Source organism: Streptomyces sp. 1331.2, assembly GCF_900199205.1.
Lineage (GTDB): Bacteria > Actinomycetota > Actinomycetes > Streptomycetales > Streptomycetaceae > Kitasatospora.
The window spans coordinates 3,948,615-4,006,285 of sequence record NZ_OBMJ01000001.1 but is presented as its reverse complement, the minus strand read 5'-3'; the positions used below and the strand labels follow the sequence as shown (position 1 = coordinate 4,006,285).

General features: G+C 73.2%; 48 protein-coding genes, 1 tRNA gene and 1 pseudogene (2 of these 50 cut by a window edge). 17 read left to right on the top strand and 33 right to left on the bottom strand.

The features are described from left to right. On the top strand, positions 1–3,100 hold the 3' portion of the coding sequence (locus CRP52_RS17060) for a type I restriction endonuclease subunit R (protein ID WP_097237183.1). The gene continues 44 nt to the left of window position 1, outside the view; 3,100 of the gene's 3,144 nt are visible here — the last part of the coding sequence; its start codon lies off the left edge, out of view; the stop codon is at positions 3,098–3,100. A gap of 216 nt (positions 3,101–3,316) precedes the next feature. Here CRP52_RS17060 and CRP52_RS17055 read toward each other — a convergent pair whose 3' ends face one another. From CRP52_RS17055 to CRP52_RS17040, 4 genes are read right to left on the bottom strand one after another with little or no spacing between them, the layout of a single operon-like run. Continuing rightward, complete coding sequence (locus tag CRP52_RS17055; protein WP_097237182.1) at positions 3,317–4,453, bottom strand: hypothetical protein; 1,137 nt, start codon at positions 4,451–4,453, stop codon at positions 3,317–3,319. 9 nt (positions 4,454–4,462) lie between these two features. Beyond that, on the bottom strand, positions 4,463–5,137 hold the full coding sequence (locus CRP52_RS17050; protein WP_097237181.1) for a histidine phosphatase family protein: 675 nt from the start codon (positions 5,135–5,137) through the stop codon (positions 4,463–4,465). Positions 5,138–5,150: 13 nt separating this feature from the next. After that, positions 5,151–6,176 carry a hypothetical protein gene (locus CRP52_RS17045; protein ID WP_257032534.1) on the bottom strand — a complete coding sequence of 342 codons (1,026 nt, stop codon included), beginning with the start codon at positions 6,174–6,176 and terminating at the stop codon, positions 5,151–5,153. A gap of 4 nt (positions 6,177–6,180) precedes the next feature. Beyond that, the gene (locus CRP52_RS17040; RefSeq protein ID WP_097237180.1) at positions 6,181–7,797 is read right to left on the bottom strand and encodes an ATP-binding protein; all 1,617 of its coding nucleotides are present in this window, start codon (positions 7,795–7,797) and stop codon (positions 6,181–6,183) included. A 17-nt stretch (positions 7,798–7,814) separates the two neighbouring features. Between CRP52_RS17040 and CRP52_RS38315 the strand changes: the two genes are divergently transcribed. The 4 genes from CRP52_RS38315 (at position 7,815) to CRP52_RS17020 (ending at position 10,568) form a co-directional block, all read left to right on the top strand. Continuing rightward, entirely contained in the window at positions 7,815–7,961 is a 147-nt protein-coding gene (locus CRP52_RS38315; RefSeq protein WP_179852826.1) for a hypothetical protein, read from the top strand. A gap of 370 nt (positions 7,962–8,331) precedes the next feature. Next, the gene (locus CRP52_RS17030; protein ID WP_097237178.1) at positions 8,332–9,606 is read left to right on the top strand and encodes a helix-turn-helix domain-containing protein; all 1,275 of its coding nucleotides are present in this window, start codon (positions 8,332–8,334) and stop codon (positions 9,604–9,606) included. After that, positions 9,603–10,154 (top strand): flavoprotein, encoded by a 552-nt coding sequence (locus CRP52_RS17025; protein ID WP_097237177.1) that lies wholly within the window; start codon positions 9,603–9,605, stop codon positions 10,152–10,154. Before CRP52_RS17030 ends, CRP52_RS17025 begins: the two co-directional genes overlap by 4 nt. A 3-nt stretch (positions 10,155–10,157) precedes the next feature. Continuing rightward, entirely contained in the window at positions 10,158–10,568 is a 411-nt protein-coding gene (locus CRP52_RS17020) for an NUDIX hydrolase (RefSeq protein WP_097237176.1), read from the top strand. A gap of 165 nt (positions 10,569–10,733) precedes the next feature. Here CRP52_RS17020 and CRP52_RS17015 read toward each other — a convergent pair. The 14 genes and pseudogenes from CRP52_RS17015 to bldG all read right to left on the bottom strand — a co-directional run. Then, a pseudogene (locus CRP52_RS17015) lies at positions 10,734–10,959 on the bottom strand (mobilization protein); the annotation flags it as partial. Between the two features lie 49 nt (positions 10,960–11,008). Continuing rightward, positions 11,009–11,082: transfer RNA gene (locus tag CRP52_RS17010), tRNA-Thr, on the bottom strand. An 83-nt stretch (positions 11,083–11,165) separates the two neighbouring features. Next, positions 11,166–11,816: a leucine efflux protein LeuE gene (gene leuE, locus CRP52_RS17005; RefSeq protein WP_097237175.1), complete on the bottom strand. Its 651-nt coding sequence runs from the start codon at positions 11,814–11,816 to the stop codon at positions 11,166–11,168. Between the two features lie 106 nt (positions 11,817–11,922). Beyond that, entirely contained in the window at positions 11,923–13,548 is a 1,626-nt protein-coding gene (locus tag CRP52_RS17000) for an alpha/beta hydrolase (protein ID WP_097237174.1), read from the bottom strand. A gap of 116 nt (positions 13,549–13,664) precedes the next feature. Beyond that, positions 13,665–14,486: a hypothetical protein gene (locus CRP52_RS38310; RefSeq protein ID WP_097237173.1), complete on the bottom strand. Its 822-nt coding sequence runs from the start codon at positions 14,484–14,486 to the stop codon at positions 13,665–13,667. A gap of 687 nt (positions 14,487–15,173) precedes the next feature. Beyond that, positions 15,174–16,385: a DNA polymerase III subunit delta' gene (locus tag CRP52_RS16990; RefSeq protein WP_097237172.1), complete on the bottom strand. Its 1,212-nt coding sequence runs from the start codon at positions 16,383–16,385 to the stop codon at positions 15,174–15,176. A 227-nt stretch (positions 16,386–16,612) separates the two neighbouring features. After that, positions 16,613–20,161 carry a dTMP kinase gene (gene tmk / locus CRP52_RS16985; RefSeq protein ID WP_097237171.1) on the bottom strand — a complete coding sequence of 1,183 codons (3,549 nt, stop codon included), beginning with the start codon at positions 20,159–20,161 and terminating at the stop codon, positions 16,613–16,615. A 214-nt stretch (positions 20,162–20,375) separates the two neighbouring features. After that, positions 20,376–23,243, bottom strand: a complete 2,868-nt coding sequence (topA, locus tag CRP52_RS16980) for a type I DNA topoisomerase (RefSeq protein ID WP_097237170.1) — start codon at positions 23,241–23,243, stop codon at positions 20,376–20,378. A gap of 402 nt (positions 23,244–23,645) precedes the next feature. Next, complete coding sequence (locus CRP52_RS16975) at positions 23,646–24,122, bottom strand: DUF3592 domain-containing protein (RefSeq protein ID WP_097237169.1); 477 nt, start codon at positions 24,120–24,122, stop codon at positions 23,646–23,648. 131 nt (positions 24,123–24,253) lie between these two features. After that, on the bottom strand, positions 24,254–25,786 hold the full coding sequence (locus CRP52_RS16970; protein ID WP_097237168.1) for a DUF7059 domain-containing protein: 1,533 nt from the start codon (positions 25,784–25,786) through the stop codon (positions 24,254–24,256). After that, positions 25,776–26,762: a hypothetical protein gene (locus CRP52_RS16965; RefSeq protein WP_097237167.1), complete on the bottom strand. Its 987-nt coding sequence runs from the start codon at positions 26,760–26,762 to the stop codon at positions 25,776–25,778. The genes CRP52_RS16970 and CRP52_RS16965 overlap by 11 nt, the downstream gene beginning before the upstream one ends. Positions 26,763–26,946: 184 nt before the next feature. Further along, complete coding sequence (locus CRP52_RS16960; protein ID WP_097237166.1) at positions 26,947–27,315, bottom strand: cyclophilin-like fold protein; 369 nt, start codon at positions 27,313–27,315, stop codon at positions 26,947–26,949. A 175-nt stretch (positions 27,316–27,490) separates the two neighbouring features. Continuing rightward, on the bottom strand, positions 27,491–27,910 hold the full coding sequence (locus CRP52_RS16955; RefSeq protein ID WP_097237165.1) for an ATP-binding protein: 420 nt from the start codon (positions 27,908–27,910) through the stop codon (positions 27,491–27,493). A gap of 159 nt (positions 27,911–28,069) precedes the next feature. Next, positions 28,070–28,411 carry an anti-sigma factor antagonist BldG gene (gene bldG, locus CRP52_RS16950; RefSeq protein ID WP_049659132.1) on the bottom strand — a complete coding sequence of 114 codons (342 nt, stop codon included), beginning with the start codon at positions 28,409–28,411 and terminating at the stop codon, positions 28,070–28,072. A gap of 221 nt (positions 28,412–28,632) precedes the next feature. On the opposite strand from bldG, the gene CRP52_RS16945 reads away from it, so the two are divergent. Next, positions 28,633–31,026: a DEAD/DEAH box helicase gene (locus tag CRP52_RS16945; RefSeq protein WP_097237164.1), complete on the top strand. Its 2,394-nt coding sequence runs from the start codon at positions 28,633–28,635 to the stop codon at positions 31,024–31,026. Here the strand turns inward: CRP52_RS16945 and CRP52_RS16940 are convergent. From CRP52_RS16940 to ssd, 8 genes are all read right to left on the bottom strand, one after another. Beyond that, on the bottom strand, positions 31,021–31,536 hold the full coding sequence (locus tag CRP52_RS16940) for an Rv3654c family TadE-like protein (protein WP_097237163.1): 516 nt from the start codon (positions 31,534–31,536) through the stop codon (positions 31,021–31,023). The two genes, CRP52_RS16945 and CRP52_RS16940, sit on opposite strands and share 6 nt — an antisense overlap. After that, positions 31,524–31,964, bottom strand: a complete 441-nt coding sequence (locus CRP52_RS16935) for a TadE family type IV pilus minor pilin (protein WP_097237162.1) — start codon at positions 31,962–31,964, stop codon at positions 31,524–31,526. The genes CRP52_RS16940 and CRP52_RS16935 overlap by 13 nt, the downstream gene beginning before the upstream one ends. Continuing rightward, positions 31,954–32,226: a DUF4244 domain-containing protein gene (locus CRP52_RS16930; protein WP_097237161.1), complete on the bottom strand. Its 273-nt coding sequence runs from the start codon at positions 32,224–32,226 to the stop codon at positions 31,954–31,956. Before CRP52_RS16930 ends, CRP52_RS16935 begins: the two co-directional genes overlap by 11 nt. Positions 32,227–32,319: 93 nt before the next feature. After that, positions 32,320–33,072, bottom strand: a complete 753-nt coding sequence (locus tag CRP52_RS16925; RefSeq protein ID WP_179852825.1) for a type II secretion system F family protein — start codon at positions 33,070–33,072, stop codon at positions 32,320–32,322. Between the two features lie 26 nt (positions 33,073–33,098). After that, complete coding sequence (locus CRP52_RS16920) at positions 33,099–34,205, bottom strand: type II secretion system F family protein (protein ID WP_097240134.1); 1,107 nt, start codon at positions 34,203–34,205, stop codon at positions 33,099–33,101. 40 nt (positions 34,206–34,245) lie between these two features. Beyond that, complete coding sequence (locus tag CRP52_RS38305) at positions 34,246–34,416, bottom strand: hypothetical protein (protein WP_179852824.1); 171 nt, start codon at positions 34,414–34,416, stop codon at positions 34,246–34,248. Next, positions 34,413–35,750 carry a TadA family conjugal transfer-associated ATPase gene (locus CRP52_RS16915; protein WP_097237159.1) on the bottom strand — a complete coding sequence of 446 codons (1,338 nt, stop codon included), beginning with the start codon at positions 35,748–35,750 and terminating at the stop codon, positions 34,413–34,415. Before CRP52_RS16915 ends, CRP52_RS38305 begins: the two co-directional genes overlap by 4 nt. Continuing rightward, positions 35,750–36,874, bottom strand: coding sequence for a septum site-determining protein Ssd (ssd, locus tag CRP52_RS16910; RefSeq protein WP_097237158.1), 1,125 nt, complete (start codon positions 36,872–36,874; stop codon positions 35,750–35,752). Before ssd ends, CRP52_RS16915 begins: the two co-directional genes overlap by 1 nt. A gap of 836 nt (positions 36,875–37,710) precedes the next feature. Between ssd and CRP52_RS16905 the strand changes: the two genes are divergently transcribed. Continuing rightward, positions 37,711–38,508: an HAD family hydrolase gene (locus tag CRP52_RS16905; protein ID WP_097240133.1), complete on the top strand. Its 798-nt coding sequence runs from the start codon at positions 37,711–37,713 to the stop codon at positions 38,506–38,508. A 389-nt stretch (positions 38,509–38,897) separates the two neighbouring features. Here the strand turns inward: CRP52_RS16905 and CRP52_RS16900 are convergent, their stop codons facing one another. Then, positions 38,898–39,788, bottom strand: a complete 891-nt coding sequence (locus tag CRP52_RS16900) for an oxidoreductase (protein WP_097237157.1) — start codon at positions 39,786–39,788, stop codon at positions 38,898–38,900. A gap of 219 nt (positions 39,789–40,007) precedes the next feature. On the opposite strand from CRP52_RS16900, the gene CRP52_RS16895 reads away from it, so the two are divergent. From CRP52_RS16895 to CRP52_RS16865, 7 genes are all read left to right on the top strand, one after another. Then, positions 40,008–41,015, top strand: coding sequence for a nucleotide-binding protein (locus CRP52_RS16895; protein WP_097237156.1), 1,008 nt, complete (start codon positions 40,008–40,010; stop codon positions 41,013–41,015). Positions 41,016–41,445: 430 nt separating this feature from the next. Then, complete coding sequence (locus CRP52_RS16890) at positions 41,446–43,857, top strand: SulP family inorganic anion transporter (protein ID WP_097237155.1); 2,412 nt, start codon at positions 41,446–41,448, stop codon at positions 43,855–43,857. 241 nt (positions 43,858–44,098) lie between these two features. Beyond that, positions 44,099–46,054 (top strand): acetate--CoA ligase, encoded by a 1,956-nt coding sequence (gene acs, locus CRP52_RS16885; RefSeq protein ID WP_097237154.1) that lies wholly within the window; start codon positions 44,099–44,101, stop codon positions 46,052–46,054. Positions 46,055–46,434: 380 nt separating this feature from the next. Continuing rightward, positions 46,435–47,856 (top strand): Na+/H+ antiporter NhaA, encoded by a 1,422-nt coding sequence (gene nhaA / locus CRP52_RS16880; RefSeq protein ID WP_097237153.1) that lies wholly within the window; start codon positions 46,435–46,437, stop codon positions 47,854–47,856. Positions 47,857–48,157: 301 nt separating this feature from the next. Then, a complete protein-coding gene (locus tag CRP52_RS16875; RefSeq protein ID WP_097237152.1) occupies positions 48,158–48,634 on the top strand; it encodes a phage holin family protein in 477 nt (158 codons plus the stop codon). A 92-nt stretch (positions 48,635–48,726) separates the two neighbouring features. Further along, on the top strand, positions 48,727–49,752 hold the full coding sequence (locus tag CRP52_RS16870; RefSeq protein WP_097237151.1) for an alpha/beta fold hydrolase: 1,026 nt from the start codon (positions 48,727–48,729) through the stop codon (positions 49,750–49,752). 151 nt (positions 49,753–49,903) lie between these two features. Further along, a complete protein-coding gene (locus CRP52_RS16865) occupies positions 49,904–50,104 on the top strand; it encodes a hypothetical protein (protein WP_097237150.1) in 201 nt (66 codons plus the stop codon). A gap of 46 nt (positions 50,105–50,150) precedes the next feature. On the opposite strand, the gene CRP52_RS16860 is transcribed toward CRP52_RS16865, so the two are convergent. The 5 genes from CRP52_RS16860 to nth form a co-directional block, all read right to left on the bottom strand. Next, positions 50,151–50,849: a metal-dependent hydrolase gene (locus CRP52_RS16860; protein WP_179852823.1), complete on the bottom strand. Its 699-nt coding sequence runs from the start codon at positions 50,847–50,849 to the stop codon at positions 50,151–50,153. A 77-nt stretch (positions 50,850–50,926) separates the two neighbouring features. Then, positions 50,927–51,133, bottom strand: coding sequence for a hypothetical protein (locus CRP52_RS38300; RefSeq protein WP_179852822.1), 207 nt, complete (start codon positions 51,131–51,133; stop codon positions 50,927–50,929). Then, positions 51,121–52,305: a MarP family serine protease gene (locus tag CRP52_RS16850; RefSeq protein WP_097237149.1), complete on the bottom strand. Its 1,185-nt coding sequence runs from the start codon at positions 52,303–52,305 to the stop codon at positions 51,121–51,123. Before CRP52_RS16850 ends, CRP52_RS38300 begins: the two co-directional genes overlap by 13 nt. Positions 52,306–52,351: 46 nt before the next feature. Then, entirely contained in the window at positions 52,352–53,086 is a 735-nt protein-coding gene (locus CRP52_RS16845; protein WP_097237148.1) for an NUDIX hydrolase, read from the bottom strand. Next, a complete protein-coding gene (gene nth / locus CRP52_RS16840; RefSeq protein ID WP_373560560.1) occupies positions 53,083–53,982 on the bottom strand; it encodes an endonuclease III in 900 nt (299 codons plus the stop codon). The genes CRP52_RS16845 and nth overlap by 4 nt, the downstream gene beginning before the upstream one ends. Positions 53,983–54,228: 246 nt before the next feature. Here nth and CRP52_RS16835 point away from each other — a divergent pair, with 246 nt between their 5' ends. After that, on the top strand, positions 54,229–54,846 hold the full coding sequence (locus tag CRP52_RS16835; protein ID WP_097237146.1) for an RraA family protein: 618 nt from the start codon (positions 54,229–54,231) through the stop codon (positions 54,844–54,846). A gap of 78 nt (positions 54,847–54,924) precedes the next feature. Here CRP52_RS16835 and CRP52_RS16830 read toward each other — a convergent pair whose 3' ends face one another. Beyond that, on the bottom strand, positions 54,925–55,749 hold the full coding sequence (locus CRP52_RS16830; protein ID WP_097237145.1) for an isocitrate lyase/PEP mutase family protein: 825 nt from the start codon (positions 55,747–55,749) through the stop codon (positions 54,925–54,927). A gap of 112 nt (positions 55,750–55,861) precedes the next feature. On the opposite strand from CRP52_RS16830, the gene CRP52_RS16825 reads away from it, so the two are divergent. Both CRP52_RS16825 and CRP52_RS16820 read left to right on the top strand, forming a co-directional pair. Further along, positions 55,862–56,869 carry an ArsR/SmtB family transcription factor gene (locus CRP52_RS16825; RefSeq protein ID WP_097237144.1) on the top strand — a complete coding sequence of 336 codons (1,008 nt, stop codon included), beginning with the start codon at positions 55,862–55,864 and terminating at the stop codon, positions 56,867–56,869. A gap of 192 nt (positions 56,870–57,061) precedes the next feature. Beyond that, positions 57,062–57,671, top strand: partial view of a Crp/Fnr family transcriptional regulator gene (locus CRP52_RS16820; RefSeq protein ID WP_030060009.1) — the 5' portion only. The gene runs 65 nt beyond the window's last position; the window shows 610 of its 675 coding nt (coding positions 1–610); the start codon lies at positions 57,062–57,064; its stop codon lies off the right edge, out of view.

The window sequence follows — 57,671 nt, the reverse complement described above, 5'->3', positions numbered from 1 at the left end:
GTTCCTGCGGGACCATGGCTGGCTGTACTCGGAGAGCGACCGTGACGGCGGGGAGTACGATCGGGAACGAGCGCTGTTCCCTGCAGACCTGTTCGCGTGGCTGAAGGAGACCCAGAAGCCAGCGTACGAGAAGGCGTTAAAGGCCGCGGGCTCGCAGGCGAAGTTCCTCGACGTGCTGACCGCGGCGCTCGACCGCCCGCTGGAACATGGCGGTGGGACGCTGAACATCCTGCGTAACGGGGTGCAGTACATCGGCGGTGGTCGGTTGAAGATGGCGCAGTTCCGTCCCGAGACGTCGCTCAACGGGACCACAGCGGCACACTACGAGCAGATGCGGGTGCGGGTGGTGCGACAGGTGCACTTCTCGACCGCCGACCAGCGCAGTATCGATTTAGTGTTCTTCGTCAACGGGCTCCCGGTGGCCACGGTGGAGCTGAAGACCAGCTTCACCCAGTCGCTGGACGAGGCTGTGAACCAGTACAAGCACGATCGCCATCCGTTGACGAACGGGCGGCCGGAGCCACTGCTGTCGTTCGGGCACCGGGCGCTGGTGCACTTCGCGGTCTCGAACGACCTGGCAGCGATGACCACGAAGCTGGAGGGCGAGAAGACCCACTTCTTGCCGTTCAACATCGGCTTCGACAGCGGTTCCGGCAACCCACCCGGCGCGGACGGACGGTCGTCGACGGCGTACCTGTGGGAGCGGGTGTGGGAGAAACACGCCTGGTTGAACATCCTCGGGCGGCTGATGATCGTGCAGTCCAAGGACGAGTGGGACGTCACGACCGGCACGTCGGTGCGGCGTACGAACATGCTCTTCCCGCGGTTCCACCAGTGGGAGGCCGTCACGCGCATCGTCGAGGCGGTGAAGGAGGAGGGTGTCGGGCAGCGGTACCTGATCGAGCACTCGGCCGGGTCAGGGAAGACGAACACCATCGCGTGGACGGCCCACCGGCTGGCGCGGCTGCATGTCGATGATCGGAAGGTCTTCGACTCGGTCCTCGTGGTCGTGGACCGCACCGTACTCGACTCCCAGTTGCAGGATGCGATCCGGCAGATCGACGGCACTGGCAAGATCGTCGCCACTATCAGCCCCGAGGACGTCCGCAAGGCCGGCGCGAAGTCAAAGTCGGGCCTGCTGGCCCAGGCGCTGAAGAACGGTGAGCTGATCATCGTGGTGACGCTGCAGACATTCCCACACGCGTTGGACGAGATCCGCACTGACGCCGGCCTGAAGGGCAAGCGCTTCGCCGTCATCGCCGATGAGGCGCACTCCTCACAGTCGGGTCAGATCTCCGCAAAGCTGAAGCAGGTGCTGACCGCTGAGGAGGTCAAGGAGATCGAGGACGGCGGCGAGGTCGATGTGGAGTCGATCCTCGCGTCAGAGATGACGGAGCGGGCCGAGTCGGAGAACATCTCCTATTTCGCCTTCACCGCGACGCCGAAGAGCAAGACCCTCGAACTGTTCGGCCGCAAGGGTGCCGACGGGAAGCCGCGCGAGTTCCACTTGTACTCGATGAAGCAGGCGATCGAAGAGGGCTACATCCTCGACGTGCTCAAGGGCTATCAGCACTACGACATGGCGCTGAAAATCGCGGGCAAGGCCGGGAGCGGCGATGGGGACGAGGTCGAGGAGGCCGCCGCCCGTAAGGGCCTGATGCGGTGGGTGCAGCTCCACCCAACGAACATCAGCCAGAAGGTGCAGATCATCGTCGAGCACTTCCACACCAACGTCGCCTACCTCCTCGAAGGCAAGGCGAAGGCAATGGTAGTGACCGACTCGCGCAGGTCAGCGGTGAAGTACAAGCTGGCCATAGACGCCTACATCGCCAAGCGTCGCGCCGAGGACGCCTCGTACAACTACCGCACCCTGGTCGCCTTCTCCGGCGGGGTGACGATGACCGAGGACGAGACCTGGCACAACGACTGGGGCCCACAGCCATCGAAGGACGACGAGTTCACCGAAGCCAACATGAACCCCGGCGCCGGGGCTGACCTGGCGGCCGCGTTCAAGGGCGAGACGTACAAGATCATGCTGGTCGCCAACAAGTTCCAGACCGGCTTCGACCAGCCCCTGCTCTCGGCGATGTACGTCGACAAGAAGCTGCCAGGGATCACCGCGGTGCAAACACTCTCACGACTCAACCGCACCCACCGCACCGCAGGTGGCGAGCAGAAGCGCAAGACGTTCGTCATCGACTTCAAGAACAAGCCCGAGGACATCAAGACGGCCTTCGAGCCGTACTTCAAGAACGCCACCCTGGAGACCGAGACCGACCCGTACGTCGTCGTCCACCTTGCGAACAAGCTCGCCCAGGCCGGAATCTACGCCGAGGACGACGTCCGCAAGGTCGCCGAGCTGTGGGTGACCCGGAAGGGCAACAACGCGCTCTCGGCGGCGATCAGCCCGCCGCAGCACGACTTCCGGCGCCGCTACGCGAGGGCGATCGAGGAAGAGGACAAGGTCACGCTCAGTGCGCTCGACCTGTTCCGCAAGGATGTCTCCACCTACGTACGCCTCTATGACTTCATGTCCCAGTTCGTCGACTACGGCGACCCCTACATGGAGATGCTCTCGATCTTCCTGCGTCTCCTGGAGAAGGTCATCGCCGAGTCCGCCTGGGCCGCCGACGTCGACCTCTCCGACGTGGTGCTCGTTGGGGTCAAGCACAACAAGGCTATCCCGGTCGACATCTCGCTCGTGGGCGATGGGCAGCTGAAGGGCATCAGCGCTGCCGGCACGGGAACGAAGAAGGACCCGAAGTACGTCGCGCTCCAGGTCGTCATAGACAAGATGAACGACCTCTTCGGCGCCGAATCGTTCGCCGCGTTCCAGGTCAGAGAGTTCGTACAGGGGCTCGTCCAGCGGTTGCTCACCGACCCGAACCTGGTCAAGCAGACCAAGGTGAACTCCAAGAAGCAGTTCGTGGAGTCACAAGACTTCCGAGCAGCCGTCACGGAGGCAGTTGCAGACAATCAGGACGCCCACAACACGATGGCTGACTACTTCTTCACCGACGGGCCGGCCATCAACGCGATCATCGTCGCCCTCGCGGATGCCTTCTACGAAGCAGCGGTCGATCAGCAGGTGGATTCTTAGGCACGGCAGCACACATCGCGTGTCCCAGCAGACCACCCGCTGCAGAGGTGTGGCACGCAGGAGCAGAAGCAGGGCAGCGCCCTGGCCGGGGACAACGGGCAGGGCGCTGGCCGGGATGAGGATGTTCGCCCATGGCGGCGATCCCCTCCTGGTCGCGCGTCCAGGAGGGACACTCCCGACAGCATTAAAGCCGAGTGCAAGGGGCAAGCCGGCTTGTCAGGTCTCCACAGGGGCATCCAGCGCGGTCTCCCGGGCAGCCATCACGTTTGCCAGCGCCTGCTTGTTCGTGATCCATTCCGTGTCACCGGCGGAGACCGAGCGCTGAACGGCTTCGAAGGCGGCCTCATCGAGCGCAACAGGCTTGGCCAGGTTTGCCCGTATGAAGTGCTTGAAGAGCGCGGGCAACTGTTCCGGCCCGGTTACGGCCTTGGTCCTCAGGGAGAAAAGCGGCAGGAACCATGCTTCGAAGTCGTCCTTGATCTCCTGCGCGGCTCGGTATGTCTCGTGCAACGGCTGGAGGCTTGTCATGTGGTCATATGGGAGGTGGCCGTGCAGCGCGTACTGAAGCCGAGTGCCATCGTGTTGGCGGAAGTGCTGGCCGTGGGCGGCGATGTGGTTGGCCGCGTTCTCGGTGATGGTCATGACGGCCGTGGCCGCTTCATGCCGCCGGGCCGCGGCGAGGACCGTGGCGTGGATGCCGACCCGTGGGTCAAGGACGAGGCCGTTGAGGCCGAGGAGCGAGAGGTCAATGCCGTGGTCGCGGGTTCGAGAGAGGATCAGGCGCTCGGCGACGTTGGCAGCGGTGTGCAGGAGGTGCTTGGGCTGCTGGCGATGGCTGGCATGGATGTCCGAGCGGTCGAGGACGGGGCGGTCCTTCGCGAGTTCGGCGACAAGGTGGAGGCCCGTACGGTCTTCGGTGTCGGTGCTGCCACAGGCGTTGCAGGGGTGGCCGCCGGTGCCGATCATGTGAGCGCAGGCCCGGCAGGTGGGGACCGTCTCGCGGCTGATGGTGAGGGTGCCGGCACGGAGGTTGTTCTCGATCATCTCCAGCGCGAGGTTGGCGACCTCCGCGTCAGTGTCGGTCAGGATGCCGCCGACCGGGGACCGTCCGGACATGTACTTGGCCGCGATCAGGTCTGCCTCGAACCGCTGGCGGGGGATCATCGGGTCCTCGGCCTGGCGGTGGCGGAGGTCTCCGGCGAGGGTGACGGTGTTCCACAGGTGGGGTGCTGGCGGCAAGCCCAGGATGGCGTTGAGGGCGGCGGCGAGGCGGATGCCCACGGCCTTGCCGGGGCGGGTGTCGAAGGTGAAAGGGCCGTTCTGGACCGGCCCGTTGAGGAACAGGTGTCGCACGGGCTGCTCCTAGATCGACGGGGTAGTGGTTCCCGTCCGGGTGAACCGGCCGTCTCGCAGTTCGTAGTGGAGGATGGCGGCGTTGGGCAGCTTGCCCTTCCGCTCCTCGGCGAGGACCTCGGGCAAGGTGCAGGCTTCGAGCAGGGACCGAAGGGCCACCGCGGCGGTCTGGTGGGTGAAGGCGACAACGGTGCGCGATTCCTGGAGTTCGGCCTGGGCGAGGGCGGCGAACTCGGCGGCCCGGTTGAGCACGCCCTCGGCGAGCGACTCACCGCCGCCCGGCGCGGTCCAGATGTGCTTGCGCAGGCGGCGGTCCTCGGCGAGTGCGGGGTAGCTGTTGTAGAGCTCGCGCTTGGTCATGTAGGTGGCGTCGCCGTAGTGCTGCTCGTCCAGGAGCACGGTCTGCTGAGGCCACCCGTCAGGGAGGTCGGGCAGGGCAATCGCGGCAGTGTCGATCGCCCTGCGGTAGGTCGAGGTGTAAACGCACGGCTCCGGGCCGACGAGCTCCGGCAGGACGCCGGCCAGCCACTGGGCCTGCCGGAAGCCGCGAGGGGTCAGGCCGACGATGGTGCGGGAGATGGCGTGCGCGGCGTGTCCGCTGTAGGGGCGGGGGTCCTGGTAGAAACCGTTGTACTTGTCGGCGTTCTCGACGGACTCTGCGTGCCGGATGACGAGCAGGGTCATGGTGCGGCGGCTCCTATCCGGCGAGGTTGGCGACGTAGGAACCGCTGACGGTCCAGGGGGTGAGTTCGATGCCGAAGCCGCTGTGTTCGCCGTCCTGGGTGTGGACGAGCTTGCCGGACAGGTGCACGGTGTCGCCGGACCTGAAGGCGCCGGTGTAGGCGCCGAGGTACGAGCGCATGTGGGTGATCCGGCGGGCGAAAGAGTCGGCCTCGTCGATGGTCGAGCTGAGGATGGTCTTGACCTTGATCCCGTAGACCGCCGGGGTGGTGAGGCCCTCGGCGTGGTCGGTGATCTTGGCGAGGAGCGAGATCTCGCCGATCTCCTTGGAGGAGATCCGAGCGAAGGTCTTGTCGCGGTCGGAGCGGATGGGTTCGCAGTTGATGTGCGCGCCGGCGTTGGTGGTGAGCCCTTGGAGCTTGCGGCGTTCCTGCTTGATGAGGGCGTCGAAGGAGCTGCCCTCCATGTACTTGGCCCGGCGGATGTACAGCCGGGTGAGGTCGTCTCCGTCGTACGGCCGGATCAGGTCGGTCTGCTGGAACAGCTCCTGCGCGGCCTGGTAGCCCTCTGGTCCGTAGCAGACGAGGTCGACGTCTGAGCGCTCGTTGAAGCAGCCGACGAGGAAGGAGCCGGTGACGCCGATCAGGCCCTGGGCGTCGTTCGCGGTGATCCACTCGGTGATCGCCAGGAGGTCCTTGCCTGCCGGGTTGTCGGCGACCGCGCCGGGGTCCTCGTGGATGGCGGCGAGGGCCTGGCGGCAGGAGTAGTGGACGGCCACGTCCTCGCGCGGGATGCCGGTGATGACGCAGCCGAGGGTGTCGGAGTAGACGTAGCACTCCGGCCTGCCGGCGAGGATGCCGAAGGACTTCGACACGACGCTGTTCTGCCGGTAGGTCCGGTCGAAGAGCCGACGATCGCCCTTCTCGTCGGGGTGGTACTTGACGTAGCCGAGGTAGTGGCTGCCGGGGTGGCTGTCGCCGATGACCTTGAAGACGACTCCGTGGTGGTCCATCAGGTAGTCGCGGTCGCGAACGGTGGGCACCGGCCTACCGGTGTTCAGCGGTGAACCGTCCCAGAGTGGGGAAGGTGTCGGTGTCGATCGTGTTGGACGACTCATACTGATCAAGTCCCATCGTGAAGAGGGTGCGGCGGTACTGCCACTTGATGTGCTTGTCGTGCCGCGTGAGGTCGGTGGGCCGCATGAGGGCGAGGAAGAAGAAGCACTTGACGAGCAGGAAGTCGCCCAGGTGCTCGCTGACCCGCTGCCCGATCAGGGACGCGGTGGTCTCGTCGAGGGCGGCAGTGTAGGCGGTGCGCTGTTCCGGGGTGATGCTGTAGCCCTTGCCGCCGCCCTTGAAGGCCACAATGTCGAGCGCAGGGTAGACGTCGTAGCCGAACGGGACCGGTCCGTGGTGCTGCCAGTCGATGACCCCGGCCTGGAGGACGTTGGGCAGGCCGTAGTCGAGATGCCCGTGCGCCATCGGGAGCCGGGCCAGCCGGTCGAGCGCATGCTTGACCGCCTCGTGGACACGCGGGGTGTCGAAGTCCGGATTCTCCTCGAAGACCTCGGCCGCGAAGGCCGCCTTCTCGAACCACGGCGTGGCGGGGAGGGGGTGCCTCGCCTGGGCCTGCATGAGCTTCGATGCGACGGCGGCCGCCGTACTGATGACCTGGTAGCTGACCTGACCGTCCCGATCGGCGTCGGCCAGCGCCTCCTCGTGCAGCGAGGTGTCGCCGATGGCGCGCTCGACGACGAAGTAGCGCCCGTCCTCCGGGCCGCTGTCGACGATCTGCGGCACCGGGTAGCCGAGGCTGGCGGCCAGCTGCTGGAACTCGGTCTCCGCTCGCAGGTCCTCGCCACCGGTCCGCTTGTAGAGCAGACCATCGGCGGACCTCCACACCGCGCCTTGGGTGGCGGTTCTGTCCTTCACGAACTCCCAGTTGCTCATCCATCCATCCTTCCGTGGCGCCGAGTTGGCGTGGAGCAGATACGGCTGTGTCGGGCAGTTCGCTTGGGGTTGGGCCGGCCCGGCCGCCCTCGGGGAAAGGGCGACCGGCCCCGTCACCTCCCGGCCGGTGTGCCTGTATCGGTACGGGCGGAGTCGTTGGGCACGCGGCGAGCGGTGCTGCGAGAACCACCTGTACGCGCGAGCGCTTGGCCAGGCGGGCGCGTGGGGACGGGGCCTGGGACGGTCGGTGCGGACGAGGCTGGCGATGAGTGCCGCCCTGCGGGCCGAGCAAGGGTGCTCGGGTACCGCGACAGCGGGCACCGCCAGTTCGGCCCAGACCTTCTTGCCATGGGTCGTCGGCTCCGCGCCCCAGGCCTCCGACAGGCCCTCGATCAGCAACATGCCTCGACCGGTGGTCAGTTCGTCGTTGCCGAAGTTCGCGGCCCCGGCGGGCATCCGGCGCGACGGGTCGTATACCTCGATCACCACCCGGTCGCCGTCCGGGGAGAGGTGGATGCCGACCCGCAGTCTTCCTGGCGCGTGGATAACCGCGTTGGCGAGCAGCTCGTCGGCGACCAGCGCGATGTCGCCCAACGAAGTCGGGTCGATCCCCCAGGAGCGGGCGACTCGGACCACGGCGTCCCGGGCCGGCGGGACGTGGTCGCGCCTGGTGCCGATGAACGAAATACGTCGGGCGTGGGTGAAGGCGATCACTGGTCACCATCGCAGGCTTGGACCGCGTCGACAACGCTGTTGCACGGCCAGGGGCCGCAGCCGTCGCTGCACCGGCCGCCCTCGAACTGGTGGCGGTCGAGGATCTCTCGGGCGTGGGTGCTGGCGGTGGCGAGGCGCTCGCGACGCTCAGCGGCGCGACCTGAGGGGGTCGCGGTTGTGTTCGACGCCCGACCGTCCTCCAAAGCGAGAGGCGCGGTCACCGCATCCGCGTCCCGTTGGTGCATGGCGCCACCTCTCTGTGCGTCCGAGCGGAGGGTCATCGGCGCTTCTCCTTAGCCACTGGGTAAAGCCGCGCATGCGAGAGACCGCAGATGGGCCTCGGCCTTGCGGGAGCGGGGAACCGCAAGCTGCGAGGGTGGTCGAGCTGCTGACGACCAGACAACTCCATCTCGATGCACCACGGTTAGGGCATGGGCTCCGCGTGCATGAGCCATGCAGATCGTGCATGACGGGTTGTCCTGGTGCGGCTACGCTCGGCTCGCCAGGGCAGGATCAGCATTGGCAGGAGAAGCCATGTCGCGGACGGCCAAAGGACACTCCGCTGCGGGTGGGATCGGTGAGGTGATCCGCCGCGCGCGAGTGTTGAGCGGCCGGTCGCAGACGGACGTGGCCACCGAACTGGGCTACCACCAGTCGAAGATCAGCCGGTTGGAGAGCGGCAAGGGGACGCAGGACATCGACGTCCTGCGCGCTGTCGCAGCCGTGCTCGACATCCCGCTGGGAAGCCTCGGCCTGTCCTCCCATACCAGTGCGGACAGCAGGACGGACGACATGCACCGTCGCAACTTCCTGGCCGCGAGCGTCGCCGCGCTCGTGACCCCGACGCCCCGTCCCCGTGTGGGGATAGAGCTGGTCCAGGCTCTGCTGCCTGGACCTGTTCCGGCCGAGCACGCGCCACAACCGCAGGCCGCACTCGCGGCCCGGCTCTCCCAGGCCCGGAGGCTCTTCTACACCTGCCGGTACGCCGAACTCGAAGGCGCGCTGCCGTCGTTGATCGCCGATCTTCGCCAGGCTCAGGACGCCGTCCATGACGGCGACCAGGTCCTGTCCGGCCTCCTCGCGACGGCATACCAGACCGCGGTGAGCCTGCTGCTCAAGCTCGGCGACCACGGCAACGCCTGGCTGGCGGTCGGCCGTGCCATGGCCGAGGCCGAACGGAGCGCCGACCCCGTCGTGATGGCCTCCAGCGTCCGCGTCCAGGCGCACGTCCTCGCGCGCGACCGGCACACCGCGCCCGCCGTCACCCTCATCCGGCACACCGCCGACCAGCTCTCCGGCAGCTACGACCGGCGCCCGCCCGAGTACCTCGCTGCGCTGGGGCTCATGCTCCTTCGCGGGGTGACGGCCGCAAGTGCCGGCGGCGACCGCGCCACGACCGCCGAGTTCCTCTCCGAGGCTCAGGAGGTTGCGCGCTACGTCGACCTCGACAGCCCCGAAGCCTGGGCGAATTTCAGTCCGACCAACGTCGCGCTCCACTCGGTGAGCGCCTCGGTCGTCCTGGGCGACGCCGGAGCGGCGCTGGAAGCGGCCCAGCCGCTGATGCGCAGGCGCATCCCGGTCCCCGAGCGCCGGGCGGCACTGTGGGTGGAGGCTGCACGGGCCTACAGCCAACAAGGAAGACTGGCCGAGGGATACAAAGCGCTCAGGATCGCGGAGAGCTGTGCCTCGGAGGACATCCGCCGACGACCCAGCGTGCTAGAGCTGGCCGGTGACATGGCCGCTCGCGACCGGCGCGGCGCCGTCCCGGAGCTTCGCCGTTTCTGCCAGGAGTTGGGAGTCCAGGTTTGACCGAGCACCGCGAGCCGTTCCTCTACGTCGTCGTCTGCGCGTCGGGCATCGCCGACGGAGTGGGCGAACTGATCACCGCTGCCCATGCCGAGGGCTGGGGGGTCGGCGTGATTGCGACCCCGAACGGACTCGGATTCATAGACCAGGAGGCCGTCGAAGCCCAGACCGGCTACCCGATCCGCTCCGCCTGGCGCACGCCGAGCATCCCCCAGCCACTGCCCCCGGCCGACGCGATCGCCGTCGCCCCTGCCACGTTCAACACCATCAACAAGTGGGCCGCCGGCATCTCCGACACCCTCGCGCTCGGCATCCTCTGCGAGGCGTACGGCCTCGGCATCCCCGTAGCAGTCCAGCCGTATGTCAACTCCGCCCAGGCGGCCCACCCCGCGTACGGGGAGAGCCTGGCCCGGCTCCGGTCGATGGGCGTCCTGATCGGTGACTACGTCCCCCACAAGCCCAAGGCCGGCGGGGGCCGCGACAAGTACGACTGGACCCACGTCCTCGACCTGCTCCGCCCTGTGGCGGCCTCAGCGGCGGAAACGGATTAGCCGATGCTTCCGCCTTCAGAGGGGCGGCCAGGTGTCGCTGCCGCGATCGTGATCCGAGAGGGTCGGGTGCTGATGGTCCGGCGCCGAGTCAGCGAGGGCCGGCTCTTGTGGCAGTTCCCCGCAGGCAAGATCGAGCCCGGCGAGTCTCCCGAGCAAGCGGCTGTCCGCGAGACCGCAGAGGAGACGGCGCTGAACGTGGCCGCCGTCAAGGTCCTCGGCGAGCTCGTCCACCCGGAGACTGGCCGATGGATGTCGTACATGGTCTGCGAGATCGTCAGCGGCACCGCTGCCGTCGGTGACCCGCGAGAACTGGACGCACTGGCGTGGGTGGCGCTTGCAGAGATCCCTGAATACGTCCCGTACGGGATCTTCGAGCCAGTGCAGGCATACCTGGATATCGCGCTCAAAGACTGAGTGAACAGCTGTGGGCGCCACCAACTGGTGGCCGCCCACAGCGGCAGCAGAATTCCGGTCGCTGGTGGTCAGCGGTGTCGGCGATGGGTACCGGGGCGCTGAAGGCAGTCGTGGCGGATGACGGGTTGGTCGTGGGGTGGTGGACGAGCGGGGCGGCAGACGAGCGCAGGAGTGCCGCCTCGACGGTGCGGTTCGGTGCCGGGTTGTAGCTGGTGTGCTGGATGCGGGCGATAAGGACCTTGGCGGGCAGGCGCGCGCCGCCGAGTTCGCGGCGGGCGGCGGCCTCGGTGAGGAGCTGGTGGGGCGTGTGGCCGCCGGCTTCGGCGTCGGCGAGGATGGTGGCGAGGGCGGGCCAGTTGGGGTCGGCGAGGATCCGGGCAGCGTGGTCGGGGAATGACAAAAGGCCCAGGTCACGAGTTACCTGACCTGGGCCTCCACTGAGCCGCCTGCGGGATTCGAACCCGCGACCTACGCATTACGAGTGCGTTGCTCTGGCCAACTGAGCTAAGGCGGCACCGTTGCCGTCTGTGGCGGCAACGCGGGCCAGTCTACACAGATTCGCGGGTGATCCGTACCCGGATGCCCCGGGGGCGGGGGTCAGGCGGAGGAGACGGCGAGCTTGGCCGCGAAGCCGGCGAAGAGGACGGCGACGCCGCTGGTGAGGGTGGCGGAGAGGCGCTTGCGGCGGCGGAAGGCGGTGGCGAGGGTGGTGCCGGCGAAGATCAGCAGGGAGAGGTAGAGCAGGCTGAAGGTCTGCAGGATGCCGCCGAGGAGGGCGAAGGAGAGGACGGGCTGCCCGTAGGAGGGGTCGACGAACTGGGTGAAGAAGGAGAGCAGGAAGAGGATGGCCTTCGGGTTGAGGAGGCTGACGACCAGGGCGCGGCGGAAGGGGTTCTCGGTGGTCTCGGGGGCCGGTTCGGCGGTGGGGTCGGCCTCGGCCCGGCGTTCGAGCCAGAGCTGTCGGGCGGCGCGGAGCATGCCGTAGCCGATCCAGAGCAGGTAGGCGGCGCCGCCGAACTTGACCACGGCGAAGACGGCCGGGTTGGCCTTCAGCAGGGAGGCCGCGCCGAGCGAGGTGAGGCTGATCAGGGTGAGGTCGCCGACGAAGACGCCGGCCGCGGCTCGGTAGCCGGTCCGGATGCCCTTGCGGGCTGCGACGGACAGCACGTACAGGGAGTTGGGGCCGGGCAGCAGGATGATCACGAGGGCGCCGAGGACGTACGTCGCCAGGTCGTTGACTCCGAGCACGATGAGCTCCGGTGCAGGGAAGGTGGCAGGGGGCCGCTCATCGTAACGTCGTACTGGTTAGCGATTGAAGCCGCAACCACCTACCGGACGTCCGGAACGCCCGTCCCTACCGGTCGCAGCGCTTGCCCTGCTCAGGGGCCTCCCCGGTCAGCAGGAAGCGGTTCACCGCGCCGTCCACGCAGCCGCTGTGCCGCCCGTACGCGGTGTGGCCGTCGCCCTCGAAGGTGAGCAGCCGGCCGGACTCCAGCTGCCCGGCCAGGGACTGCGCCCAGGCGTACGGGGTGGCCGGGTCGCGGGTGGTGCCGACGACGACGATCGGAGCGGCCCCGGCGGCCCGGACGGTGTGCGCCGCGCCGGTGGCCCGGACCGGCCAGTAGGCGCAGGTCAGCGCCATCCAGGCCATGTCCCGCCCGAAGTGCGGGGAGATCCGCTCGAAGTCCGGCACCGCCCGCTGGACGTCCTCCGGCCCGCCGAACGGTGCGGGCAGGTCGAGGCAGTTCACCGCGGTGTTGGCGAACATCAGGTTGGGGTACGAGCCGTCCGCCTCGCGCCCGTAGTAGGCGTCGGAGAGCTTCAGCAGGCCGGTACCGTCGCCGGCCCTGGCGTCGGCGAGGGCGGTGCGCAGCCTGGGCCAGAGGAAGTCGGCGTACATGGCCTGGATGACGCCGGTGGTCGCCTGGGACTCGGTGAGCCGGCGGCCGCCGTCGGTGGTCGGCAGCGCCTCGGTGCCGACCGCCGCGAACAGGGCGGTGAGCTGCTCGCCGACCTGCTGCTCGGTGTGGCCGAACGGGCAGTCCTCGCGCTTGGCGCAGTCCTTGGCGAAGGCCGCCCAGGCGGTCTCGAAACCGCCGGCCTGGGTGCGGTTGCCGGTGACCGAGTCGAGCGCCGGGTCCATCGCGCCGTCCAGCACCAGCCGGCCCGTCCGGCTCGGGAAGAGCCCGGCATAGGTGGCGCCGAGGAAGGTGCCGTAGGACTTGCCGACGAAGTTCAGCTTCCCGTCGCCGAGCAGGGCGCGCAGCACGTCCATGTCGCGGGCGGCCTCCACGGTGCTGAGGTGGCCGAGCGCCGCCCCGGCCTGCTTCCGGCAGCCCTCGGCGAACTCCTTGTCGGCGGCGACCAGCGCGTCGATCCCGCGCTGGTCGCCGGGGGTCAGGTCGACGGCGGTGAAGGCGTCCATCCGGTCACCGCTCAGGCAGGTGACGGGGCTGCTGCGGCCCACCCCGCGCGGATCGAGGCCGACCAGGTCGTACCGGGCGCGCACCCCGCGGTCGTACGTCCGGGCGGCGGCCTCCAGGTACTCGACCGCCGAGCCGCCGGGCCCGCCCGGGTTCAGCAGCAGGGAGCCGAGCCGCGGATCCGGGGCCCCGCCGGCGGCCCCCGACGGCTCGGCCGCAGCCCGGACGGCCGCCAGCGTGAGGTCGCCGTCCCCGGGGTGGTCGTAGTCCATCGGCACCCGGAAGGTCGTGCACTCGAACCCGCCGTCGCACGGCTGCCAGGTCGGCTGCTGCGCGTAGTACGGCGCGAGCGCGGCGGGCACGGCGGCCGGCAGCGGCTCCAGCGGCGTGGCCCCGGCCGCGACGGCCGCCGGCGCCGAGGCCGCATCCGAGCCGGCCGAGCCACCCGAAGCCGCCCCCGGGTCCCCGGACGGACCTGAGCTGCACCCGCCCGCCAGCAACCCGACGACGAGCGCCGCGGCCACCGCCCGTGCCCGTACCCGCCCGATCGCCCTCATGCGGTTCCTTCCCAGCCTTGGTGTGCAGTCGGAAAATGCGGCTGCCCGGTACCCGCTCCGGGGTACCGGGCGCAGCGTAGTGCCCGCTCGGACGGCGCTCAGGACGCCTTGGCCGCTCAGGACGCCTTGGCCAGTGCCTCGGCCAGGAACTGCGCCGCCTGCCGGACCAGCCGCAGCCGCTCCCGGTCGGGCGTGTAGTCCTGCACGTTGTCGGAGATCCGCACGTCCGCCTTGGCCGCCGGGCCCGGTCCGGCCTTCAGCGAGGCCTGGAGCTTGCGGGCCGCGTCCAGCCCGGCGGTGTCAGCCTTGGCGGCGGCCAGCAGCAGCTTGGCCGCGCTGCCGGCCGGGGCCTCGGCGCCGGTCTGGGTGAGCGCGGCGGCGTCGTACCGGCCGGAGACCGCCGCGGCCGCGCCGTAGAGGTCGGGGCGGGCCAGCCCGGCGGCGGCCGCGCACGGCGCGCCGCCCTCGACGCCGAGCGTGCCCCAGGAGGCCGGGCCGGGCGGCAGGGTCCGGAAGGAGGCCGCGACGGTGGCGCGCAGGGCCGCGTCGTCGGCGACGGCGGCCGGGGCGGCGGCGACCAGCTCGCACGGGTGCGCGGTGCCGTTCGGCGCCTCGGGGGCGACCAGGATGAACGGCCTGGTCTTGCCGGACTGCAGGGCCGAACCGATGCCCTCGAAGACGTCCGGGACCTCGGCGTCGGCGGTCTTGCGCGGCGCGGCCGCGTGCATCACGACGACCGGGAAGCGCGCGCTCGGCTCCTTGGCGTACTGCGGCGGCAGCCAGACCCGGACGTTGCGCGGCCGGCCGTCGGGGCCGAGGACCGCGGACTGGAGCAGTTCGCCGCCGCCCGGGTGGCCGACGCTGTCGAAGCGGCTGACCGCGGCGGGCGCCGTGGTGGCGGCAGCCGCGGCACCTGGAGCAGCGGCCTCGGGGGCCACCGGCGGCGCGGCCTGCTGCCGGGCCGCGACCCCGGCCCCCGCCGCCGCCCCGAACCCGCGCCCGAACCCGTCCCGCCACCCGCCGCGTCCACGACGGGCTGCGCCCGGTCCGCCTCCCGGTCTCCGCGGCCCAGCCCGCCGAAGGCGCCGAGCGCGGTGAGCAGCGTCAACGCGGTGACGCACACCCCGCAGACCATCGCCCCGGCCGCCCGCACCAGCATCGGCCAGCGGTCCCCGGCCAGCTCGTAGGTCTCGGCGACGCGAAGGTCGCGCCAGCGTTGGAGGGCGCCGCGGGCCAGCCAGATCCCGCCCAGTGCGGCGGCCAACAGGGGGATGACGAGGAGCGGACGGACCATGCGACGCACCACCACGGACGGAGGGCCGGCGCCGGACCGGACCGGCGCGTACGGGGGACGACCGGCCCGGCACCGGGCGCAGTCGGCCCCCAGCGTGCACAACGGACGGACGGTCACACGCAGGTGTGCCCGGCGCGTATCGCCCGTTCACTCGAAGGTGGGACAGCGCACCGGCTCCGGGAGGCGTACGGCCGTCCGCCGCAGGAGCGGCCCGGGCCCCGACGCCGCAAAGCCCGCAACCGGCGACCGGCGACCGGCGACCGGCAACCGGCAACCGGCAACCGGCAACCCGCAACCCGCAACCCGCAACCCGCAACAAACGCAAGAGCCGCTAGCCCGCGCGCAACGCCACCGTCATCGCCTCGACCGCGAGCAGCGGGTCCACGTTGCGGTCCAGCGCCACCCGGCAGGCCAGCACCGCCTCGATCCGGCGCAGCGTGCCCTCCGCCGGGCCGGCCTGGGCGACCCGGTTCAGCGCCTGCCGCTGGTCCTCGTTGGCGAGCGCGCCGGTGGAGCCGAGCTGGATCGCGAGCACGTCCCGGTAGAAGCCGAGCAGGTCGAGCAGGGCGACGCCGAGGGTCTCCCGGCGGGTGCGGGTGGCCCGGCTCTTCTGCCGCTTCTCCAGCTCCTTGACCGCGCCGGCCATGCCGCGTGGCGCCTTGCCGCCCTCGGACGCGCCGTAGGCGGCCTTGAGGTCGTCGGTCTCCTTGGCGTCCTGCGTCTCGGCGAGCGCCTCGGCGTCGGCCTTGGCGGTGTCGACCAAGCGCTGGGCGGCGGCCAGGCAGCCGCCGATGTCGCCGACCTCCAGCGGGATCCGCAGCACCTCCGCCCGGCGGGTACGGGCCTGCTCGTCGACGGCGAGCCGGCGCGAACGTTCGATGTCGCCCTGCCCCGCGAGCGCCGCCAGCCGGGCGGTCTCCGGGTCGACGCCGTCGCGGCGGACCAGCGTGTCGGCGACCGCCTCGGCGGCCGGGGTGCGCAGCACCAGCAGGCGGCAGCGCGAACGGATGGTCGGCAGCACGTCCTGGACGGAGGGGGCGCAGAGCAGCCAGACGGTGCGCGGGGAAGGTTCCTCCACGCCCTTGAGCAGGGCGTTCGCGGCGGCCTCGGTGAGCCGGTGGGCGGCGTCGACCAGGATCACCGACCAGCGGCCGCCGGTCGGGTAGCTGGAGGCGCGCAGCACCAGGTCGCGCATGTCGCCGACGCCGATGGACAGGCCGTCCGTCCGCACGTACTTCACGTCGGCGTGGCTGCCGGCCAGCACGGTGTGGCAGCCGTCGCAGAAGCCGCAGCCGGGCGTGCCGCCGAGCGCGAGGTCGGGGCTGGTGCACTGGAGGGCGGCCGCGAAGGCGCGCGCGGCGGTGACCTGACCGGCACCGGGCGGGCCGGTGAAGAGCCAGGCGTGCGTCATCAGGGAGGCGTTCGCGCCCTCATTCGGGGCGGCCCCGCGGCCGACCTCGACCGTCGCCCCGGCCGCCCGGGCGGCGGCGGTCAGCTGCTCGACCACCCGCTCCTGGCCCACCAGGTCGTCCCAGACGGCCACTGCTGCTCCCAAGCTCCGTACGGCAGCGCCGACGGCGCCTCTTCCCCGCCGTCGAGCATACGTCTCCGCTCCGACAGCCATTGCGCCGTCCGGGTCACGCCAACCGGGACGACGCCCGATTCACGACGCCCGATTCACCACAGCCGGTACGACAACCAGGACGTCGGCCGATACGACGACGGCGCCGCCGGGGGCTTGCCCCGACGGCGCCGTGCCCAGGTGTCCGGTCAGCCCCGGCGGCCCCAGCGGCGGCCCTTGCCCTTGCCGTCGCCGCCCTTGCCGTCGCCGCCCTTGCCGTCGCCCTCGGCCTGGTCGTACCCGTCGGGCCGGCCGGCCGCGCCCTGCGGGCCGCCCTGCTCCGGGCCGCCGCGATCCCAGCGCTCCCACTCGTCGCGCGAACCGAGCAGCGTGTCGGTGAGGCTCGGCAGGTCGTCCATCGGAGTCTCCTCGGCCCACTCCGGCCGAGTCCGCTCGCCGGCCGACTGGTCCCGACCCTCGGCCGGCTCCGACTCCGCCTGCGGCTGAACGTGAGACTGCGCCTGCGGCCGCGACGGCACCGGCGGCACCTGCGGCGCCCGCGGGTCCGCACCGGGCTCGCCACCGACCACCGGCAGCTCACGCGTACTGTCCACCGGCTCCGCCCGCCACGGGCCCGACGGGCCCGACGGCGCCCCGGCGCCCCCGCCCGGGACTCCGGGCCGACCCGGCTCGACCCGCGGCAGCACGGCAGTCCGGTCCGCCTCCGCCGGGATCGTCGGCAGTACGGCCGTCTCGTCCACCGCCGAGGCCGGCACCACCGGCAGCTTGGCGGTCGCGTCGGCCGCCTCACCCGCAGCAACCCGGGCCGCCTTCGAAGCCTCCGCGGCCTCCGCCGCCCGGACGGCCGCCTGCCGGTCCCGCAGCGACAGCTCGCGCGTCGCCTCGTCACCGAGTCCGTCCGCCGCGCCGGCCGGGGTCTCCCGAACCGCCCGCAGCTCCGTGGTCATGGCGTCCCCGGCCGCAGCCCCCGGAGCCCCCGCAGTCCCAGGAGCTCCCGCAGCCCGGCCGTCCGCCAGACCCTCGGCCCGCACCGCCGCCGTCTCGGCCGCCGCAGCCGCGGCCGCCAGCGCGGCGGCCTGCGCCAGCCGGGCCTCCTCGGCCCGCTGCAGCGCCTCCTCCGCCCGGCGGCGCTGCTCCTCGCGGGCGAGCTCCCGCTGCCGCTGCAGCTCCGCCTGGGCGGCCGCCTCGGCGGCGAGCCGTCGGCGCTCGGCGGCCTCGGCCGCCAGCCTGGCCTCCTCCTCGGCCCGGCGACGTGCCTCCTCCTCGGCGCGGAGCCTGGCCTGCTCCTCCGCCCGGCGGCGCGCCTCTTCCTCGGCCTTGCGCCGGGCCTCGGCGGCGGCCCGCTCGGCCTCCTCCGCGGCCAGTCGCTCCTTCTCCGCCTGCTCGGCGCGCAGCTGCTCCAGCAGCTCCTGCCGCTTGCGCTCGGCGGCCTCCGCCTCGGCCTTCTTGCGGGCCTCCTCGGCGGCGCGGCGCTCGGCGGCCTCGCGGGCCAGGCGCTCCTGCTCGGCGCGGGAGGCCTTCTCCTGGTCGGAGAGCGGCAGCTCACGGTCGAGCCGGTGGCGGATGGCAGTGGTGACGAAGCCGGGGGCCTGGCTGCCGTCGACGACCAGGTAGCGCGCCGGGTCGGCGGCCGCGAGGGCGAGGAAGCCGGCCCGGACCCGCTGGTGGAACTCGGTGGGCTCGGACTCCAGCCGGTCCAGCGCCTCTGTGAAGCGCTCCCGGGCCCTGGTCGGGTCGACGTCCAGGACGACGGTCAGGTCGGGCAGCAGTCCGCCGGTGGCCCAGCGGGAGATCCGGGCGACCTCGGTCGCGGCCAGGTCGCGCCCGGCGCCCTGGTAGGCGATCGAGGAGTCCATGTACCGGTCGGTGATCACCACGGCGCCGCGGGCGAGGGCCGGCCGGATGACGTTCTCGACGTGCTCGGCGCGGTCGGCGGCGTAGATCAGCGCCTCGGCGCGGTGCGACAGGCCGGTGTTGCCGACGTCCAGGACGAGGCCGCGCAGCCGCTGGCCGACCGGGCTGCCGCCGGGCTCGCGGGTGAGCACGACCTCGTGCCCCTTGCCGCGGATCCACTCGGCGAGCGCCTGGGCCTGGGTGGACTTGCCGGCGCCGTCGCCGCCCTCCAGGGCGATGAAGAAACCGGTTCCCGCGCCCCGGTGCGGCACCGGTCCGGCGGCGCCGCGCACCGCGTCCACCAGGTCCCGGCCGAAGGGCACGGTGCCGCGCCGGTCGTCGGTGCGCAGCAGCACGACGGCGGCGAGGACGAGCGTGAGCAGCCCCGCGGTGGCGACGGCCAGGGCCGCGCCGCCGTGGATGAAGGTGAAGGAGCCGGGCTCAACGGTGCCGTACTCGACGTCCCCGTAGGCGGCGGCGATCAGCGGGACGACGACCAGGGCGGCGGCGACCACGGCCCGCAGCACCGCGACCAGGTGCTCGGTGACCCTCGGCAGCCGGGCCTCCTCGACCTCCTGGGCGAGTAGGGTGCGGCCGGCCGAGACGACGATCCCGGCGGCCAGGCCGGCCAGCACGGTGAGCAGCAGGACCAGGACGAAGTCCAGCACCAGCCCGGCCAGGATCAGTGCGACGCCCTGGGTCAGCAGCGCCAGCGCGAGCAGCCGGCGGCGGGAGAGCGCGGGCAGCGTGGCCCGCGTGAGCCGGGCGCCGAGGGCGGGCGCCGCGGTGGCGGCGAGCACCAGCAGGCCGTAGCCGATCGGTCCGGCCCGGTGCTCGGCGGCGGTGAGCAGCGCCAGTGCGGCGACACCCGCCATCGAGGCGAAGCCGGCCGCGACGGCGAAGGTGAAGTACGGGGCGCTGCCGGTGCGGCCCTTGCCCAGCGCGGGGCCGGGGGCCGCGTCGGTCGGGGCGCGCAGGCCCTGCAGCGGGGAGACCGGGGCGACGGTCACCGGGCCGCCGGGCAGCTGCTGGAGGTAGTCGCGGGCCGCCGAGGCGGCGAACAGCCCGGCCGCGCCGAGCGCCGCGAAGGCGAGCTGGTGGGCGCGGAGCCAGTCCGCGCCGGCCGCCGCACCGATGTTGTTGAGCAGGGTGAAGCCGACCAGGCCGACGGCGGCCAGCGGCACGGTGACCCAGCCGGTGAAGCGGTCGATGCCCCGGACGGTCTCCAGGTTCGCGGCGGCGGGCCGCTGCTCGGCGGCCGGGGCGTACGGATCGGCCGCCGGCAGCAGGCCGGGGACGGCCGCGGCCTTGGCGATGCCCCAGACCTGCTCGGCGGCACCGGTGACGAAGACGGTGGCGAGCAGGACGTAGGTGGCGGCGCCGGAAGGCTTCGGGCCGGAGCCCAGCCAGACGGTCCACCAGGGCGCGAGGCCGATCAGCAGGGCGCGCAGCGCGTCGGCGCCGAAGAGCGTCCAGCGGCGGTCGAGCTTGCCCGCGACCAACCGGTGCACCGGGCCGAGCAGCGCGACGCCGACCAGGCCGGTGGCCGCCACCCGGACGGCGAGGACCGCGGCGAGGGCGAAGGCGAGGCTGCGCGGCAGGTCGCCGAACCGGCCGCCCACGGCCGCGGCGATCACGGTCAGCGCGAGCAGCACCAGCAGGCCGAGCCGGTCGGCGGTACCGCCGATCAGCTGGGTCGTCCACAGCCGCCGGTAGCCACGCGTCCGCAGCAGTGCCCGCGCCCGGTCCACCGGCGTACCGGCGGGCGCGACCTCGGGCAGGTCGGGCGTTGCGGCGCTGGCGGCCGGGGCGGCGCTGGGGGTGGGCTGCTCCTCGCTCGTCATACGGTCAGCGTAGCGGTCGGGGCCTGCCCGGCTTGTGGCGAACGGGCTTCCGGATCCTGCTCATCACCGGGTTGTGACGTTCCCCGCACACATCCCCGCGCTTCTCCCCTCCCGGCCCCACCCCTCCCCCACCCCCTCCCCCGACAACCCGCGGGCCCGCGCCCCCGGATGGGGGGCACGGGCCCGGTGCCGCTGTCGGGAGGTCCGGTTCCGGTCAGCCCTCGTCGGTGGCCGCGGTCTTGCTCGCGGCCGTCTTCTTGGCCGCCGTCTTCTTCGCCGCCGCCGTCTTGGTGGTGGTGGTCTTCTTGGCGGCCGTCTTCTTCGCCGCGGTCTTGGTGGCCGTGGTCTTGGTGGCCGTCGCCTTCTTGGCCGCCGTCTTCTTCGCCGGGGCCTTCTTCGCCGCCTTCTTCACCGGCCCGCGCGCCCGCTTCTCGGCGAGCAGCTCGTAACCGCGCTCCGGCGTGATGGTCTCGACGTCGTCGTCCTTGCGGAGCGTGGCGTTGGTCTCGCCGTCGGTCACGTACGGGCCGAAGCGGCCGTCCTTGACCACCACCGGGCGCTCGCTGACCGGGTCGTTGCCCAGCTCCTTGAGCGGCGGGGCGGCGGCGGCCCGGCCGCGCTGCTTGGGCTGGGCGTAGATCGCCAGCGCCTCGTCGAGGGTGATCGTGAAGAGCTGGTCCTCGCTGGTGAGCGAGCGGGAGTCGGTGCCGCGCTTGAGGTAAGGGCCGTAGCGGCCGTTCTGCGCGGTGATCTCGGCGCCCTCGGCGTCGGTGCCGACGACGCGCGGCAGCGAGAGCAGCCGCAGCGCGTCCTCCAGCGTGACGGTGTCCAGCGACATCGTCTTGAACAGCGAGGCGGTGCGCGCCTTGACCGCGTTCTTGCCGGTCTTGGGCGTGCCCTCGGGCAGGATCTCGGTCACGTACGGGCCGTAGCGGCCGTCCTTGGCGACGAGCATGTTGCCGCTGACCGGGTCGGGGCCGAGCTCGAAGTCGCCGCTGGGCTTGGCCAGCAGCTCCTCGGCCAGCTCGACGGTCAGCTCGTCCGGCGGCAGCTCGTCGGGGATGTCGGCGCGCTGGCCGGGCTCGCCCTCGACGGTGGAGGCGCGCTCGACGTACGGGCCGTAGCGGCCGACCCGCAGGGTGATGTCGTCGCTGATCCGGAACGAGCTGATCTCCCGGGCGTCGATCGCGCCGAGGTCGGTGACCAGCTCCTTCAGACCGCCCAGGTGGTCGCCGTCGCCGTTGCCGGCCTCGGCGGCGCCGCCCGCGGCGTGGCCCTCGCCCTCGCCGAAGTAGAAGCGCTTCAGCCACGGCACGGACTGCGCCTCACCGGCGGCGATCCGGTCGAGGTCGTCCTCCATCTTCGCGGTGAAGTCGTAGTCGACCAGCCGGCCGAAGTGCTTCTCCAGCAGGTTGACCACGGCGAAGGAGAGGAAGGACGGGACGAGCGCCGTCCCCTTCTTGAACACGTACCGGCGCTGGATGATCGTGTCGATGATCGACGCGTAGGTGGAGGGGCGGCCGATCTCCCGGTCCTCCAGCTCCTTGACCAGCGAGGCCTCGGTGTAGCGGGCCGGCGGCTTGGTGGCGTGGCCCTCCGGGGTGATCCGCTCGGCGCCCAGCGGGTCGCCCTGGGCGACCTGCGGCAGCCGGCGCTCGCGGTCGTCGAGCTCGGCGTTCGGGTCGTCCGCGCCCTCGACGTAGGCCTTGAGGAAGCCGTGGAAGGTGATGATCTTGCCGGAGGCGGAGAACTCGACGTCCCGGCCGTCCGCGGAGGTGCCGCCGACCCGGACGGTGACGGACTGGCCGACCGCGTCCTTCATCTGGGAGGCGACGGTGCGCATCCAGATCAGCTCGTACAGCTTGAAGTCGTCGCCGCTCAGGCCGGTCTCGGCGGGGGTGCGGAAGCGGTCGCCGGAGGGGCGGACGGCCTCGTGCGCCTCCTGCGCGTTCTTGACCTTGCTGGCGTAGGTGCGCGGGGCGTCCGGCAGGTAGTCGGCGCCGTACAGCTGGGTGACCTGCGCGCGGGCGGCGGAGATCGCGGTGTCCGACAGCGTGGTGGAGTCGGTGCGCATATAGGTGATGAAGCCGTTCTCGTACAGCTTCTGGGCCACCTGCATGGTCCGCTTGGCGCCGAAGCCCAGCTTGCGGCTGGCCTCCTGCTGCAGCGTGGTGGTGCGGAACGGCGCGTACGGCGAGCGGCGGTAGGGCTTGGACTCGACGCTGCGGACGCTGAACGCGGTCTGCGCCAGGGCGGCGGCCAGCTGCCGGGCGGCCTGCTCGTCCAGGTGCAGGGTGTTGACGCTGCCGGCCTTCAGCTGCCCGTTCGAGCCGAAGTCGCGGCCGCTGGCGATCCGCTTGCCGTCGACGCTGGCGAGGCGGGCGCCGAAGGTCTCCGGGTTGGCCGCGTCCGCGGGGGTGCGGCCGGTGCCGAAGGTGCCGACCAGGTCCCAGTACGAGGCGGTGCGGAAGGCCATCCGCTCGCGCTCCCGCTCGACCACCAGGCGGGTCGCGACGGACTGCACGCGGCCCGCCGACAGCTTCGGCATGACCTTCTTCCACAGCACCGGCGAGACCTCGAAGCCGTAGAGGCGGTCGAGGATGCGGCGGGTCTCCTGGGCGTCGACCAGGCGCTGGTTGAGCTCGCGCGGGTTGGCCACGGCCTCCTGGATCGCCGTCTTGGTGATCTCGTGGAACACCATCCGGTGCACCGGCACCTTGGGCTTGAGCACCTGCTGCAGGTGCCAGGCGATGGCCTCGCCCTCGCGGTCCTCATCGGTGGCGAGGAAGAGCTCGTCGGACTCCGCGAGCAGCGACTTCAACTTGCTGACCTGGGACTTCTTGTCCGCGTTGACCACGTAGATGGGCGCGAAGTCGTGGTCGACGTCCACCCCGAGGCGGCGCACCTCGCCGGTGTACTTGTCCGGCACCTCGGCCGCGGTGCTGGGGAGGTCGCGGATGTGCCCGACGCTCGCCTCGACGATGTAGCCGGGGCCCAGGTAGCCCTTGATCGTCTTCGCCTTGGCCGGCGACTCGACAATGACGAGTCGCTGTCCGTGCGCGGTCTCGCTGCTCGGGGACACCTTCGCTCTTCTCTCCCGGTCCTTATGTGGCTGGCCGACGCCGGGAGCACGGGCTGCGCTCCGCCCGACCCCTCCCACCGTCCGGGGCCGCCGCTTCACGACACCCCCACACAGCGGAGTGTGACCGTACCCCGGCCACCCTTGTCAAACGGACGGATCCTGCGTTTCCACGTGCCGGGCTCACCGACGCCACTCGAACGGTAACCCGATGACGGAGGTTCCCGCCCCGTGGAGGGCGGCCTTCGGCAGGTTCCGGAGGATGGAATGACGGATTTCAAGATCTGTCAACGCAAAATCGACGCCCGGGGCCGCGGGGCCTCCAGGACGGCCGGGAACGATCGGGAGCCCGGGACGCCGAGATCCCTGGACTCCGAGAGCCCGGAACGCCAGGAGCCCGTACGGTCAGCCGCCGACCGCGGCCAGCAGCCCGGCGCCCGCCACCAGGAACGCCACCCCCAGCGCGCTCCACAGCAGATCGGTGGCGGCCGCCCGGCCGACCTCCCCGGCCGCCAGCACCACGCGACTCGGACGCTCCGGGTCGTAGCAGATCCGCACCGAGGACCCGGGGGCGAAGCGGTCCGGGCGGCGCAGCGGGGTGTGCCCGCGCGGCCGGGTGCGCACGAGCCCCGCAATCCGGCACCCGCCGGAGCTGCCGGACCCGCCGGAGCCGCCGACCGAGGGCGGCACGGAGAAGGAGAGCAGCGGTGCACTGTCCAGTCGGCCGTGCACGTCGTCCTCGGCGACCACCGTGGCCACCGCTGCGACGCCCCGGCGGCGCACCCGACGGCGAAGGCGCACTTCGGCGGCGCACCAGAGCAGCAGTACGCCACCGAAGAGGGCGAGCACCAGCCCGCCCACCGTCGCCGTCGTCGTGTCCACCCCTGGCCCCCGGCTCCCCAGCTCTGTCCACAGCCTGTGGACAGAGCCTCACAGCGGACGGCCAACGGGGGGAAGCCGCCCGGCGGCCACCGGACGAACCAGGGGGTACGGGAGGGTGAACCGGGCCGGCCTCAGCGGACCGGGTCGATGAACCCCTGCTCGGTCAGCAGCCGCAGCGACTCCGGCACCCGGTCCCGCAGCACCACCCGGTCCTCGCCGAGCAGCTGCGCGATGGCGTCCACGATCTCGCCCGCCGACAGCGTCCCGTCGCAGACCCCGACGAAGCCCGCGCCCACCGTGTCCACCTTGGTGGCCCGCCGCATGCCGCGGTTGTGACGCAGGATCACGTGCTCCGGGTCCTCCGCCCCCGGCGCGCCGACCTGCTCCTGGACCACCTCGTCGGCCAGCACGTAGCGGGCCGCGAGCAGGGCGGCGTCGTCGTGCGAGCGGAGGAAGTCCTGCCGGTCGAACCAGGCCTCGATGTGCGGGCCGAGCGGCTGCTCCACCGGGTGCGGCCACTCCTCGACCCGGACGGTCGGGCGCTCGGCGCCGCTCGCCCGCAGGGTGATCCACCCCATGCCGATGCCCTCGACCCGGCCCGCCTCGAAGGCGTCCAGCCACTCGCCGTACCGGGCCTGGTAGTCACCGCCCGGACCGCGGTGGTCGCCGCCGTCGCGCAGCCACAACTCGGCGTACTGGGCCACGTCCTGGACCTCGCGCTGGACGACCCAGGCGTCCAGCCCGGTCCCCGCGACCCAGCCGGCCAGCCGCTCGTGCCAGTCCTCGCCCTTGACGTGCTGCCAGTTGGCGAGCAGCTGGCAGTAGCCGCCGGGCTCCAGGTGGTCGGCGGCCGAGCGGACCAGGCTGCGGCACAGGTCGTCGCCGGCCATGCCGCCGTCGCGGTAGGTGAACCGGCCACCGGGCGAGATGACGAACGGCGGGTTGGAGACGATCAGGTCGAACTTCCGCTCCCCGACCGGCTCGAAGAGGCTCCCGGCGGACATCTCGGTGTTGTCGAACCCGGACAGCGCCAGGGTCAGCTCGGTGAAGCGCAGGGCGCGCGGGTTCAGGTCGGTGGCGGTGACGGTGCCGGAGTGTCGGGCCGCGTGCAGCGCCTGCACACCGGAGCCCGAGCCGAGGTCCAGCGCGGACCGGACGGGGCGGCGCACGGTGATGTTGGCGAGCGTGGTGGAGGCACCGCCGACGCCCAGCACCAGGTCCTTGCGGGCCACCCCGTGCGCGGTCTCACCGGAGCCGATACCGCCCGCGCCACCCACCGCGCAGCCCAGGTCGGAGACCACCCAGGCATCCGAACTCGGCAGCCCGGCAACCTCGTTGGCGTACGGCCGGACGTCGACGGTGGCGCGCACCAGGTCCCCGTCCGGGCGCAGCCAGCCGTCCGCCAGGCAGTCCTCCACCGGCAGCGCGGCGGCGGCCGCCTGGTACGGCACCGGCTGCTGGAGCAGGAACAGCCGCACCAGCGTCTCCAGCGGACTGCCGCCGCGGGTCGCACGCAGCGCCGGGACCGCCTCGCTGCGGGCCAGGGCCGAGTAGCCGGCGGGCCCGAGCAGGTCGAGGCACCCGTCGGCGGTGAACGAGGCGGCGAGCAGCGCCTCGCGCAGTTTGGCGAGGCGGGTCGGGTCGAGAACGGGGCTACTGATCACCCCGCCATTGTCCCCCGCGGCCCACCCGTCGGCCGCCCCGCCCTCGCCGTCCCCAGCGGAAGCCCGCCCGGCCCCACACGCCCCCGGCGCACCTCCCCGCGCCCCTGCCGCACCCGGTCTGCTCCCGGTCTTGCACCGGCCGCACGGGCCGCACGGGCCGCGACACGCAGCAGCCGGCGCCGCCCCTGCGAGCGGCACCGGCTGTCCGTTCCCTGCGGTCAGCTCGCGCTGGGGGCAGGGGTGGTGGGGGCAGCCGGGGTGGTGGCGGCGGGAGCCCCGGGCGCGGGAGTGCTGCCGGGAGCGCCCGCCGTGTCGGTCGCGCCGGGGGCCGGGGTCGGGGCGGGGTCGCACCTGCAGGCGCCGGGGTACCGCTCGCCCCACCCGTCGGGACGGCGCTCGCCCCGCCCGTCGGGACGGAGGCCGGAGCAGAGGTCGCAGAAGGCTTGCAGCCCCCCTGCTTGGCCATCGCGGCGCCGAGGTCGCCGCGCTGCAGCTTGGCCTGCGCCTGGGTGGAGAGCGAGGCCAGCTGCTGCACCTGGTCGGCGACGCTGCGCAGCCCGTCGGCGAACTTCGCCTGGTCGTTGTTGGGCAGCGCGTCCAGCTTCTTCTGGACCTCCTGGTACCCGTCGGCCGCCTTCTTCAGCTCGTCGACGGTGTCCTTCTGCAGCGCCGCACCGTCCTGAACCTTGGGGGCGCCGGCCGAGTCGATGGCGGCCGCGATGTCCTGGTTGGTCTTGGCCAGCCGGCCGATGTCCGCGGACAGCCGCTTCTGCAGGTCGGCCGGGGCCTCACCGGTCTTCACCTGGCCGGTGTCGGCGAGCGCGGCCTGCGCCTGGGCGATCGGGTCCTTGGCCGAGCCGCAGACGTTCGACGCCCAGGACTCCAGCTGCTTGCTGTTGTCGTCGCCGCCACAGCCGACGGCGCCGAACGCGAGCAGCACGCCGAGGGCGGGTACGGCCAACAGTCGCTTGTTCACCGGGAGAAGCCTTTCGGTTTCGGTCGTCTTCGGTCGTCGAACCTACACGGCCGATGTCCGCTCCCCGGTTCCCGGTTCCCGCCGGTGATCTCCGCCGGGCATCTCCACCCGGCATCTCCACCCGGCATCTCCGTCCGGCCCTTCGACCGGCCCCTTCGACCGGCTGCCCGCCCCCGGCCGCGACTCAGGCCCGCTCGACCCGGATCGGGTCGCCCGGCCGTACGGTGCGCAGCACCCCGGCGTCCCCGTCCAGGGCGCCGAGGACGTTGCAGGGGCTGGCCAGCCGGCACTCACCGGCCCGCGAGACCGGGGTCGGCCCGTACGGCAGCGCGAGGCTGTCCCCGTCGGTCCAGAAGGCGACCGTGCCGGGCTCCACGACCTGTCGGGCACCGTCCTCGCGCGGCACACTCAGGGGCGTACCGAAGTAGACCTCCTCGCCCCAGGTGCTCGCCGACGAGTCGATCGGCAGCTCGGCCCAGAGCGCTTCGGTGGTGGGGGTGGCCGCCAGCGTGGCGGTCGCCTGCCCGGCCGGCCACAGGATGCGTATCCGCATGGACTTCCTCTTCCGCGACGAGGTCCGATCAGCGATCGGACCCGGTCGTGCCGGAAGCAGGGAACCGCCGGGGTCCGCCTGGTGTCAACGCGCGCCCAAGGGCTGGACGCCGTGGGCCGCCGAAACCCGGTCCCCGGAACCCCCGGAGAACCGGGCCGCGCGTGGAAGCGAACGCTCAGACCGCCACGGAGGCGACCGAAACCGGCCAGCTCATCCGGATCACGCCACCGTCCGTGCCGTTGGTGACCTCCAGGTCCTCGACCAGACCAGTGATCACGGCGAGGCCCAGGGTGTCCTCGTCCGGGTCGCCGCCCTCGGCGGCCCCGGAGGACGGGACGGTGGCGGGGCCGGCCTCGTCCTCGACCTCGATGAAGAAACGCTTCTCCTGGTCGGTCAGCGCGACCCTCACCGTGCCGCCGATGCCGCCACGCTGGTGCAGGCCGACCGCTCGGGAGCACGCCTCACCGACCGCGAGCCGTACCTCGTCGAGCACCGACTCGTCGACCCCGGCCCGTCTGGCGACGGCCGCGGCGACCAACCGGGCCGTCCGCACGTGCTCGGGAAGCGCGCTGAATCGAAGTTCGACGGTTGCCATCTCTCCCCCTCGGGGTGCTCCGACCGGGGCCGGAGGTTCGGCCCATGCGGGCCGGACGGGACCGGCCCAGAGGCGGCCGGGACCCACCGGGCCGCGCGGGCCCGGCCGGCCCGGACGCGAAGAACGGGCGGGCCGGCCACGAGGGCCGGCCCGGCCGCGTCAGTCGGTCGCGTTGACCGCGTCGTCCACCGAGGTGTGGATCGGGAAGACCTTGGTCAGTCCGGTGATGCGGAAGATCTTCAGGATGCGCTCCTGGTTGCAGACGAGGCGCAGCGAGCCCTCGTGGGCGCGCACCCGCTTCAGACCGCCCACCAGCACACCCAGGCCGGTCGAGTCGAGGAAGTCGACGCCTTCCATGTCGACGACGAGGTGGTACTTGCCGTCGTTGACGAGCTCGACCAGCTGCTCCCGCAGCTTCGGGGCGGTGTACACATCGATCTCGCCGCCAACCTCGACGACCGTGCGATCGCCGACTGAACGGGTCGACAGGGACAGGTCCACGGAACCTCCAGCACCTTGCCTTGCTACGTCATGTGCGATCCTCGGCCGGACGGCCGCCACCGCATGGTCGCGAGCCCGGGCGCGCCCAGCCACGCGTGGCGAGCCTCAGCGCTGCGACCCACGGCCGTACGGCCGTCACGGCCACATTCAACCACCTGCGACCATGCCCGCACGATGGCTTACGACGATTCTCCGTCACGCCGGTGACACACTGGGTCCTCATGCCGCCCCGACACAGCCCGCCCGAGGCACTGCTCACGACCCTGGCCACCGGCCGGGGGCGGTCCGACCGGCTCACCCATACGGAGCACCTTCCCGCCCGACCTGCGCGTTATGCGCCGTGGCCCGAGTCGATCCGCCCGGAGATCGTGGCCTCGGCGCTCGCCGTCGGGGTGGAGCAGCCCTGGGCGCACCAGGCGGAAGCGATGAACCTGGCCAAAAGCGGTCAGACTGTGGTGATCGCCACAGGCACCGCCTCGGGCAAGTCGCTGGGTTACCTGGCCCCGGTGCTCAGCGACCTGCTGGACGGCACCGAGGCCCGCAACGGCCGCGGAGCCACCGCGCTCTACCTGGCACCGACCAAGGCGCTCGCCGCCGACCAGCGCCGCCGGGCCGCCGAACTCGCCCCGCCGAGGGTCCGGGCCGCCCTGTACGACGGCGACACCCCGCCCGAGGAGCGCGAGTGGGTCCGCCAGTACGCCTCCTACGTGCTCACCAACCCGGACATGCTGCACCGGGGCATCCTGCCCGGCCATGCCCGCTGGGCCTCCTTCCTCAAGGCACTGCGCTACGTGGTCGTCGACGAGTGCCACAGCTACCGGGGCGTGTTCGGCTCGCACGTCGCCCAGGTGCTGCGCCGACTGCGCCGCATTTGCGCCCGTTACGGTTCGTCACCCGCCTTCCTGCTGGCCTCCGCCACCACCGCCGACCCGGCCGCCACCGCCCGGCGTCTCACCGGCCTGCCCGCCGTGGCCGTCACCGAGGACGCCTCGCCGCGCGGGCCGATGGTCTTCGGCCTCTGGGAGCCCCCGCTGACCGAGAACGTCGGCGAGCACGGCGCACCCGTCCGCCGCACCGCCACCGCCGAGGCGGCCCACCTGCTCACCGACCTCGTCGAGCGGGAAACCCGCACCGTGGTGTTCGTCCGCTCCCGGCGGGCAGCCGAACTCGTCGCCCTGCAGACCCAGGACCAGCTCCCCCGGCCGCTCGCCGACCGGGTGGCCGCCTACCGCGGCGGCTACCTGGCCGACGAACGCCGGGCCCTGGAACGCGCCCTGCACACCGGCCGACTGCTCGGCCTCGCCTCCACCTCCGCTCTCGAACTCGGCGTCGACATCTCCGGCCTCGACGCCGTCCTGATGGCCGGCTACCCCGGCACCCGGGCCTCGCTCTGGCAACAGGCGGGCCGGGCGGGCCGCGAGGCCCAGGGCGCGCTGGCCGTCCTGATCGCCCGGGACGACCCGCTGGACACCTACCTGGTGCACCACCCGGAAGCGCTGTTCGCGGCGCCCGTCGAGGCCACCGTGCTCGACCCCGACAACCCGCACGTGCTCGCCCCGCACCTGTGCGCGGCCGCCGCCGAACTCCCGCTCACCGACGCCGACCTGGACCTGTTCGGGCCCTCCACCGCACCGCTGCTGCCCGTCCTGGAACGGCGCGGCCTGCTGCGCCGGCGCAGCGACGGATCCTGGTACTGGACCCGCCGGGAGCGCGCGGCCGACGCTGTGGACCTGCGCGGCAGCGGCGGCAGCCCGGTGCAGATCGTCGAGGCCGACACCGGTCGACTGCTCGGCACGGTGGACGCCGCCGCCTCGCACACCGCTGTCCACACCGGGGCCGTCCACCTCCACCAGGGCCGCACCTACCTGGTCCGGGAGCTCGACCTGGAGAACTCCGTCGCCCTGGTGCAACCGGCCGACCCGCCGTACACCACGGCCGCCCGCGACATCACCTCCGTCTCCGTCCTCGGCACCGACACCACCGTGGAATGGGGCGAGGGCCGGCTCAGCTTCGGTTCGGTGGAGGTGGTCAACCAGGTGGTCGGCTACCTCCGGAAGCGGATCTCCACCGGGGAGATCATGGGCGAGACCAAGCTGGACCTGCCGCCCCGGACGCTGCGCACCCGTGCGGTCTGGTGGACCGTCACCGAGGACCAACTGTTCGACGCGGACATCCCGCTCGACCAGCTCCCCGGCGCCGCACACGCCGCCGAGCACGCCTCGATCGGCCTGCTGCCGCTGTTCGCCACCTGCGACCGGTGGGACATCGGCGGTGTCTCCGTCCCGCTGCACCCGGACACCGGGCTGCCGACCGTGTTCGTCTACGACGGCCACCCGGGCGGGGCCGGCTTCGCCGAACGCGGCTTCCAGCGGGCGGTCGAGTGGCTGACGGCCACCCGCTCAGCGATCGCCTCCTGCGAGTGCGAGCGCGGCTGCCCGTCCTGCGTCCAATCGCCCAAGTGCGGCAACGGAAACGACCCGCTGGACAAGGCGGCCGCCGTCCGGATCCTCGACGTCCTGCTGGCCGGGGCGCCCGGCGCCTCGGTGGAGGAGGCCGGGGCGGCCGAGCCCCCGGCCGGCGGAGCGCAGACCGGCGACGTGCCACGCGATTCATGAGGCCGCCGCCGCACTGCTCGGAGCCCCGCCGAGGCCGTCCTCGGCGGCGGTGACCGGAGCCCGGACCGGTCCGGCCCGGGCCCTCGCCCGCGCCGGGCCGACCGACAGCCGCGCCGGGAGCCCGCCGACCCTCACCTCGGCCACCACTTCGACGGCGTCCGCCGACTGGTCCACCGCGCAGGACACCAGGCTCGCGCCCTGGGCGGCGGCGATCCCGGCAGCCCGGGCGCAGCCGCCGTCCTCGTCCAGCAGCAGCCGGTCCGCCGCGGCCAGCGCCGCGAGGTCGGCCGCCGACTCGGCCCGGTGCCGGGCCGCGACCACCGAGCCGACCGCGATCGTCCCGGCGAACACCGCCGTGCCCAGCACCGCCAGGGCGAGCAGCCAGACCGTCGCCGAGCCGGTGTCCGGCCCCCGACCGCCCGCCGCGGCCGCCCGCGCACGGGCCGTACGGACCGCACAGGCCCGGGCCACCCACTGCGCGGCCGTCCTCGGCCCGGTCAGGTCGGCCATCCGCCACCGCCTCCTTCCGTGACTCCCACCAGCACGTCCTCCCGGGCCGCCACGGCCCCTGCGCCGACCCGCACCGTCAACAGCCGGCCGACCCTTCCCGGCCCCGCGCAGGGCGCGTCCACGTCCACCCGCACGGTGTCGGCCGCCGGCACCACCCGGACCCGGGCGCCCGCCGGGGCCGCCGCGCGGGCGAGTTCGGCGGCGTCCGCCTCCCCGCGGGCGGCGGCCCTGGCCCCGATCCGGGCCGCGTCCACGCAGCGGATCTGCGCGGCCGCCGCGAGCACGCCCCAGATCAGCATCCCCGCGAGCAGCACGAGTGCCGGCAGGACCACCGCCGTCTCCGCGGTGACGAAGCCCCCGTCGCCCCGCCGGCCAGGCCGCCACGGCGACGACCGGCCGACCCCACGCACCGCCCGATCACCCGGCATGGAGTGCCCGTTGGAGCGTCTCGGTCAGCGCTCCCGTGATGGCGTCGCTGGTCACCACCTTGTAGAGCACGGCCGCGAGGGCGCACGCGCCCAAGGTCCCGATGGCGTACTCGGCCGTGGTCATCCCGGCGTCCGACCGGCCCCGGCCCCGGGCCAGCCCGCTCAACCGGAGGGCCGCCCAGCGGCTCCTCCGCCGCCACGCCCCCAGCAGCCGCCGGAGCGGGCGCCCGGCACCGGGCCTGATCGCGATCACTGCGGTCATGGATCTCTCCTGTCTCTCGATCGTCTCGACGTCCGTGTCTCGATGTCCGTGTCTCGATGTCCGTGTCTTGCATCCCGGCGCCTCGGCGCCCGGTCACATCGCCCGCGCGAAGCCGCTGGTGAGGCCGACCACGACCGGCACCACGCCGATCAGTACGAAGGCCGGGAGGAAGCAGAGCCCCAGCGGCGCGGTGGCGAGTACGGCGGCTCTGCGGACCCTGGCGTGGGCCGCGCGGGCGGCCGCCGCGCGCTGCTCCTGGGCCAGCCCGATCAGCAGCCCGGCGGCGGGGGCTCCGCCGACGCTCGTCCGAATCAGGCAGCGCCCCAGTGGTGCGAGCGCCGGATGTCGCTCGCCCAGCCGGGTCCAGCAGAGCTCCGGCGGTGCGCCGAGCGCCAGTTCGGCCCCGATCGCCACCAGCCGGGGCCCCATCGGCGCGTCCACACTGCGGCCCACCTCCGACACCGCCTCGGAGGGCAGCGCCGCGGACCCGAGGCAAGCCGCCAACAGCTCGGCACTCAGCGGGAGTTGCCTGACGAGCAGCTCCTCCTCCCGGGCCGCCCGACGGTCCTGTGGTGTCTGCGCCCTCGCCAGCCGGCGATGGGCCCCCACAGCCACCAGCGCCCCGACGACCAACCCGGTGCCGCCACCGACCAGCAGGGCCGTCGCGAGCCCGGCGCCGGCGGCCAGGGCCGCCTGCCGCCGACGGCCGACGCCCGCCGACACAGGCCCCGCCCGCTTCTGCTGCTCCGCTCGCCCACGGGCCCCGGCGAACGCCCGCCGTCGCCTCGCCCGGCCGCGCGCCAGCTCCGACACCCGCACCGCCACGGCCGCCAGGACCGGAACCACGGCCGCCACCCCGAGGAGCCCCCGCATCACCGTGCCACCGCCCTCGCCGCGAGCACCCTGGCCCGCAGCCGCACCCGCGAGAGCCCACATCCCGCCTCCTCGGCCCGCAGCGGGGCCACCGTGCCGTCGCGCGCCCGACGGCGCGCGGGGACAACGCGGCGCCGCGCATGCCCCGACGCCGCCCCGCCGGTGGGGGCTTGAAGACGGGCCCGAGGATCCTCCAGCGCGCCCCGGGCGGCCGACCGCACGATGCGCGCCGTCCAGAGCACTCCCAGCCCCTCCAGGGCAGCCCCAGCCGCGAGGCAGCCCAGCCCGACGGGCGTGTGCAGCAGGACGTCCAGCGGGCGGGCCCCGAGCGCGGCGCCGAGGAGCAGCCCGGCGGCCGGCAGCGCGGCGAGGACGGCGATCGTCGCCCGCGGCCCGGCCAGCTCGCCGGCGATCTCCTCCGCCAAGGCCCGCTCCCCGCGCAGCGCCTCGGCGACCCGGTCCAGCGCGGCGGCGAGCCCCGCCCCGCTGTCGGCGGCGACCCGCCAGCAGGCCGCGATGGCTGCCGCCCCGCTCCCGCCCGGCAGTTCGGCCAGCAGGTGGAACGCGGCCGACACGTCCCCGCCGTAGCGGCCCGCCGCGAGCCGTGCCACCGGCTCCTCACCGAGCCTGCGCAGCCCGTCCCGGTCGGCGGCCAGCCTCGCCGTGACCAGGTGCAGCGCCTGCTCCGGCGTCGCCCCGCTGCGCAACTCCCCGGCCAGCCCGGCGCAGAGCTCCACGACAGCGGCAGCCCGCCGCCCGGCCTCCGCGGCCCTGCGCCGCCGCAGCCGCCACCTGCGCAGCGGCGGGACGGCCAGCGCCGCCGCCAGTACCGGCACCGGCGAGGTGGTGGCCTGCCCGGCCACCAACCCCACCGGCAGGAGTAGCAGTTCGGGCACCAAGGCCTCCGGCAGCCGGCCCCGCCGCCGGCCCCACCTCACCGACTCCGGCTCCGGCTCGGGGCCGGGCCCCCGCAGCGGCGGCCCACCGCCCGCGAGCACCAGTCTGGAGCGCCATCCTCCCGGCAGCCGCTCCTGCACCGCACGCCACCCGGCGACGGCCGCCAGGCAGAGCGCCAGGGCCCAACAGAACGCGATCTGATCCTGCATCACGCCATCGACCTCCGTCACCATCCGTCGTTGCCATCCGTCATCGGCCCTTCCGCCGCCAGGTGCCGAGCAGCGCCACGGCGCCCGTGGCACAGCCGCAGAGCAGCAGGACGAAGGCGAGCTCCACCGCCCGCACCCCCGGTCCCACCGGCCCGGCCGCAGCCACCGCCGCCATCGCGGCCACCGTCGTCACCGTCGTCACCGTCGTCACGACGCCCCCGCCCCGAGCGCCACACCACGTGCCGCCAACAGCCCGACCAGCCGCGCCCAGCCCGCCCCGCGCACCAGGCCGCCCTTCGGCGGGAAGGCCACCGAGGGCGTGGTAACCGCCAGCCCGTCGCGGTCCCCGGCCAGCGTGTGGATCTCCGCCACCCGGCGCCGCCCCGAGCCCGGATCCCGGACCAGGTGCACCACCACGTCGAGCGCGGCCCGCAGTTGGCTGTGCAGGGCCGGCCGGTCGAGCCCCGCGAGCGACCCCAGGGCCTCCAGCCGGACCGGCACGTCCGCCGCAGTGTTGGCGTGGACGGTGCCGCAGCCGCCCTCGTGCCCGGTGTTCAACGCCGCCAGCAGGTCCGACACTTCGGCCCCGCGGACCTCCCCGATCACCAGCCGGTCCGGGCGCATCCGCAGCGCCTGGCGGACGAGGTCCCGAAGGGTGAACTCGCCCAGGCCCTCTTGGTTGGGCGGGCGGCTCTGCAGCCGCACCACGTGTGGATGGGCCGGCCGCAGCTCCGCGGAGTCCTCGGCGACCACGATCCGTTCGTCCGACCCGACCAGGCCGAGCAGCGCCGCGAGCAAGGTGGTCTTGCCCGAGCCCGTCCCGCCGGAGACCAGCAGCGACAGCCGCGCCCGCACGATGCCGGCCAGCAGCTCGGCGCCCTCCGGCGGCAGCGCCCCGCCCGCCACCAACTCGTCGAGCGTGAACGGCTTGGGCCGCCAGACCCGCAGCGAGATGTGCGTGCAACCCGCCGCGATCGGCGGCAGCACGGCGTGCAGCCGGGTGCCGTCGGGCAGTCGGGCGTCCACCCAGGGGCGGGCGTCGTCCAACCGTCGCCCGGCCGCGGTGGCCAGCCGGTGGGCCAGCCGCCGCACCTCCTCGGCGTCGGCGAACCGGACTCCGGCGGCCCGGTGCAGGCCGCCGCCACGGTCGACCCACACCTCCTCCGGACCGTTCACCAGGACGTCCGTGACGTCGGGCGCCGCTAGCAGCCGGTCCAGCGGGCCCGCACCCACCAGTTCGGCGCGCAACGAGCGCACGGTGTCCAGGACCTCGTCCCCGCCGAGCGGCGGGCGGTTGGCCCGCAGCGCCGCCGCGACCGAGCCCGCCGTCGGGGCCGCCCCCGACTCGGCCAGCCGCAACCGCACCGCGTCCACCAGGGCCGCCGACCGCTGTTCGCGGGCCGTCCGGCCGTACGGGCAGGGCCCGTGCCCGGCCTCCGGCGGGCCTCCCGGCGGCGGCACGCTCCTGAGCAGCCGGTGCTCCCGCGCACCGCCGCCCGCACCGGGCTCGCCGCTCCGAAGGACTGTTCTGCGCAGACGGACCATCAGTACACACCTCCTCCGACCGCCGGCACCGGCGGCAGCACCTCGTTCAGGAAGGTCGCGCTGAAGCGCGCGAGCGGGCCGCTCTCCCGGAGCCCGGGCGGGACGCCCTTCTCGACGTCCTGGGCCAGGCCCGGTTCCGGTTCCAGCTCCCCCACCAGCGGCAGCCGCAGCCCCCGGGCGATCCGATGGGCCGGGAGCCCGCCGGTCCGCACCGACCGCACCACGGCCCGGACGTCCCCGAGCCTCATCCGGGCTGCTGCCGCGACCCGGTCCGCGGCGGCCACCGCGCGCAGCTCGGCGGGCACCACCAGCAGCGCCAGGTCGGACTGCTCCAGCGCCTGCCCGGCAGCCGCGTCCAGGTGGCGGGGCACGTCGACCACCACCAGCCCGCCACGACGCCTGGAGGCAGCCAGCACGCTGCGCATGGCCTCCGGCGGCACCGTCAGGGTGTCGCCGCGGTCCCAGGAGAGGCAGGACAGCGCGGAGAGCCTTCCGAGCGCCGGCAGCGCCCTGGCCAGCTCCGCCCCGCTCACCCGCCCGCGCGAGCCGGCCAGATCGGGCCAGCGCAGCCCCCGAGCCGTCTCCCCGCCGAGCAGGACATCGAGGCCGCCGCCCAGCGGATCGCCGTCGATGAGCATGGTCCGCCGGCCCGCCCGCGCGGCCGTGACCGCCAGGGCGCAGGCCAGCGTCGACGCCCCGGCCCCGCCCCGGCCGCCGAGCACCGCGACCGTGACCGCCGGGGGGCCGTCGCCCTCGGCCGCGTCGGCGATCCGGTCGAGCAGCCAGGCCTCCGCGTCGGGCAGGAACAGCACGTGTTCGGCGCCGAGTTGGACGGCCCTGACCCACACGCCCGGGTCGTCCAGATCCAGCCCGAGCAGCAGCACTCCGCCGCGTCGGCCCAGGCCGGAGCAGTGGGCGGCCCGGTCGTCCCCGACCAGGACCAGCGAGGCCGCCTCCCAGAGCTCCCGCGTCGGCGGCGCGCCGCGGACCAGCCTCGGCTCGGTGCCCGCCGCCGCGCAGAGCCGCAGCAGGTGCTCCGCCAGCCCCTCGTCCTCGGTGACGACGAGCGGCCCACAGGCCCCGGCGCCCTCGGCGGTGGCGTGGTCGGCGATCGGTGTCGACATGGTGTCTCCCCTCCGCGCCGCCGGCCACCAGGGCGGCCGGCGGCGCACGTCGGACGGTTCCGACGGACGGCCGCCCGGCAGACCTCCGAAGAAGGGGATGAGGTCATGCCCGGCGACCGCCGCCGACCATCACGGTGGGGGGAGATCCCGATTCCGTCATCCACGTTCCGATTGCCTGTGGATAACTCGGGGGTTGTGGACGAAAACGTTCACCCGGGCGGGGGGCTAATCGGCAAAGAATTGACGAAAGGGGGGCGCGGAGATGAACCGGCGACCCACCGCGCCACGTACGCCCGATCCCCCGACGGGCGCCCGACCGCCTTCCGGCCGCGTCCCGCACCCCGGTGGAACGGCCGCGCACCGCCGATCGGAACCAGCCGTTCGCTCCGCGACAACCCTGAGCAAACGGCAACGCAGAGTGACGAAAGGGGGTGGACGGGCCGGGCGGTCGACACCCCCTGTACACCGCGGGCGGTTCTCGCGCGCCGATCGCCGCGATGGGCCTTCAAGCCCTGAAAATGGCCCCGGACGTGCGACGACCCCCGCCGGGGGGGAGAGCGGGGGTCGTCTATCCACAGCCCGACTCGGGGGGGGAGGAGCCGGACCGGGTTAGCACGGTCGCGAACGATCCGTGACTTCCATGGTGTACCCGAGCGGCCAGAAACACAAACCCGCACGCCCGCGAGTACGCCGAATGGCGGGGTGTTTTCCGGCTCCCTCTATCCTCGGTTCCCGTGGACACCACCGAGAACGCCGACGACCACGCCGACGAGTCCCCGGGCGACACCACCGGGCCCGAAGAGCTCCGCGCGGAGGTCCGCCCCCGGTCGGGCGGGTTGCGCACGGCGGCCTTCTTCGACCTCGACAAGACCATCATCGCGAAGTCGAGCGCACTGGCCTTCAGCCGCCCGTTCTACCAGGGCGGCCTGATCAACCGTCGGGCCGTACTGCGCAGTGCGTACGCCCAGTTCGTCTTCCTGGTCGGCGGCGCGGACCACGACCAGATGGAGAAGATGCGCGAGTACCTCTCCTCGCTCACCCGCGGCTGGAACGTCCAGCAGGTCCGCGAGATCGTCGCCGAGACCCTGCACAACCTGATCGACCCGATCATCTACGACGAGGCAGCCTCGTTGATCGAGCAGCACCACGCGGCCGGCCGGGACGTGGTGATCGTCAGCAGCTCCGGCTCCGAGGTGGTCGAGCCGATCGGCGCGCTGCTCGGTGCGGACCACGTGATCGCCACCCGGCTCAAGGTCGAGGACGGCTGCTACACCGGCGAGATCGAGTACTACGCCTACGCCGAGAACAAGGCAGCCGCCATCCGGGAGTTGGCCGAGGTCGAGGGCTACGACCTGGCCGCCTCCTACGCCTACAGCGACTCCTCCACCGACCTGCCGCTGCTGGAGGCGGTCGGCCACCCGTCGGCGGTCAACCCCGACCGCGCGCTGCGGAAGGAGGCGCAGGCCCGGGAGTGGCCGGTGCTGGTCTTCGACAAGCCGGTGGAACTCCGGCGGCGGCTGCCCGAGTTCTCCGCTCCGAGCGGCTCGGTGCTGACCGCGGTGGCGGTGGGGACGGCCCTCGCGACCGCAGGGGTGATCTGGTACCTCGCCCGCCGGCGGCGCCCCACCGCCTGAGGCCCCGCCCCACCCTGCACCGGCCCCGTTCTGGACAAAACGGGCAAACGGCACAGACTTCTCGTTTCGGGTTCCCCTTTCGCCCGAAACGCGATACAAATGAAGCACGGCCCGCGAGACCCGGTCAGGACCGAAGAGGTCAAACCGACAACGCAGTTCAGGCCCCACGGACCGCACGTACAGATATCCGAGCACCCACATGCAGCCGACCCGCTGTCGGGCCGCCGGACCAGACGAACGGGCAGGATCCCCGTCTGATCGGCACTTCCGGTGCATGCATGGTCACCCGGTATCCGTACCAGCGGCGGCACCCGGCAGTATCAGGTGCCGCCGCATCTCTGCATGAAGGGCCCCTTCGCGGGGCCCTTCCGCATGTTCGGCCCGTTCGCTCAGGCCATGCCGCGCTGCATCGCCTCGCAGACCGCCGTGCTCTCCCGCACGCCGAGCCGCAGCGCCCGGCCGCAGTGCGCGATCCAGGCCGCCATCCCCTCGGGGGTGCCCGCCAGGTAGCCCGCGAGGGCCCGGCGGTAGGTGTCGGTGCCGAGCTCCGCCAGGCCGACCTCGGCCGGGCAGATGGCCTTCGGGTCGAGCCCCTCGGCGATCAGCACGATCCGCTGGGCGGCCCGCGCGATCACCCCGTTGTACGCGCCGAACGGCCGCAGCGCGAGCAGTTCGCCGTGCACCACCGATGCCACCACGAGAGCCGGCGTGCCCACGCCCTGGCCCTCCGCGCGCGCCACCAGCAGCCGGGAGAGCTGGTCGAGCCGGGCGGCGACCTCCTCCGCCCCCGGGGCGGGCGGCAGCAAGGGCGGCGGCCCGTCCACGGCGTCGACCTCGACGCTCTCCACCGGCGCCAGCTCCAGGGGGAACAGCTCCTCGGCGCCCTCCCCGGCCCGGCGCGGCCGTCCGGCGGCCGGATCCCCGTCGCCGACCGCGAGCAGGTGCAGCCGGGCCAGCACCTGGAGCGGCGAGTGCCGCCAGATGCTGAGCAGCTGGCCGGCCTCGGCGGCGACCCGCAGGCCCGCGCCGACGGTGCGGGCCTCGGCGTCCGCACCGAAGTCGGTGCGGCGGCGGACCTCCTCCAACGGCCAGTCGGCCCCGGCCAGGGCCGCGGAGGCGCGGGCGCCGCGCAGCGCGGACTCGGAGGTGACCTCGGCCGCGCGGCGGCGCATCACCCGGTGGCCGTAGAGCCGGTCGACGGCCTTGCGCACCTCGGCGACCGCGTCGGGCACCCCGGGGAGCTGGGCCAGCGGGGCGAGGGGATCTGTTCCAGTGCTCACCTACCCGAGAGTAATGAACGGGCTGCCCCTCCCGGAACAGCAACCCCGCATCACCCGTTAGAGGCAATCCTCACTTCCCTCCCCCGGCGAAGCCCAAACCGCGGCTAGCATGGCCACTATCGGAGACGATAACTATTTCCAACTAGGGTCCGCCCCGTCGCGCGGCCCCTGGGCAGGCGGCCCGGAGCCAGGGCCCTGAGCGAGAGCCGGAGTCCCCAGATGAAGATCGCCTTCGTCGGCAAGGGCGGCAGCGGGAAGACCACGCTGTCCGCACTGTTCATCCGCCACCTGGCCGCCGTCGGTCGTCCGGTCATCGCCGTGGACGCCGACATCAACCAACACCTCGGCCCCGCCCTCGGACTGACGGACGCCCAGGCCGCCGAGCTGCCCTCGCTCGGCGAACACCTGCCGGAGATCAAGGAGTACCTGCGCGGCGCGAACCCGCTGATCCGCTCGGCCGAGGAGATGATCAAGACCACGCCGCCGGGCCGGGGTTCGCGGCTGCTGCGGATCGTCGAGGAGAACCCGGTCTACGCCGCCTGCGCCCGCCCGATCGCGCTGGACGAGGGGTCCGTCCGGCTGCTGGCGACCGGCGCGTTCGCCGAGGAGGACCTGGGGGTGGCCTGCTACCACTCCAAGGTCGGCGCGGTGGAGCTGCTGCTCAACCACCTGCTGGACGGCCCCGACGAGTACCTGGTCACCGACATGACGGCGGGCTCGGACTCCTTCGCCTCCGGCCTGTTCACCCGCTTCGACCTGACCTTCCTGGTGGCCGAGCCGACCCGCAAGGGCGTCTCCGTCTACCGCCAGTACCGGGACTACGCCCGCGACTTCGGCGTGCAGCTGCGGGTGATCGGCAACAAGGTGCAGGGCCCGGACGACCTGGCCTTCCTGCGCCGCGAAGTCGGCGACGACCTGCTCACCACCTTCGGCCAGTCGGACTGGGTGCGCCGGCTGGAGCAGGGCGCCGAGCCGCCGCTGAGGGCCCTGGAGCCGGCCAACCGCGCGGTACTGGAGGAGCTGCGGGCCGAGGCCGGGGCGGCGTACGGGCGACGGGACGCGCGGCGCTACACCGAGCAGGCCGTCCTCTTCCACCGCCGCAACGCCGAGAGTTGGGCCAACGCCAAGGTCGGCATCGACCTGGCGACCCAGGTGGACGAGGACTTCGTGCTGGGCGAGTTCGCGGCGGACGGCGAGCGGCCGACCCCGGCGGGCGCCCGCGCCTGACCTCCGCCCCGCGCCCACCTCCACTTACGTCTCCGCGCCCGAACGGGCCGCGGCCTCCCGACACTTCGGGGCGGCTGCGGCCCGTTCGTCGTGTCCCGGCCCGCTCGCGACGACCGGCCCGTTCGACCGCCTCCACCACCGCCACCAGCAGATTCCCGCCGGTTCGAACACCACCCGTTGGGGTGAATCAGGGGGTTTTCCGCTTCCCTCCCGCCACCACGCCGTGCAAAGCTTTCATTACCCTCGGTTTACCGAGTCTTGGGGTCCGCCCCTGATGGTCAGCGCAGGCCGGTGACACCCGCACTCCCCCGCCGCGCCACGCCATCCCGCCACACCGTCGCGACCCACGACAGCCGATCCGCCCGGAGCCCCACCCCGGACTCACCGCCGGACCTGACTGCGTTCGTTCCCCCGGACAGACGGGAAGACAATGACCCTCGACATCTCCAGTGCACCCATCGCCTCCGACACCACCGACCACGCACCACCGGGCCCCGGCGCCCGGACGCGCTGGGCGCAGGACCTCTCCGCCTCGCTCGTGGTGTTCCTGATCGCCGTGCCGTTCTCCCTCGGCATCGCGCTGGCCACCGGCGCCCCGCTCACCGCCGGCCTGGCCGCCGCGGCCGTGGGCGGCATCGTGGTCGGACTGTCCGGCGGCACCACGCTCATGGTCAGCGGCCCGTCGGCGGCGCTGACCGTCATCACCGCCGGGCTGATCGCCCAGTACGGCTGGCAGGCCACCTGCGCCGTCACCCTCGCCGCCGGGCTGCTCCAACTCCTGCTCGGGGTGCGCCGGGTGGCCCGGACGGCGCTCGCCGTCTCGCCCGCGATCGTGCACGGCATGCTGGCCGGGGTCGGGCTCACCATCGCCATCGCGCAGCTGCACGTCGTGCTGGGCGGTTCGCCGCAGAGCTCCGCGATCGCCAACCTCCTGGCGCTGCCAGGGCAGTTGGCCGGTCCGCACCCGAGCGCGCTGCTGATCGGCGCGGTGACCGTGGCCGTCCTGCTCGGCTGGCCCAGGCTCGGCCGACTCCCCGGCCGGGCAGGCGAGTTGGGCGCCCGCTTGGCCAAGGTGCCGGGCCCGCTGGCCGCCGTCGCCCTGGCCACCGCCCTGGCGCTCACCCTGGGCCTGCAGCTCGCCCACATCGAACTGCCCGCCTGGCAGCCGCACGCGTTCGTGCCCGCCCTGCCGCACGGCCCGGTGCTCGGCGTGATCGCCGCCGTCCTCACCGTCACCGCCGTCGCCAGCGTGGAATCGCTGCTGTCCGCCGTCGCGATCGACCGGATGTCGCGGCGCACCGGCGACCTCGACCGCGAGCTGCGCGGCCAGGGCCTCGCCAACCTGGTGAGCGGCCTGGTCGGCGGGCTGCCGATCGCCGGCGGCGCCGTGCGCAGCACCGCCAACGTGCAGGCCGGCGCGCAGACCCGGTGGTCCTCGGTGCTGCACGGCGTCTGGGTGCTGGCCGCCGCGCTGGCGCTGACCGGCGGCCTGCGCCGGATTCCGCTGGCCGCGCTCGCCGCGCTGGTGATGGTGGTCGGGCTGCAGATGGTGAGCTTCGCGCACATCCGCAACGTGCACCGGCACCGGGAGTTCCCGGTCTACCTGACCACCGTGGTCGCCGTGGTGGCCGCCGGGGTGCTCTGGGGCGTCGCGATCGGCGCCGGCACCGCGGTCCTGCTCGCGCTCTACCGGCTGACCCGCGCCCATGTGGACGTCGAGGCCGGGACGGACGGGTCGGTCACCGTCCGGACCCACGGCCCGCTCACCTTCACCGCCGTGCCCCGGCTCAGCCGGGCGCTGGCCGGCATCCCGGCGGGGGCCGGGGTCACCGTGGTCCACGACGGCTCCTTCCTGGACCACGCCGCGTACGAGACGCTGCACACCTGGCGGGCGGGCCACCAGGACGCGGGCGGCCGGGTCTCGATGGTGACCAGGCGCCAGGACGACGAGGTGCTCGACCCCGACGGCACGGTGCGCGCGGGCAGTTCGCCGGGCCCCCACCGCTGCCGGGCCTGGACGCCCTGGGTCGGCCACCACTGCATCGACCAGCAGGAGGACCCGCACGGCCGGCTGCTGGACGGCGTCCGCGGGTTCCAGCTGCACACCGCGCCGCTGATCAGGCCCGAACTCGCCCGGCTGGCACGGGAGGGGCAGACGCCCTCGCAGCTCTTCCTGACCTGCGCGGACTCGCGGATGGTGACCAGCATGATCACCAGCAGCGGTCCGGGCGACCTCTTCACCGTCCGAAACGTGGGCAACCTGGTGCCGGCCCCCTTCGAACCCGGCGCCGCCGACGACTCGGTGGCCGCCGCCGTGCAGTACGCGGTCGAGGTGCTGGAGGTTCGCTCGATCACGGTGTGCGGGCACTCCGGCTGCGGCGCGATGAAGGCCCTGCTGGACGGCGTGCACGAGCGCCCCGGGCCACCCACCCCGCTGGCCCGCTGGCTGCGCAACGGCCGCGGCTCGCTGGACCGGCTCCGGCGGGTGCCCGCCGAGTTCGCCGACCGGCCGGCGGTGGATCCGGTGGAGCAGCTCTGCATCACCAACGTGCTCCAGCAGTTGGACCAGCTGATGGCGAACCCGGCGGTGGAGCGCAGGGTCGAGGAGGGCACTCTGCGGCTGGTCGGGATGTACTTCGACTTCGCCACCGCCCAGGCCTACGTCCTGGACCGCGCCACCGGGACGTTCAGCCCGGTGGAGGCCCGACCTGACGGCGCATCGCCCGCCCCGGCGGTCGGCGCACCGGTCGGTGCTGGGACCGGCGTATCGGCCGAACGGGTGAGAAAGGACGGCCGGGTTCCGGCCGGCGACGGCAAGGAGGACCCGCTCCTGGCCGCGTGAGAGCCGGGCCCGTGTCCCCGCCGGGCGGGCCGGGGCACGGGCCCACCTGCCCCCGTACGGTCCTCCGCCTCCGCGCGGCGGACCGTACGCAACCGTACGACCATCGGTCAAAGGTCTACACCAATTCTCCGGCGCCTCTTGTCAAGTGGCCCGTTCGCCTGGTGAGCTTGTGCGCTGGGACACACGGGACGGTCGCCACGCACGCGACCACCCGAGATCATGACTCGATGAGGAGTGCGCGTTGAGCAACGAGAGCCTGGCCAACCTGCTGAGGGAGGAGCGTCGCTTCGCCCCGCCGGCAGAGCTCGCCGCAGCCGCCAACGTCACCGCGGCCGCGTACGCGCAGGCCTCCGAGGACCGCCTGGGCTTCTGGGCCGAGCAGGCCCGCCGACTCAGCTGGGCCGTCGAGCCGACCGAGACGCTCGACTGGTCCAACCCGCCCTTCGCCAAGTGGTTCGCCGACGGCAAGCTCAACGTGGCGTACAACTGCGTCGACCGCCACGTCGAGGCCGGCCTCGGCGACCGCGTCGCCATCCACTTCGAGGGCGAGCCCGGCGACAGCCGCTCGATCACCTACGCCCAGCTCAAGGACGAGGTCTCGCAGGCCGCCAACGCGCTGCTGGAGCTCGGCGTCCGCAAGGGCGACCGGGTGGCGGTCTACCTGCCGATGATCGCCGAGGCGGTCGTCGCGATCCTCGCCTGTGCCCGGATCGGCGCCACCCACTCGGTGGTCTTCGGCGGCTTCTCCGCCGACGCTGTCGCCTCCCGCATCCAGGACGCCCAGGCCAAGCTGGTCATCACCGCCGACGGCGGCTACCGCCGCGGCAAGGCCTCCGCGCTCAAGCCGGCCATCGACGAGGCGCTCACCAAGGTCGACGGCGTCGAGCACGTCCTGGTGATCCGCCGCACCGAGCAGGAGATCGCCTGGACCGAGGGCCGCGACGTCTGGTGGCACGAGATCACCGCGCGCCAGTCCACCGAGCACACCCCCGAGGCGCACGAGGCCGAGCACCCGCTGTTCATCCTCTACACCTCGGGCACCACCGGTAAGCCCAAGGGCATCCTGCACACCTCGGGCGGCTACCTCACCCAGGCCAGCTACACCCACCACGCCGTCTTCGACCTCAAGCCGGAGACCGACGTCTACTGGTGCACCGCCGACATCGGCTGGGTCACCGGCCACTCGTACATCGTCTACGGCCCGCTCTCCAACGGCGCCACCCAGGTCATCTACGAGGGCACCCCGGACACCCCGCACCAGGGCCGGTTCTGGGAGATCGTCCAGAAGTACGGCGTGACCATCCTCTACACCGCGCCGACCGCGATCCGCACCTTCATGAAGTGGGGCGACGACATCCCCGCGAAGTTCGACCTGTCCTCGCTGCGGGTGCTGGGCAGCGTGGGCGAGCCGATCAACCCGGAGGCATGGGTCTGGTACCGCGAGCACATCGGGGCCGGCAAGGCACCGATCGTGGACACCTGGTGGCAGACCGAGACCGGCGCCATCATGATCAGCCCGCTGCCGGGCGTCACCGAGACCAAGCCGGGCTCGGCCCAGCGCGCCCTGCCGGGCATCGCAGCCACCGTGGTCGACGACGAGGCCAACGAGGTCCCGAACGGCTCCGGCGGCTACCTGGTGCTCACCGAGCCGTGGCCGTCCATGCTCCGCACCATCTGGGGCGACGACCAGCGCTACATCGACACCTACTGGTCGCGCTTTGCGGGCCGCTACTTCGCCGGTGACGGCGCCAAGAAGGACGAGGACGGCGACATCTGGCTGCTCGGCCGGGTGGACGACGTCATGCTCGTCTCGGGCCACAACATCTCCACCACCGAGGTCGAGTCGGCCCTGGTCGGCCACCCGTCCGTGGCCGAGTCCGCGGTGGTCGGCGCCACCGACGCCACCACCGGGCAGGCCATCGTCGCCTTCGTGATCCTGCGCGGCGGCGCCACCGAGAGCCCCGAGCTGGTCGAGGAGCTGCGGGCGCACGTCGGCCGCACGCTCGGCCCGATCGCCAAGCCGAAGCAGATCAAGGTGGTCGGCGAGCTGCCGAAGACCCGCTCCGGCAAGATCATGCGCCGACTGCTGCGCGACATCGCCGAGGGCCGCGAGGTGGGGGACACCACCACCCTGGCCGACAGCTCCGTGATGAGCCAGATCCAGGCCCAGCTGCCGCCCACCGCCAGCAACGGCTGAGCAGGCTGAACCGGCGGCCGTGCCCCGGGCGGTGACCACCGTCCGGGGCACGGCCGTCGCGCTTTCCGGCACCGGTTGACGGGGCCGTGCGCGGTCGGCGAGGGCGGACCGGGCGCGCAGGGGCGAAGAGGGCGAAGAAGCGGGCGGCAGGCCGTTCGGGGGCGGGCGGCTGCTCCTCCGGAGTGCAGAACCGGCCCACAGGGCTTAAGTCCTTTAACAGGACGATCCGGCTGCCATCTGAACGTCCCGGTAGACTGCAAAGGACGCATCAAGATCCTCCCGCAGGAATCCGGGCGTCACAGGGCGCGCCGGGAAGTCTGGTCGGCAACTGCACCACCCGTGCATCCGTTGCCGCTCCCAGCCCCCCGAGGAGGTCCCTCGTGACCGACCAGCCGCCCGTCCAGGAGCCGACGACCCGCCGCCGGCAGTTCCTCGGCCGGCTGTCACTGCCCGAGCGGACCTTCATCACCGACGCCCTGCGCACCGAGACGGTCGGCGGCGTCCTGCTGCTGGCCGCCGCCGTGATCGCGCTGATCTGGGCCAACGTCTGGCCGCACGCCTACCAGAGCATGCTCGACTACACCGTCGGCCCCTCCGCCCCGCTGCACCTCGACCTGTCCCTCGCCTCCTGGGCCAAGGACGGGCTGCTGACGATCTTCTTCTTCGTCGCCGGGATCGAGCTCAAGCGCGAGTTCGTGGCGGGCGAGCTGCGCACACCGAGCGCCGCTCTGCTGCCCGTCGTCGCCGCCGTCTGCGGCGTCGCGCTGCCCGCGATCCTGTTCGCCCTGGTGAACTCCGGCAGCGGCGGGCACCCCGGCGGCTGGGCGATCCCGACCGCCACCGACATCGCCTTCGCACTCGGCGTGCTCGCCGTGGTCGGCAGCCACCTGCCCTCCGCGCTGCGCGCCTTCCTGCTGACCCTGGCCGTCGTCGACGACCTGATCGCGATCCTGATCATCGCGGTCTTCTACAGCTCCGGCATCAAGTTCTGGGCGCTCGGGCTGGCCTTCGCCGGGCTGGTGCTGTTCTGGTTCCTGCACCGGCGCGGGGTGCACGGCTGGTACCTGTTCGTGCCGCTGGCCGTGGTGACCTGGGCACTGATGCACGAGAGCGGCATCCACGCCACGGTGGCCGGCGTCGCGATGGGCCTGATGCTGCGCTGCCACCGGGAGGGCGACGAGCAGCACTCCCCCGGCGAGCACATCGAGCACCTGGCCCGTCCGCTCTCGGCCGGACTGGCCGTCCCGGTCTTCGCGCTGTTCTCGGCCGGGGTGGCCGTCTCCGGCCCCGCGCTGCGCGAGGTGTTCACCCAGGCCACCCCGATCGGCATCGTGGTCGGCCTGCTCGTCGGCAAGTCCGTAGGCATATTCGGCGGTACCTGGCTGACCGCCCGGTTCACCAGGGCCGAGCTGAACCCTCGGCTCAAGTGGGCCGACCTGGTGGCCGTCTCGGTGCTCGCGGGCATCGGCTTCACCGTCTCGCTGCTGATCAGCGAGCTGGCCTTCCCGGACGACCCGGCACTCGCCGAACGCGCCAAGACCGCCGTCCTGGTCGGCTCACTGCTCTGCGCGACGATCGCCACCGTGCTGCTGAAGCTGCGCAACCGGCACTACCGCGCGCTGTGCGAGGAGGAGGACCGGGACCTGGACGGGGACGGGATCCCCGACGTCTACCAGCAGGACGACCCGGTCTGGCGGGCCCGGGTCTCCGGCGCCGCGCGACCGCTGCCCGACGGGGCCGCCGGGGAGGTCGGGGACGCCGGGAGCCCCGGCGGCCGCGGCCGTACCGGGCCGGGACGCTGACGGCCCCTCCGGCCGGACCCGCGCCAAGAGCCGGCTTCGTGCCCGGAGACGGCCGCGCGCCAGGACCCCGAGGAGGGCTCCCCGGCCCCGGGCGACCCCCGACCCCCTTCCGAGAGCCTCCGGAGGCCGTCCGTGGCCGGGACACGTCCCTCCGGCGGGGCCCCGGAGTGGTGTCCGACTGACCGGTAGGGGCATGATTCTGAGCTGTCGACAATCCACTGACGCCTCCGGACCCCCCACCGGCCCCGGAACCGCACACCGCGGCGGCGTCACGCCGCACAGCCGCAGAGGAGAACCGCTGATGCCCGCAGGAGCCGCAGACCCGTCCAGCAACGGCCGGGCGCCCTACGAGGGCGAGCGTTCGGTGGGGCAGCTGTTCGCGGCGGCCACCGCCGACCTGTCCGCACTGGTCCACGACGAGATCGCGCTCGCCAAGGCCGAGATCCGGGCGGACGTCAAGCGCGGCGTGTCCGGCGGTGTCTCGCTGGCGGTCGCCGGTGTGGTGGCGCTCTTCTCCATCCCGATGCTGAGCGCCGCGGCGGCCTTCGGCATCCACGCGCTGGGCCTGTCGCTGGGCTGGTCCTTCCTGATCGTGGCCGGTGCCTACCTGGTGCTCGCGGTGCTGCTCGGGCTGCTGGCGTTCCGCTCGTTCAAGAAGATCGAGAAGCCCGTCCGCACCATCGAGGGCGCCCAGAAGACCGCCGACGTGCTGAAGAACGCCCGGCCCCGCCCGGCCACCAAGGAGGAGATCGACCGGGCCCTGGGCCGCATCCCGTAACCGGCCGGCGGCCCGGGCCGGGCGAGCGCCCGGACCCGCCGACAGTGAGTGCCGGGCACGTGTCCGGCGCACGGATGTGACACGCTCTCGGTATGCCGCTTGACCAGAAGCCCGTGCCCGCGCAGCCGTCCGCCGTTTCCGGCCCCGCCTCCGGCCCCGACGCCGAAGCGCCCGACGCGGCGGCCACGGCGGCCACGGGGGCCGCTGCGGCCGCGGAGCCGTGGAGCATCCGGCAGGCCGGCCCGTGGACGCACCGCGACCTGGCGGCCAACGGCGCCCGCTTCCACATCGCGGAGCTGGGCTCGGGTCCACTGGTGCTGCTGGTGCACGGCTGGCCGGAGTACTGGTGGGCCTGGCGCCACCAGCTGACCGCGCTCGCCGAGGCCGGATACCGGGCGGTGGCACTGGACCTGCGGGGCATCGGCGGCAGCGACCGCACCCCGCGCGGCTACGACCCGGGCAACCTCGCGCTGGACATCACCGGGGTGATCCGCTCGCTCGGGGAGCGCCGGGCGCACCTGGTCGGGCACGCCTCGGGCGGCACCCTGGCCTGGGTGGCGGCGGTGATGCGCCCGTCCGTGATCCAGAGCCTGACGGTGGTCTCCGCCGCGCACCCGCGGGACCTGCGCCGGGCGCTGCTGACCGACCGGCACCAGTTCGCCGCCTTCGAGCACGTGCTGGGCTTCCAGCGCCCGTGGATACCGGAACGCCGTCTGGTGGCCGACGACGCCGAACTGGTCGGCCGCTACCTGACCTCCTGGACCGGCCCGAACGGCCTGGACGAGGCCGCGGTGCACGCGTACCGGCAGGCGATCCAGATCCCCAGCACGGCGCACTGCTCGATCGAGCCTTACCGCTGGCTGCTGCGGTCGTTGGCCCGGCCGGACGGCATCCAGTTCGCCCGGCGGATGAAGAAGCCGATCACCGCGCCGACCCTGCACGTCCAGGGCGCGGCGGACCCGGTGCTGCTGTCGCGCACCGCGCTCGGCGGCGGTGAGTACGTGGCGGCGCCGTACCGCTGGCGGCTGATGCCGGAGGTCGGGCACTTCCCGCACGAGGAGGCGCCGGAGGAGTTCACGGCCGAGCTGCTGGACTGGGTCGGCCTTCACAAGGAGTGACGCGGGGTGGGCCGGCGGCGGAACGGAACGACGGGTCTGCAGACCCAACTCCCCTGATGTTGCGTTCATATGACAAACGCATAGGCCATGTTCGGGGAGACTGGGCGGTTACTCCCACCGGCCCAGGGGCATCCATACCGGTATGAGTTGGATGCCCGATCGCGGCGTCGCCCCGCGCGGCCGACGCCGGAACAGCCCGCAGCGCTCCGTCCACCGCCCCGACCGGGCGGACGACCTCGGCTTCGACGGCCTCGACCCCCGGCAGCGCGCGGAACGGCGACAGCTCGGCATCCCGCACATCCTCGGCCGGCGCGCCCGCTGGGTGGGCGCACGACTGCGGCGCGAGACCTGAGGCCCCGCGCCGCGGTCGTCGGACGGTGAAGGTCGGACGGTGAAGGTCAGTTGGTGATCGGCGACAGTGCGGTGAACCAGAGCAGCACGAAGGTCGCCACCGACATGATCGGCACCAGCACCTTGGTCTCCACGCTGTTGCCGCTGCGCTTGATCAGCACGATCTCGTAGCGCTCCTTGTGCGGCCAGAGCAGCGGCGCGCCCTTCTTCGTCAGGCAGTCGCCGAGCAGGTGCGCCAGCGTGCCCAGCCCCACCGCGTACGGCAGCCAGCCCGGCGCGTTGGGCATCCAGGTGTTCATCCCGAAGGTGCCGAGCGCGGCCAGGCCCATGACGGTGATCCACGCCTCCGGTCCGTTGCTCGGCGGGCAGAGCCGCAGCGCGCGGATGGCGAGTGCCAGCAGGACGAAGGTCAGCGCCAGCGTGAAGTTGCGGCCCAGGAAGGTGACGCCCGCCCAGGTGCCGCCGCCCATCAGGGCGACGAACAGCAGCGAGTGGGTGGCGTGCCGGTGGCCTCCGGAGGCCCAAGCCACGAAGCGGCAGAGCAGCTTGGAGACCGGGCCCAGGAAGTTGGCGATCGAGCCGTCGTGGTGGTCGAGGTCCGGCAGCAGCGCCGCGCCCGCGCACAGCACCGTGCCCATCAGGATGTCCGCCGGCTGCAGCGTGGTGTGCAGCAGCAGCGGGGGCAGGAAGGGGGCCGACGCCGCGTACAGCATCGCCCCGCTCACCGCGTGCGAATGACCCATCATCGGACTGCCACGACCTCCCCGTGAAGCCCACTCCGGGACGGCGCCCGGTTGAGCCGAACGGGTGAGCGCGGCCGAGGCTACCAGGGCCGGCTGACGGCACGACGGATGTCGGACAGAGCGTTTCCGGCCGAGGTGTCGGCGGGCGGAGGCGGGGCGGTTCCGGCCGAGGTGTCGGCGAGCGGGGACGGGGCGGTTCCGGCCGAGGTGTCGGCGAGCGGGGACGGGGCGGTTCCGGCCGAGGTGTCGGCGAGCGGGGACGGGGCGGTTCCGGTCAGAGCGCGCAACCCTGGGTGTCCACCCGGGCGGTCGCGGCGCCGCCCTGCTGGACGTCCTCGCGCACCTCGGCCGCGGTCAGCACGTACCCGGTGTCGGCGCTGTCCAGCGACTTGGCGAACACCACGCCGTACACCTGGCCGTCCGGGGTGAGCAGCGGGCCGCCGCTGTTGCCCTGGCGGACCACCGAGCGCACCGAGTAGACGTCGCGCATCACCTGGCCGCGATGGTAGATGTCCGGGCCGTTGGCCTGGATCCGACCGCGGATGCGGGCCGGCTGGACGTTGAAGGCGCCGTTCTCCGGGAAGCCGGCCACGATCGCGCTGTCGTTGGTCTTCGCCTCGCCCGCGAAGGTCAGCGCGGGCGCGTTCAGCTTGGGCACGTCCAGGACGGCGATGTCGCGCTGCCAGTCGTAGCGGACCACCGTGGCGTCGTACAGCTGGCCGACGCCGCCGATCTGCACGGTCGGCTCGTTGACCCCGCCGACCACGTGGGCGTTGGTCATCACCCGGTGCGGGGCGAAGACGAAGCCGCTGCCCTCCAGGGTCTTGCCGCAGGAGGTCGCCGTGCCGACCACCTTGACCAGGCTCTGCCGGGCCCGCGCCACCGCCGGGCTGGCGGCCAGCGCCGGGTCCGGGGTGTCGACCTGGGTGATCGGCTCGTGCTCGAAGGGGTTGAAGACCTGCGGGAAGCCGTTGCGGGCGAGCACCTTGGAGAAGTCCGAGAACCAGTTCGGGGCGTCGGAGGGCAGCGCGTTCTGCACCCCGCCCAGGATCGCCGAGGAACGGACCTGCTTGGAGACCGTCGGCAGCGAGGCCCCGGCGAGCGCCGAGCCGATCAGCCAGGCCACCAGCAGCATCGAGACCACGTTCACCACCGCGCCGCCCGAGGCGTCCAGTACCCGGGCCGGGCGACGGTCGATGTGGCCGCGCAGCTTCCAGCCGAAGTGCGCGGTGATCGCCTGGCCGACCGCGGCCAGGACGATCACCACCACCACGGCCACCACCGAGGCCGTCGTACCGGGGCTGAGGTGGTCGAGCAGCAGCGGCAGCAGCTCGACGGCCAGCAGCCCGCCGCCGAGGAAGCCGACCAGCGACAGGACCCCGACCACGAAGCCCTGCCGGTAGCCCGACACGGCGAATCCCACGGCGGCGAGGATCAGCAGGACATCCAGGACGTTCACTCCGACACCCTCCCACGGCCCGCGAGCCGGATGCGCCGACGGCCGTTCACACGGTGCCGGCGTCGCCGCCCGGCAGCACCCGGGAGTGTTCGAGGTCGCCCTGGACGAGGGCGAGCGCCTCGTCCGAGAGGTCGACGATCCGGGACGGATCCCAGGGCACCTCCAGGCCGCTGTGGTGCAGCACCCGGTCGATCACCCCGGCGGTGAAACCCCAGACCAGCCGTCCGGCGACCGCGAAGGCCGGGCCGACGTGGCCGGACGGATGGCGCAGCCGCACCCGGTTCGCCGGGTCGGCCAGATCGGCGATCGGCACCCGGAACACCGCGCCGGTCTCGCCCGCGTCCACCGGGCGCACCGGCGACTCCTCGCGCCACCAGCCGAGCACCGGGGTCACCACGAAGCGGCTGACCGGGATGTACAGCCGGGGCAGCGCCGCGAACACCTGCACCCCGGCCGGGTCCAGGCCGGTCTCCTCCCAGGCCTCGCGCAGCGCCGCCGCGATCGGGCCCGGGCCGTCCGGGTCGCCGTCCTCCGGATCCAGCGCACCGCCCGGGAAGGACGGCTGGCCGGCGTGCGAACGCAGCGAACGGGCCCGCTCGATCAGCAGCAGGTCCGGGCCCTCCGGGCCCTCGCCGAACAGCATCAGCACCGCCGCCGCGCGGCCGCCGTCGGGCGGCGGCAGGAAGCGGCTCAGCTGCTCCGGCAGCACCCGCTCGGCCGCCACCCGGACCGGCTCCAGCCAGGTCGGCAGGTCGTCCCGCTCGATGACCCGCTCGCTCATGCGCCCACCGCCAGGTCCGCGACCTGCCCGTGGTGGGCGGCGGCGTCGGCACGGGCGGCCGCCTCGCCGGGGAAGTCCGCCGGCGGCTTCAGCCGCTGGCCGGGCTGTCCGCCCATTTCGTACTTGAGCAGCTTGCGGGCCTGCTCCGGGTCGGTCACGCCCTCGCCGTAGGCGGGGCAGAGCGGCGCGATCGGGCAGGCGCCGCAGGCGGGCTTCTGGGAGTGGCAGATCCGGCGGCCGTGGAAGACCACGCGGTGCGAGAGCATCGTCCACTCCGACTTCGGGAAGATCTCGGCGACGGCCGCCTCGACCTTCACCGGGTCCTCCTCGGCCGTCCAGCCGAACCGCCGGGCCAGTCGGCCGAAGTGGGTGTCGACCGTGATGCCGGGGACGCCGAAGGCGTTGCCCAGGACGACGTTGGCGGTCTTGCGGCCGACGCCGGGCAGGGTCACCAGGTCGGCCAGACGGCCCGGGACCTCGCCGCCGAACTCGTCGCGCAGCGCGACCGAGAGGCCGATCAGCGCCTTCGCCTTGTTCCGGAAGAAGCCGGTCGGGCGGATGATCTCCTCCAGCTCCTCCGGGTTCGCCGCCGCCATGTCCTCCGGCGTCGGGTACGCGGCGAACAGCGCCGGGGTGGTCTGGTTCACCCGCAGGTCGGTGGTCTGCGCCGACAGCACGGTGGCCACCAGCAGTTGGAAGGGGTTCTCGAAGTCCAGCTCCGGGTGCGCGTACGGGTACAGCTCCGCCAACTCGCGGTTGATCCTCCGGGCCCGACGCACCATCGCCAGGTGCGACTCGGGCTTCCTCGGCCGCACGGCGGGCCTGCTCGCCGGCTTCTCCGCTGCCGCCTTCTTCGCCGCCGGCTTCTTCACCGCCGCCTTCGTCACCGCCGGCATCTTCACCGCCGGCTCGGCCTTCGGCGCCGCCGCTTTCCGGACCTTGCTCTCTGCCATGCACGAAGGCTACGCCGACGGGCGGGCGGCTCGGGAGTGATCACGTACGGAAAGTGGTTCTGGCCAGGGCGTGTTGTCCGATGGCGGGGCGGCGAAGCAGTCGACCGACGCCCTCGGCCGGGGCGACCGACCTCAAGGTCACTAGTCTTCCGACGAACCGACGAACCGACGAACGAATGGCGAGGACGCATGGACACGGAATTCAAGGACATTCCCACCACCACCCTGGCCGATGTCCTGGGCCGCGACCGGGTCATGGACATCGGCATGCGCCCGCTCTGGGCCGGGATGCCCCGGGTGGCCGGACCGGCCTTCACCGTGCAGTGCCCGCCCGGCGACAACCTGATGCTGCACGCGGCGATCCACCGGGCCGAGCCCGGATCGGTGATCGTGGTCGAGTCCGGCGACCTCGACTACGCGCTGGCCGGCGGCAACGTGTGTGCCGTGGCGCAGCGCCGGGGCGTGGCGGCCTTCGTGGCCGACGGCCTGATCCGCGACCTCGGCGAGGTGCGGGAGCTGGGTTTCCCGGTCGTCGCCCGCGGGGTGATCCCGATCCCCGGGGCGAAGGACGCGCTGGGCACGCACGGCGCCGAGGTGCGCTGCGGCGGTGTGCGGGTCGCGCCCGGCGACGTCGTGGTGGCCGACGAGGAGGGCGTGGTGGTGGTGCCCGCCGCCGACCGGGAGCGGGTCCTGGCGGCGGCCCGGGCGAAGCTGGCCAAGGAGGCCGGCGAGACCCTGGACGACTGGGAGGCCGCGCACCGCGCCCGGATCGACCGGGCCCTCGCCGAGCTGGGCTTCCAGGACTGACCGGCGCGCCGCTGCGCCCCGGGACCGGCCCCGGCCCCACCTCCGACCAGCCCTCGGCCGGCGTCGCGACCGCGTGGATCAGCCCCGGTACAGCCCGTTCAGCTCCCCGAAGCCGAGCGCCCCGTCGAGCTCCGTCAGCGTCCCGGCGCCCAGGAGTTCGGCGGCGGCGCGGCGGGCGGCGGTGTACGCGAGCTGGACGAGGCCGGTGCCGAGGCTGATCCGCCGCACCCCCGTGGCGGCGAGCTCGGCCACGGTCGGCCCACCCGGGACGGCCATCGCGTTCACCGGCAGCGCCGAGCGCTTGCACAGCTCGGTGAGGGCGTCGAGGTCCAGCAGCCCGGGGACGAACAGGCCGTCGGCGCCCGCCTCGGCATAGGCCTCGGCCCGCTCCAGCACGTCGTCGAGCCCGCCCAGCCCGAACAGGAAGACGTCGGTGCGGGCGTTGACCACCAGCTCCGGCAGTCCGGCCCCGGCCGCCGCCGTACGGGCCGCGCGCAGCCGCTCGGCCTGCTCGGCGACCGGGAAGAGCGGGCCGCCGACGGCCGTCGAGTCCTCCAGGTTGACGCCGGCCGCACCCGCCCCGACCAGGGCCGTCACGGTCGCGGCCACGTCGGCGGGCAGCGGCCCGTACCCGCCCTCGGCGTCGACGGTGACCGGCAGGTCCACCGCCGCGACGATCCGCCCGGCCGCCTCGACCGCCGCCGCCCGGTCGAGCCGCTGGCCGTCGCCGTGCCCGAGCGACCAGGAGACGCCGCCGCTGGTGGTGGCGACTGCCTGCGCGCCGGCCGAGGCGATCACCGCGGCGCTGCCCGCGTCCCAGGCGTTGGGCAGCAGGAGCACGCCGTCCGCGATCAGCTCGCGCAGCCGCAGCGCCCGCGCGCGGGACTCGGTGGTGGTGGGCATGGAGGCACCGGCTTTCGTACGGGATCGGTGGGGACGCAGGCATCCTGCGCCCGGCGCCGCCGCCCCTGCCAGTGATTAAGCTGGGGCTGAATCTTCCGCGGAGGGGGCCCGGATGCGTACCGAACTGCACTTCTCTGCCCAGGACTTGGCGCTGACCCGGTTCGCCGTCTCGCCGATGCAGGAGGTGGTGACCAGCCTGCGCGCCCTCGCCCACTCCCCCGTGCCGGCACTGCACCGCCGCTGGGCCGGGCGGGTCCGCGAGCGGTCGGCCGCCGCCGGGCCGGCGCTGGAACGGCTGGCCGCGCTGGTGCCGCCCACCGGCCACCTGCCGGACTTCCTCAACCCCGCCCCGACCGGCTTCTCCCCCACCCTCGCCGAGGAGCTGACCGCGATCACCGCCACCGGCGCCGGGCAGGTCCGGGTCGACCTCGACATCCTCGCCGCCGAGGCCGGCGGCCGGCTGCCGGCCCTCCTGGCGCCGCTGTACCGCGATCCGGCGGCGCAGCTGCCCCGGCTGGCCGCGGACATCGAGGCGTACTGGGAGCTGGCGCTCGCCCCGTACTGGGCCCGGATCCGCGCGCTGCTCGCGGCGGACGTCTTCCACCGCTCCCGGCAGGCCGCCGAGCACGGCACCGCGCGGATGCTGGACGAGCTGCACGAGACGGTCCGCTGGGACGGCAGCGCGCTGCGACTGGAGCAGCGGCACTGCGGGGTGACCCGGCTGAGCGCCGGGGCCGGGCTGCTGCTCCTGCCCTCGGCCTTCGCCTGGCCGCGGGTGCTCACCCGGGTCCTGCCGCCGGACCCGCCGCAGCTGATCTATCCGGCCCGCGGCACGGCCACCCTGTGGGAACGCCCGGCGGACACCACGGACCGGGCGGACGCACTGGCCGGCGTCCTCGGCCGCTCCCGCGCCCGGCTGCTGGCCGAACTGGACTCCCCGGGCTCGACCACCGAGCTGGCCCGCCGCACCGGGCTCTCCCCGGCCGGGGTCTCCCAGCACCTCACCGCCCTGCGCGCGGCGGGCCTGACCAGCGCCCACCGCGCCGGCCACGCCGTCCTCCACGCCCGTACGGCGGTGGGCGATTCCCTGTTCGACCAGGGCGGACGGGCATTCGAGTAGGACGCTCCCGGGCACCTCCGCGAGGCGTCCCGGACGATGACCTTCCGGTACGAATGGCCCCGCACGGCACACCTCGGCACACCCCCTCCTCATATGATCGGAGCGACATGCGCCATGCTTGGTGACGCAGAACACTGAACGGAACTTGCGCCGGACGGCCCACCAGCCGGACGGCCGAGAAGGAGGAAGCACGTGGACGACGTTCTGCGGCGCGCCGCACTCTTCGCGGCACTCGACGACGAACAGGCCGGCGAGCTGCGCGCTTCCATGACCGAGGTCACCCTCGCCCGTGGGGAGTCGCTGTTCCACGAGGGCGACCCGGGCGACCGGCTCTACGTCGTCGCGGAGGGCAAGGTCAAGCTGCACCGCGCCTCGCCTGACGGCCGCGAGAACATGCTGGCCGTCCTCGGCCCCAGCGAGATGATCGGCGAGCTGTCGCTGTTCGACCCCGGCCCGCGCACCGCCACGGCCAGCGCGCTGACCGAGGTCAAGCTGCTCGGCCTGGGCCACGGCGACCTGCAGCCCTGGCTGCACGCCCGCCCCGAGGTCTCCATCGCGCTGCTGCGGGCCATCGCCCGGCGGCTGCGCCGGACCAACGACGTGATGTCCGACCTGGTCTTCTCCGACGTGCCCGGCCGTGTCGCCAAGGCCCTGCTGGACCTCTCCCGGCGCTTCGGCGTGCAGTCCGACGAGGGCATCCACGTCGCCCACGACCTCACCCAGGAGGAGCTGGCCCAGCTGGTCGGCGCCTCCCGCGAGACGGTCAACAAGGCGCTCGCCGACTTCGCCGGCCGCGGCTGGC

Bases quoted from the DNA above. Each gene is read 5' to 3' on its own strand.
- CRP52_RS17050 (WP_097237181.1), bottom strand. From the start codon at position 5,137: ATGACCCTGCTCGTCATCCGGCACGCAGAGTCCGTCGAGAACGCCGAC.
- CRP52_RS17030 (WP_097237178.1), top strand. From the start codon at position 8,332: ATGTCGCGGACGGCCAAAGGACACTCCGCTGCGGGTGGGATCGGTGAG.
- CRP52_RS17020 (WP_097237176.1), top strand. From the start codon at position 10,158: ATGCTTCCGCCTTCAGAGGGGCGGCCAGGTGTCGCTGCCGCGATCGTG.
- CRP52_RS17000 (WP_097237174.1), bottom strand. From the start codon at position 13,548: ATGAGGGCGATCGGGCGGGTACGGGCACGGGCGGTGGCCGCGGCGCTC.
- tmk (WP_097237171.1), bottom strand. From the start codon at position 20,161: ATGACGAGCGAGGAGCAGCCCACCCCCAGCGCCGCCCCGGCCGCCAGC.
- CRP52_RS16960 (WP_097237166.1), bottom strand. From the start codon at position 27,315: ATGCGGATACGCATCCTGTGGCCGGCCGGGCAGGCGACCGCCACGCTG.
- CRP52_RS16955 (WP_097237165.1), bottom strand. From the start codon at position 27,910: ATGGCAACCGTCGAACTTCGATTCAGCGCGCTTCCCGAGCACGTGCGG.
- CRP52_RS16945 (WP_097237164.1), top strand. From the start codon at position 28,633: ATGCCGCCCCGACACAGCCCGCCCGAGGCACTGCTCACGACCCTGGCC.
- CRP52_RS16940 (WP_097237163.1), bottom strand. From the start codon at position 31,536: ATGGCCGACCTGACCGGGCCGAGGACGGCCGCGCAGTGGGTGGCCCGG.
- CRP52_RS16935 (WP_097237162.1), bottom strand. From the start codon at position 31,964: ATGCCGGGTGATCGGGCGGTGCGTGGGGTCGGCCGGTCGTCGCCGTGG.
- CRP52_RS16930 (WP_097237161.1), bottom strand. From the start codon at position 32,226: ATGACCGCAGTGATCGCGATCAGGCCCGGTGCCGGGCGCCCGCTCCGG.
- CRP52_RS16920 (WP_097240134.1), bottom strand. From the start codon at position 34,205: ATGCAGGATCAGATCGCGTTCTGTTGGGCCCTGGCGCTCTGCCTGGCG.
- CRP52_RS16915 (WP_097237159.1), bottom strand. From the start codon at position 35,750: ATGGTCCGTCTGCGCAGAACAGTCCTTCGGAGCGGCGAGCCCGGTGCG.
- ssd (WP_097237158.1), bottom strand. From the start codon at position 36,874: ATGTCGACACCGATCGCCGACCACGCCACCGCCGAGGGCGCCGGGGCC.
- CRP52_RS16895 (WP_097237156.1), top strand. From the start codon at position 40,008: ATGAAGATCGCCTTCGTCGGCAAGGGCGGCAGCGGGAAGACCACGCTG.
- CRP52_RS16890 (WP_097237155.1), top strand. From the start codon at position 41,446: ATGACCCTCGACATCTCCAGTGCACCCATCGCCTCCGACACCACCGAC.
- CRP52_RS16875 (WP_097237152.1), top strand. From the start codon at position 48,158: ATGCCCGCAGGAGCCGCAGACCCGTCCAGCAACGGCCGGGCGCCCTAC.
- CRP52_RS16870 (WP_097237151.1), top strand. From the start codon at position 48,727: ATGCCGCTTGACCAGAAGCCCGTGCCCGCGCAGCCGTCCGCCGTTTCC.
- CRP52_RS16865 (WP_097237150.1), top strand. From the start codon at position 49,904: ATGCCCGATCGCGGCGTCGCCCCGCGCGGCCGACGCCGGAACAGCCCG.
- CRP52_RS16860 (WP_179852823.1), bottom strand. From the start codon at position 50,849: ATGATGGGTCATTCGCACGCGGTGAGCGGGGCGATGCTGTACGCGGCG.
- CRP52_RS16845 (WP_097237148.1), bottom strand. From the start codon at position 53,086: ATGAGCGAGCGGGTCATCGAGCGGGACGACCTGCCGACCTGGCTGGAG.
- nth (WP_373560560.1), bottom strand. From the start codon at position 53,982: ATGCCGGCGGTGACGAAGGCGGCGGTGAAGAAGCCGGCGGCGAAGAAG.
- CRP52_RS16835 (WP_097237146.1), top strand. From the start codon at position 54,229: ATGGACACGGAATTCAAGGACATTCCCACCACCACCCTGGCCGATGTC.
- CRP52_RS16830 (WP_097237145.1), bottom strand. From the start codon at position 55,749: ATGCCCACCACCACCGAGTCCCGCGCGCGGGCGCTGCGGCTGCGCGAG.
- CRP52_RS16825 (WP_097237144.1), top strand. From the start codon at position 55,862: ATGCGTACCGAACTGCACTTCTCTGCCCAGGACTTGGCGCTGACCCGG.